48 protein-coding genes and 4 riboswitches (1 of these 52 running past the window's edge) are annotated in these 57,671 nt (G+C 65.5%); of the genes, 14 read left to right on the forward strand and 34 right to left on the reverse strand.

The window, feature by feature from the left end; genetic code table 11:
• Nucleotides 1-11: 11 nt before the first annotated feature.
• Together HH308_RS24890 and HH308_RS24895 are read right to left on the reverse strand one after the other, a co-directional pair.
• Entirely contained in the window at nt 12-980 is a 969-nt protein-coding gene (locus tag HH308_RS24890; protein WP_170196966.1) for an alpha/beta hydrolase, read from the reverse strand.
• An 867-nt stretch (nt 981-1,847) separates the two neighbouring features.
• The gene (locus HH308_RS24895) at nt 1,848-2,468 is read right to left on the reverse strand and encodes a TetR/AcrR family transcriptional regulator (RefSeq protein ID WP_170196967.1); all 621 of its coding nucleotides are present in this window, start codon (nt 2,466-2,468) and stop codon (nt 1,848-1,850) included.
• Nucleotides 2,469-2,573: 105 nt separating this feature from the next.
• Between HH308_RS24895 and HH308_RS24900 the strand changes: the two genes are divergently transcribed.
• Nucleotides 2,574-3,791, forward strand: a complete 1,218-nt coding sequence (locus HH308_RS24900) for an acetyl-CoA C-acetyltransferase (RefSeq protein ID WP_170196968.1) — start codon at nt 2,574-2,576, stop codon at nt 3,789-3,791.
• A gap of 76 nt (nt 3,792-3,867) precedes the next feature.
• On the opposite strand, the gene HH308_RS24905 is transcribed toward HH308_RS24900, so the two are convergent.
• From HH308_RS24905 to HH308_RS24960, 12 genes are all read right to left on the reverse strand, one after another.
• Nucleotides 3,868-4,314: a hypothetical protein gene (locus tag HH308_RS24905; protein WP_170196969.1), complete on the reverse strand. Its 447-nt coding sequence runs from the start codon at nt 4,312-4,314 to the stop codon at nt 3,868-3,870.
• 529 nt (nt 4,315-4,843) lie between these two features.
• Nucleotides 4,844-5,866 carry a HoxN/HupN/NixA family nickel/cobalt transporter gene (locus HH308_RS24910; protein WP_170196970.1) on the reverse strand — a complete coding sequence of 341 codons (1,023 nt, stop codon included), beginning with the start codon at nt 5,864-5,866 and terminating at the stop codon, nt 4,844-4,846.
• Nucleotides 5,867-5,877: 11 nt separating this feature from the next.
• A complete protein-coding gene (locus tag HH308_RS24915; RefSeq protein ID WP_170196971.1) occupies nt 5,878-7,428 on the reverse strand; it encodes a GMC family oxidoreductase in 1,551 nt (516 codons plus the stop codon).
• Between the two features lie 16 nt (nt 7,429-7,444).
• A complete protein-coding gene (locus tag HH308_RS24920) occupies nt 7,445-9,013 on the reverse strand; it encodes an aldehyde dehydrogenase family protein (RefSeq protein ID WP_170196972.1) in 1,569 nt (522 codons plus the stop codon).
• A 51-nt stretch (nt 9,014-9,064) separates the two neighbouring features.
• A complete protein-coding gene (locus HH308_RS24925; RefSeq protein WP_170196973.1) occupies nt 9,065-9,709 on the reverse strand; it encodes an MBL fold metallo-hydrolase in 645 nt (214 codons plus the stop codon).
• Nucleotides 9,706-10,404 carry a class II aldolase/adducin family protein gene (locus tag HH308_RS24930; RefSeq protein WP_170196974.1) on the reverse strand — a complete coding sequence of 233 codons (699 nt, stop codon included), beginning with the start codon at nt 10,402-10,404 and terminating at the stop codon, nt 9,706-9,708. Before HH308_RS24930 ends, HH308_RS24925 begins: the two co-directional genes overlap by 4 nt.
• A 9-nt stretch (nt 10,405-10,413) precedes the next feature.
• The gene (locus tag HH308_RS24935) at nt 10,414-11,418 is read right to left on the reverse strand and encodes a PDR/VanB family oxidoreductase (protein ID WP_170196975.1); all 1,005 of its coding nucleotides are present in this window, start codon (nt 11,416-11,418) and stop codon (nt 10,414-10,416) included.
• 7 nt (nt 11,419-11,425) lie between these two features.
• Complete coding sequence (locus HH308_RS24940; RefSeq protein WP_170196976.1) at nt 11,426-12,586, reverse strand: Rieske 2Fe-2S domain-containing protein; 1,161 nt, start codon at nt 12,584-12,586, stop codon at nt 11,426-11,428.
• Nucleotides 12,583-13,854: a DUF3500 domain-containing protein gene (locus HH308_RS24945; protein WP_170196977.1), complete on the reverse strand. Its 1,272-nt coding sequence runs from the start codon at nt 13,852-13,854 to the stop codon at nt 12,583-12,585. The genes HH308_RS24940 and HH308_RS24945 overlap by 4 nt, the downstream gene beginning before the upstream one ends.
• Entirely contained in the window at nt 13,851-14,690 is an 840-nt protein-coding gene (locus HH308_RS24950) for a cupin domain-containing protein (RefSeq protein ID WP_170196978.1), read from the reverse strand. The genes HH308_RS24945 and HH308_RS24950 overlap by 4 nt, the downstream gene beginning before the upstream one ends.
• Nucleotides 14,691-15,476 (reverse strand): 2-keto-4-pentenoate hydratase, encoded by a 786-nt coding sequence (locus tag HH308_RS24955; RefSeq protein ID WP_170196979.1) that lies wholly within the window; start codon nt 15,474-15,476, stop codon nt 14,691-14,693.
• Nucleotides 15,473-15,682: a tautomerase family protein gene (locus HH308_RS24960; protein ID WP_170196980.1), complete on the reverse strand. Its 210-nt coding sequence runs from the start codon at nt 15,680-15,682 to the stop codon at nt 15,473-15,475. Before HH308_RS24960 ends, HH308_RS24955 begins: the two co-directional genes overlap by 4 nt.
• A gap of 119 nt (nt 15,683-15,801) precedes the next feature.
• Between HH308_RS24960 and HH308_RS24965 the strand changes: the two genes are divergently transcribed.
• Entirely contained in the window at nt 15,802-16,590 is a 789-nt protein-coding gene (locus HH308_RS24965) for an IclR family transcriptional regulator (protein WP_170196981.1), read from the forward strand.
• A 69-nt stretch (nt 16,591-16,659) separates the two neighbouring features.
• On the opposite strand, the gene HH308_RS24970 is transcribed toward HH308_RS24965, so the two are convergent.
• Nucleotides 16,660-17,886 carry a threonine/serine exporter family protein gene (locus HH308_RS24970; RefSeq protein WP_170196982.1) on the reverse strand — a complete coding sequence of 409 codons (1,227 nt, stop codon included), beginning with the start codon at nt 17,884-17,886 and terminating at the stop codon, nt 16,660-16,662.
• Nucleotides 17,887-18,072: 186 nt separating this feature from the next.
• Between HH308_RS24970 and HH308_RS24975 the strand changes: the two genes are divergently transcribed.
• Nucleotides 18,073-18,900, forward strand: a complete 828-nt coding sequence (locus HH308_RS24975) for a crotonase/enoyl-CoA hydratase family protein (protein WP_170196983.1) — start codon at nt 18,073-18,075, stop codon at nt 18,898-18,900.
• 42 nt (nt 18,901-18,942) lie between these two features.
• Nucleotides 18,943-19,401, forward strand: coding sequence for a winged helix-turn-helix transcriptional regulator (locus HH308_RS24980; protein WP_170196984.1), 459 nt, complete (start codon nt 18,943-18,945; stop codon nt 19,399-19,401).
• A 6-nt stretch (nt 19,402-19,407) separates the two neighbouring features.
• Here the strand turns inward: HH308_RS24980 and HH308_RS24985 are convergent, their stop codons facing one another.
• Nucleotides 19,408-21,090, reverse strand: coding sequence for an aldehyde dehydrogenase family protein (locus HH308_RS24985; protein ID WP_170196985.1), 1,683 nt, complete (start codon nt 21,088-21,090; stop codon nt 19,408-19,410).
• A gap of 23 nt (nt 21,091-21,113) precedes the next feature.
• Complete coding sequence (locus tag HH308_RS24990) at nt 21,114-22,211, reverse strand: oxygenase MpaB family protein (RefSeq protein ID WP_312870845.1); 1,098 nt, start codon at nt 22,209-22,211, stop codon at nt 21,114-21,116.
• 89 nt (nt 22,212-22,300) lie between these two features.
• Between HH308_RS24990 and HH308_RS24995 the strand changes: the two genes are divergently transcribed.
• Entirely contained in the window at nt 22,301-22,972 is a 672-nt protein-coding gene (locus HH308_RS24995) for a TetR/AcrR family transcriptional regulator (RefSeq protein ID WP_170196986.1), read from the forward strand.
• Nucleotides 22,973-22,993: 21 nt separating this feature from the next.
• A riboswitch (Fluoride riboswitch) is annotated at nt 22,994-23,065 on the forward strand.
• A gap of 79 nt (nt 23,066-23,144) precedes the next feature.
• Nucleotides 23,145-23,714: a histidine phosphatase family protein gene (locus HH308_RS25000; RefSeq protein ID WP_170196987.1), complete on the forward strand. Its 570-nt coding sequence runs from the start codon at nt 23,145-23,147 to the stop codon at nt 23,712-23,714.
• 2,016 nt (nt 23,715-25,730) lie between these two features.
• Here the strand turns inward: HH308_RS25000 and HH308_RS30565 are convergent.
• The 3 genes from HH308_RS30565 to HH308_RS25015 all read right to left on the reverse strand — a co-directional run bounded on the left by HH308_RS30565 (nt 25,731) and on the right by HH308_RS25015 (nt 29,325).
• Entirely contained in the window at nt 25,731-27,212 is a 1,482-nt protein-coding gene (locus tag HH308_RS30565; protein WP_170196988.1) for a MutS-related protein, read from the reverse strand.
• Nucleotides 27,209-28,696, reverse strand: a complete 1,488-nt coding sequence (locus HH308_RS25010) for a MutS-related protein (protein WP_170196989.1) — start codon at nt 28,694-28,696, stop codon at nt 27,209-27,211. Before HH308_RS25010 ends, HH308_RS30565 begins: the two co-directional genes overlap by 4 nt.
• Nucleotides 28,697-28,866: 170 nt before the next feature.
• Nucleotides 28,867-29,325, reverse strand: a complete 459-nt coding sequence (locus HH308_RS25015) for a universal stress protein (protein ID WP_170196990.1) — start codon at nt 29,323-29,325, stop codon at nt 28,867-28,869.
• 176 nt (nt 29,326-29,501) lie between these two features.
• Nucleotides 29,502-29,577, forward strand: a riboswitch (Fluoride riboswitch).
• A 51-nt stretch (nt 29,578-29,628) separates the two neighbouring features.
• Here HH308_RS25015 and HH308_RS25020 point away from each other — a divergent pair.
• The 6 genes from HH308_RS25020 to HH308_RS25045 are packed head-to-tail and all read left to right on the forward strand — an operon-like array spanning nt 29,629 to nt 37,116.
• A complete protein-coding gene (locus HH308_RS25020) occupies nt 29,629-30,591 on the forward strand; it encodes a respiratory chain complex I subunit 1 family protein (protein WP_312870846.1) in 963 nt (320 codons plus the stop codon).
• Nucleotides 30,591-31,277, forward strand: a complete 687-nt coding sequence (locus HH308_RS25025; protein WP_170196991.1) for a hydrogenase — start codon at nt 30,591-30,593, stop codon at nt 31,275-31,277. The genes HH308_RS25020 and HH308_RS25025 overlap by 1 nt, the downstream gene beginning before the upstream one ends.
• 1 nt (nt 31,278) lies before the next feature.
• A complete protein-coding gene (locus tag HH308_RS25030) occupies nt 31,279-32,781 on the forward strand; it encodes a proton-conducting transporter transmembrane domain-containing protein (protein ID WP_170196992.1) in 1,503 nt (500 codons plus the stop codon).
• Entirely contained in the window at nt 32,778-34,304 is a 1,527-nt protein-coding gene (locus tag HH308_RS25035) for a hydrogenase large subunit (protein WP_170196993.1), read from the forward strand. The genes HH308_RS25030 and HH308_RS25035 overlap by 4 nt, the downstream gene beginning before the upstream one ends.
• A complete protein-coding gene (locus tag HH308_RS25040; protein ID WP_312870847.1) occupies nt 34,301-35,104 on the forward strand; it encodes an NADH-quinone oxidoreductase subunit B family protein in 804 nt (267 codons plus the stop codon). The genes HH308_RS25035 and HH308_RS25040 overlap by 4 nt, the downstream gene beginning before the upstream one ends.
• Entirely contained in the window at nt 35,101-37,116 is a 2,016-nt protein-coding gene (locus tag HH308_RS25045) for a proton-conducting transporter transmembrane domain-containing protein (protein ID WP_170196994.1), read from the forward strand. Before HH308_RS25040 ends, HH308_RS25045 begins: the two co-directional genes overlap by 4 nt.
• A gap of 21 nt (nt 37,117-37,137) precedes the next feature.
• Here the strand turns inward: HH308_RS25045 and HH308_RS25050 are convergent, their stop codons facing one another.
• Genes HH308_RS25050 through HH308_RS25065 form a run of 4 tightly spaced genes read right to left on the reverse strand, consistent with a single transcriptional unit; the run spans nt 37,138 to nt 40,729 of the window.
• The gene (locus tag HH308_RS25050) at nt 37,138-38,064 is read right to left on the reverse strand and encodes an NAD(P)-dependent oxidoreductase (protein ID WP_170196995.1); all 927 of its coding nucleotides are present in this window, start codon (nt 38,062-38,064) and stop codon (nt 37,138-37,140) included.
• Nucleotides 38,065-38,103: 39 nt separating this feature from the next.
• The gene (locus tag HH308_RS25055) at nt 38,104-38,817 is read right to left on the reverse strand and encodes a hypothetical protein (protein WP_170196996.1); all 714 of its coding nucleotides are present in this window, start codon (nt 38,815-38,817) and stop codon (nt 38,104-38,106) included.
• A 35-nt stretch (nt 38,818-38,852) separates the two neighbouring features.
• A complete protein-coding gene (locus tag HH308_RS25060) occupies nt 38,853-39,740 on the reverse strand; it encodes a fumarylacetoacetate hydrolase family protein (protein WP_312870848.1) in 888 nt (295 codons plus the stop codon).
• 44 nt (nt 39,741-39,784) lie between these two features.
• The gene (locus tag HH308_RS25065; RefSeq protein WP_170196998.1) at nt 39,785-40,729 is read right to left on the reverse strand and encodes an MBL fold metallo-hydrolase; all 945 of its coding nucleotides are present in this window, start codon (nt 40,727-40,729) and stop codon (nt 39,785-39,787) included.
• A gap of 113 nt (nt 40,730-40,842) precedes the next feature.
• Between HH308_RS25065 and HH308_RS25070 the strand changes: the two genes are divergently transcribed.
• Entirely contained in the window at nt 40,843-41,442 is a 600-nt protein-coding gene (locus HH308_RS25070) for a TetR/AcrR family transcriptional regulator (protein WP_170196999.1), read from the forward strand.
• An 856-nt stretch (nt 41,443-42,298) separates the two neighbouring features.
• Here the strand turns inward: HH308_RS25070 and HH308_RS25075 are convergent.
• The 7 genes from HH308_RS25075 to HH308_RS25105 all read right to left on the reverse strand — a co-directional run bounded on the left by HH308_RS25075 (nt 42,299) and on the right by HH308_RS25105 (nt 53,427).
• Nucleotides 42,299-43,792, reverse strand: coding sequence for a MutS-related protein (locus HH308_RS25075; RefSeq protein ID WP_170197000.1), 1,494 nt, complete (start codon nt 43,790-43,792; stop codon nt 42,299-42,301).
• On the reverse strand, nt 43,789-45,351 hold the full coding sequence (locus HH308_RS30570; protein WP_170197001.1) for a MutS-related protein: 1,563 nt from the start codon (nt 45,349-45,351) through the stop codon (nt 43,789-43,791). The genes HH308_RS25075 and HH308_RS30570 overlap by 4 nt, the downstream gene beginning before the upstream one ends.
• Before the next feature lie 9 nt (nt 45,352-45,360).
• The gene (locus HH308_RS25085; RefSeq protein WP_170197002.1) at nt 45,361-46,185 is read right to left on the reverse strand and encodes a metallophosphoesterase family protein; all 825 of its coding nucleotides are present in this window, start codon (nt 46,183-46,185) and stop codon (nt 45,361-45,363) included.
• A gap of 20 nt (nt 46,186-46,205) precedes the next feature.
• Nucleotides 46,206-46,270, reverse strand: a riboswitch (Fluoride riboswitch).
• Between the two features lie 792 nt (nt 46,271-47,062).
• Nucleotides 47,063-47,500 carry a hypothetical protein gene (locus HH308_RS25090; RefSeq protein ID WP_170197003.1) on the reverse strand — a complete coding sequence of 146 codons (438 nt, stop codon included), beginning with the start codon at nt 47,498-47,500 and terminating at the stop codon, nt 47,063-47,065.
• A 9-nt stretch (nt 47,501-47,509) separates the two neighbouring features.
• A riboswitch (Fluoride riboswitch) is annotated at nt 47,510-47,585 on the reverse strand.
• A gap of 1,354 nt (nt 47,586-48,939) precedes the next feature.
• Nucleotides 48,940-49,494 carry a hypothetical protein gene (locus tag HH308_RS25095; protein WP_170197004.1) on the reverse strand — a complete coding sequence of 185 codons (555 nt, stop codon included), beginning with the start codon at nt 49,492-49,494 and terminating at the stop codon, nt 48,940-48,942.
• A 716-nt stretch (nt 49,495-50,210) separates the two neighbouring features.
• Entirely contained in the window at nt 50,211-51,380 is a 1,170-nt protein-coding gene (locus HH308_RS25100) for a GGDEF domain-containing protein (RefSeq protein ID WP_170197005.1), read from the reverse strand.
• A gap of 433 nt (nt 51,381-51,813) precedes the next feature.
• Nucleotides 51,814-53,427 (reverse strand): CocE/NonD family hydrolase, encoded by a 1,614-nt coding sequence (locus tag HH308_RS25105; protein WP_170197006.1) that lies wholly within the window; start codon nt 53,425-53,427, stop codon nt 51,814-51,816.
• Between the two features lie 145 nt (nt 53,428-53,572).
• On the opposite strand from HH308_RS25105, the gene HH308_RS25110 reads away from it, so the two are divergent.
• Entirely contained in the window at nt 53,573-54,217 is a 645-nt protein-coding gene (locus tag HH308_RS25110) for a TetR/AcrR family transcriptional regulator (protein ID WP_170197007.1), read from the forward strand.
• An 11-nt stretch (nt 54,218-54,228) separates the two neighbouring features.
• On the opposite strand, the gene HH308_RS25115 is transcribed toward HH308_RS25110, so the two are convergent.
• The 3 genes in view from HH308_RS25115 to HH308_RS25125 are tightly spaced (each overlapping or abutting the next) and all read right to left on the reverse strand, a layout consistent with a single transcriptional unit that may run on beyond the window.
• A complete protein-coding gene (locus HH308_RS25115; protein ID WP_170197008.1) occupies nt 54,229-56,094 on the reverse strand; it encodes an acyl-CoA synthetase in 1,866 nt (621 codons plus the stop codon).
• Nucleotides 56,091-57,029, reverse strand: a complete 939-nt coding sequence (locus tag HH308_RS25120) for a fumarylacetoacetate hydrolase family protein (RefSeq protein WP_170197009.1) — start codon at nt 57,027-57,029, stop codon at nt 56,091-56,093. Before HH308_RS25120 ends, HH308_RS25115 begins: the two co-directional genes overlap by 4 nt.
• On the reverse strand, nt 57,026-57,671 hold the 3' portion of the coding sequence (locus HH308_RS25125) for a VOC family protein (RefSeq protein WP_170197010.1). Its footprint extends 491 nt past the window's final position; only the last 646 of its 1,137 coding nucleotides appear in the window; its start codon lies off the right edge, out of view; the stop codon is at nt 57,026-57,028. The genes HH308_RS25120 and HH308_RS25125 overlap by 4 nt, the downstream gene beginning before the upstream one ends.

The raw sequence follows: 57,671 nt of genomic DNA on the forward strand, positions 1-57,671 counted from the left end.
CTAGCGCCGGTTCAGGAATTGAGAAGCCGGGCAACCCATTCGTCACGGGTCCGCGTCGCCGCCTGCGCCAACGCCGTGTGCGGCGCGAGCGAGTCGAAGCCGTGGAAACCACCCGTCCAGACATGCAACTCGGCCTGCACGCCCGACTGCCACAACAATGCCGCGTAGGCGATGTCCTCGTCGCGGAACACTTCGGCCGAACCGCAGTCGATATAGGTCGGCGGCAGTCCGGAGAGGTCCGTCGCACGAGCGGGTGCGGCGTAGATCGACACGTCGTCGGTCCCATAACGATCACCGAGCAGCGCACCCCACCCGTATTGATTGCTCGGCCGTGTCCAGATCCCGACGTCGGGGTATTGGTGGGTCGACAGCGTCTGATCACGGTCGTCGAGCATCGGACACATCAGTACCTGGCCGATCAGCGCCGGGCCCCGACGGTCACGAGCGAGCAGCGCGGTTCCGGCGGACAGTCCGCCACCGGCACTCGCACCGGCGATGATCAGCCGGGTCGCGTCGACTCCGAGGTCGGCTGCGTTCTCGGCCATCCAGACGAGTCCGGCGTAACAATCCTCGACAGGGTACGGGTCGGGGAATTCTGGAGCGAGCCGGTACTCCGCGGTGACCAGCACGGCGTCTTGCTCGACGATCCACGGGATGAGCCCGACCGGCCCCATCTTGCGGTGTCCGATGACCATCCCGCCACCATGGATGTGGTAGATGCCCGGTCCCGTCCCGACATGGTCGGCGCGTTTGACCACCGTGACCGCCATGTCGGCGCCCTGATAGCCGGCAATCGTGGCCTCGATCGCGACCAACCCGTGCTCTGCGAGCAGGTCGTCGGTCAGGTCGGCGGGGCCGCCGATCTCACGCAACACGGGAAGCGTCTCGGTGGTCAACGTCGGAATCTGTTCGGCCAGCACGGATAGCACGGCGCCGAGCTCCGGATCGAAGGGTGGTCGGGAAAGTTGCGTGGCGGTCATCGCAACTCCTCTCTGATCGGTGAGTGTGACATCCATTACGTTGCCGGGACGGCGCCGCCGAGGACACCGCCGTTCGTGGCCGATTTCTGACGCACTGACCGACATCTGTCGAACCGCGCGTACGGCGGGAATCTCCCTCCGATTCTGCCGCGTCCGGCGGTGTCTCGGACGTAGTCGAGCTGGCGAGAATCGTCTGGTCACTGGGGACAGCCAAAGGAGAAGATGCACATGTGGCCATCAGGAGAAGCGAGCTTCCCCCGCCGGTTGAGCCGAGCTCGACGAGCGCTAGCGAGCCGCGCTCGTGTCGAAACCCGGCGAGCCGAATTCCCCACTGTCCCAACGTGTTCGGTTGTGGTGGTGGGGTTGTGCTCGCGTGGTTTCGACACGGGCCTACGCTAACGCTCCGGCCCGGCTCAACCAGCGGATAGACGGGCACCACCCAACGCTCCGGCCCGGCTCAACCTGGTTCCACCGATGGCACCCGCCCCGCTGGCTGAGCCGGACGAGCGCTGTGCTGAGCGAGTCTTACAGCTAGCCGAGTCGAAGTAGCGCTAGCCGAGTCCGTGTCGAAACCTCTCAGCCACAACGACTTTCGACGGTACGCGCCAATATCGCGATGTCACCCGGCAAGTGACGCGTGTGCACCCTGCGGGTGCACACGCCTCGATGTTCGATTCCATCACAGCTCGACACGTGCGCTACCATCAAATGCATTGTGGTACAGAGGTTTCGACACGCTCGTCGCTAGCGCTCCTCGCGGCTCAACCAGCAGATGCAGTGCCCCGATCGGTGAACCCAGGCTCAACCAGCGGAAGAACGGGCACCACCCAACGCTCCGGCTCGGCTCAACCAGCGGATGAACGACGCTCAGTCGTCCACGGGCGAAGCCCGGACCATCCCTCGGACCAGCTCCACGTAGATCGCGGCAAGCGCGTCGGCGTCGGAGTAGGCATGGGACGGGAACCATCGGCTGACGTCGACGCCGAGGGAGGTGATCGCCAGGACCGCGGCTCCGACGTCGACCGGATGGAACTCGCCCGCCGCCGTCCCGGCGTCGATGATGCGGTGGAAGACTCTCGACGTCGCGCGCCGGACGTCGGCGATGATCTCGTAGTGCTCGGGCGAGAGTGAGCGCAGCTCGTACTGCGCGACGCGCGCCGCGGCGCTGTGATCGGCGTGCCAGGTCACGAAGGCGGTGACCGTCGCGGCGAGGCGCTGCGACGCCGGAGCACTCTCGTCGTCGGCGTCGAACAGTGCCGTGAGGACCGCGTGGTGACCTTCGAGACTGGTCGCGTACAGCAGCGATTCCTTGGTCTTGTAGTGCGGATACACCGCACCCGGACTGAGGTCGAGGCTGGCGGCGATCTGTCGGGTCGTCGTCGACGAGTAGCCCTGTGTGGCGAACATCTCAACGGCCGCAGCGCGGATGCGGGCCGCCGCTTTGGACGTTCCCAGCTCGCTGACCAGTGCTGATAGGGGTGAATCCATCGCCGCACCGCCTCTCGATTGTGGGGGTTGACACGTCTCGGCAACCGTCGTCACTATATACGAGCGCATAGAAACTATGCGCCCGCATACTTCTAGGAGGCTCGCATGCCCGAGGCCGTCATTGTTTCCATCGCCCGCTCGCCAATCGGCCGCGCCATGAAGGGATCGCTCGTCGGCATGCGCCCGGACGACCTCACCGCGCAGATGGTCCGCGCCGCACTCGACAAGGTGCCCGCACTCGACCCGACCGACATCAACGACCTGATCCTCGGTTGCGGTCTGCCCGGCGGCGAGCAGGGCTTCAACCTGGGGCGCAACGTCGCCGTACAGCTCGGCTACGACTTCATCCCGGGCACCACCATCACCCGATACTGTTCGTCGTCGCTGCAGACCACCCGCATGGCGCTGCACGCGATCAAGGCCGGCGAGGGCGACGTCTTCGTCTCCGCCGGCGTCGAAACGGTGTCGCGATTCGTCAAGGGCAACTCGGATTCGCTGCCCGACACGCACAACCCGCTCTACGCCGACGCCGAGGCACACACCGCCGAGCTCGCGCTGGGCGGACAGCGGTGGATCGACCCGCGCGAGAACGGCCAGATCCCTGACACCTACATCGCGATGGGCCAGACCGCGGAGAACGTCGCGCAGGTCACCGGAATCACCCGCGAGGAGCAGGATCGGTGGGCGGTGCGCTCGCAGAACCGTGCCGAAGAGGCCATCAAGGCCGGCTTCTTCGCTCGCGAGATCACTCCGGTCACGCTGCCCGACGGCAGTGTCGTGTCCACCGACGACGGCCCGCGCGCCGGTACCACCTACGAGGCCGTCAGCTCACTCAAGCCCGTGTTCCGGCCCGACGGCACCGTGACCGCGGGCAACGCCTGCCCGCTGAACGACGGCGCCGCCGCGCTGGTGATCATGTCCGACGTCAAGGCGAAGGAACTCGGCCTCACTCCCCTGGCCCGGATCGTGTCGACCGGCGTGTCCGGCCTCTCCCCGGAGATCATGGGACTCGGCCCGATCGAGGCGTCCAAGCGTGCACTCGCCATCGCCGGACTCGGCATCTCCGACATCGACCTCGTCGAGATCAACGAGGCGTTCGCGGTTCAGGTCATCGGCTCGGCCCGCGAACTGAAGATCGACGAAGACAAACTGAACGTCTCCGGCGGCGCCATCGCCCTGGGCCACCCGTTCGGCATGACCGGCGCTCGAATCACCGCCACCCTGCTCAACAACCTCACCACCCACGACAAGCAGTTCGGTCTGGAAACCATGTGCGTCGGCGGCGGCCAGGGCATGGCCATGGTGGTCGAGCGGCTCAGCTAAGACGCGCAAACCTCCGTTCGCGACGCCCTTGTCGGGTGGCAGGGCGTCGCGGAGTCGGACCGCCACCGGTGCGGGTTCAGTGAATTACCGGCGGCGGACCAGCGGGTTCTTGGGTGATCGTCCAGTACCACGGCCTGCGGCCATCGGTCCCGAACGGCACGTACGCGACGATCCCCTTGTTGTTGCGGGCGACCGAAACGAGATACGAGTGACCGGCGATGAGATTCGGGCCGTCGAACCGGTAGCGGTAGCCGAAGTAGTAGATCCGGTCATTGTGGGTGCTTTGGAACGTGGCCGTCGCCACGAGAGGCCCGACGAAGGTATTGGGCCGACGCTTGTTCTGGTCGTAGATCGAGACGACCGGGACGGCCCCCTTCTGCCGGGTGTACACCGTGATCACCGCGTAGTGAAATGGGTTTCGGATTGCGCACGGTAAGTTGCCGCACGGTGCCGCTGCGGCCGGCGTGCTCGGCAGCAGGGCCAAGCCGCCGGCCAGCAGGATCACTATCATCAGATGTCGCATCACAGTTCCTCCACAGTTGCGTAGGTTTGACGGGCTGATCTTTTTCTGCGTGCGCTCAATCAGACGCACAATTGCCCACCTACGCATCATCCATTCGGTTGATCTGACGAATAGTGAGGTTCGAGCGTCCCGGATTCAGCGGTGACGCTGGATGATTGATTCTGGATTCACCGACGGGGGCCCGTCAACTGATTGAGCCGGTCCGAGCGCCGCGCTGAGCGAGGCGCTAGCCGAGTCGAAGTAGCGCTAGCCGAGTCCGTGTCGAAACCTCTCAGCCACAACGACTTTCGACGGTCCGCGCCAATATCGGCGATGACACCCGGCAAGTGACGCGTGTGCACTCTACGGGTGCACACGCCTCGAAGTTCGATACCATCACAGTTCGACAAGTGCGCTACCATCAAATGCATTGTGGTACAGAGGTTTCGACACGCTCGTCGCTAGCGCTCCTCGCGGCTCAACCAGCAGATGCAGTGCCCCGACCGGTGAAACCAGGCTCAACCAGCGGAGGGGCCGGAAGTCAATCGCCCTAGATCACCCGACCCCGCCGCGCGACCAATTCCGTCACGATCCACATGCTGCCGAATACGCCGATCATCGCGAATCCGACGTATTCCAGATTCAGCGAAGAAATGAATCCGGTAATCGGATCCTGTAGCGCGAATTCATCCCGGAACACCGATGTCAAGATCGTGCCTCCGATGCCGAGCGCGGACACCACCGACATCGTCGTGATCAGCACGTTGAAGTTACGACGGCGCCGCGACCCGGAACTCGCCGACGAATACAACCGCATCATCGCGATTCCATTCACGGTGTCTCCCAGCGTCATTCCGGCCGCGAAACAGATGGGCAGCGACAGCAGACTCATCGTCGCGACGCCGGCGGCAGCGCTGGACCCGGCGAAGATCAGTAGCCCGATGAGACTCGCGGTATCGAATCCGATTCCGAACAGCGCCCCGACGACATACATATGCCGCGGGTGCGAGATACGGCTCAGCGGACGCGCCATCAGTCGGCCCAGAAACGTCTGTGCGCCGACTGCCCGTCCGCGCACGACGCTCCAGAGTACGACCGCATTCACCACACCGATCAGCACGAGAAATGTCCCGGCGATCGTCGACCCGGCCAGTCCCAGAACGTCGGCGACGGAATTGCCGCCCGCGACCGCTCGATCCACACCGCGCACACCGAGCACCACGAGCAACGCAGCGACCGCGACAATCGTCGAGTGCCCCAGGCTGAACGCCAGGCCCACGCTCACCGGACGACGACCGTCCGCGACGAACTTGCGGGTGGCATTGTCGATCGCGCTGATGTGGTCGGCGTCGGCTTGATGCTTGAGGCCGGCCAGGTACGCGGTTGCGACCATCGCAGACGTCAGACCGCCGGACACACCGCTGCACCCGGCGCCGAACGCGAGACCGAACCCGACGATGTGCAGGACGCCGACCACGCCGACGGTGACGCCCAGCCGAAGGCGCAGCGCGGCCGCATCCCGATGCTCGACGCGCGCGAAGGGGATCGTCGATGTGCCACCGTAGTTGTTCACCACACCGCCCGTCAGTCCGGAGCGGTCTCGAACCGCGCCGTCAGCTTCTGCGCGGCGCGTTCGGCGACGACGATCACCGACGGGTTGGTCGGTACCCGCGGGATGTGCGGGAAGATCGACGCATCCACGATCGACAGCCCTTCCAAACCATGGACGGAACACTCGGAATCGACGACCGCGGCGGGATCGGTGGCCGGCCCCATCCGGGCGGTGCCGGATGCGTGGTGGAACACGCCGGAGATTCGCCGCACCTCATCGGCGAGGTCGTCGTCGGCGATTCGCGCGCCGGGCAGGAGTTCTTCGACGAGCATCTCCCGCAGTGGGCTGGTCTGCGCCACCTGCCGTCCGATTCGCACCGCCGCGGCGACCAGTTCGGCGTCGCGGGCATCGGAATAGAATCCGAGCTCGATCACCGGTGGGTCGGCCGGATCGGTGGAGGCGAGAGTCACCGATCCCCGCGAGACCGGCTGTACGCACGCGGCGAGCACCATCACGTCCCAGCCGGTGGGGTGGTCGGCGGGCGGCGGACCCCACACGGTGGGCAGTGCATCGGCCGGTATCGGCGCCGACGGATAGATCTGCAGGTCGTAGTCGGGCTCGTCGGGATCGCCCGAATGCGCGTTCAGGCACACTTCGATCGCCGCGCCCATGCCGGTGGTCGGTGGATGAGCGGCCCAGCGTCCGTAGACCGCCGGGTGTTCGCGTAGACCCGCGCCGACGCCGGGCGCATCCAGAACGCGGGTGATGCCGAGCGAGTCCAAGTGCTCGGCCGGCCCCACACCGGAACGCATCAGGATGGCGGGCGTCGCGTAGGCGCCCGCCGTCAGGATCACCTCGGAGGCCGAGATGATCTCGCCGGTGGCTAGGCGGACCCCGACCGCCCTGGTGCCCGCGAATTCAACCCGGTCGACCAGAGTGTCGCCGCGTACCTCCAGGTTGGCGCGATCGCGCACCGGGTCGAGATAGGTCAGTGCGGTGCTCTGCCGGACGTTGTCGACCGCGCTGAACGGCGACGCGGACACGCCGCGGACATCGGTGGGGGCATTGGCGTCGTCGACGTATTTGTGGCCGAGCGCGGTCGCCGCGTCGACGAATGCGGTCGCGATGCCACTCACGTCGACGTCGTCGGCGCGCGACATCCGGTACGGGCCGCTGCGGCCGTGCCACTCGTCGGCTCCATGCGGATACGACTCCATCGCGCGGTAGAACGGCAGGACGTCGGCGAAGCCCCAGCCTTCGTTGCCCGCGTCGACCCACGCGTCGTGGTCGGCGGGCCGCCCGCGCAGCGCGAAACAGTAGTTGATCGACGAGGATCCGCCGATCACCTTCCCCCGCGGCACGAAGGCGCTGGTCCCGAACTCGTCGGGCGCCGCGGCGAGATTCCAGTTGTGCGACGTCGGCCCGAAGGCCGCGTAGGCGAGATCTCCCGGAGTCTCCTGCAGGGATCGATAGTCGGGTCCGGCCTCCACCAGCAGGACCGAGCGCTTGGGGTCTTCACTGAGACGATTCGCCAGCACGCATCCGGCCGAGCCGCCGCCGACGATCACGATGTCGTAAGTCATGATGTTGTTCCTGCGCTCACTGCTCGAAGGCACGGCCGACGGCGATGGTCTTGACTTCGAGGAACTCCGCGAAGCCCTCGGCACCGGATTCGCGGCCCAGGCCGCTCTCCTTGTAGCCGCCCCAGGGGAGATCGGGTCCGTAGAAGAACGAGCCGTTCACCGCGATCATGCCCGAGCGGATGCGCCGGGCGACGCCGAGCGCCGCCTCCTCGTCCGGGCTCCACACGTATCCGGCCAGGCCATAGGTGGAATTGTTGGCGATCCGCACGGCGTCGTCGACGTCCTTGTACGGCAGCAGTGACAGCACCGGCCCGAAGATCTCGCGCTGCGCCACCGTCGAGTTCTCGTCGACGTGGGTGAGGAGGGTGGGTTCGACGAAGAAGCCGTGGTCGAATTCGGCCGGCTTGCCTCCGCCGGTGACGACCCGCGCGCCCTGCGCGACACCGGCGTCGATCAGGCCTAGAATCCGGGAGCGCTGAGTCTCGGTGATCTGCGGCCCCTGGACGACGTCGGGGTCACGAGGATCGCCGAACGGCATGGCTTCGTAGGCGAATTTGATCAGTTCGGTGGCCTCGTCGTAGCGACTCTCGTGGACCAGCATGCGCGACGGCAGGACACAGCCCTGACCGGCGTTGACCGATAGCATTCCGGCGGCCAGCGGCACAACATGCTCGATCGGGACGTCGGGCAGGATGATGTTGGCGGACTTGCCGCCCAGTTCCAGTGCGACACGCGCGATCCGGTCCGACGCGATCGACATCAGCTTCTTACCGACGGCGGTGGAGCCGGTGAAATGCACGATGTCCACGCGAGGATCGCGGGCGAGCAGTTCGGCCACATCGTTGTCGGAGGGCGTGACGATGTTGATCACGCCAGCCGGGAAGTCGGTCTCCTCGGCGATCAGTTTCGCCATTAGAGTTGCGTGCCAAGGAGTTTGGGGTGCGGGCTTCAGTACGACGGTGGCTCCGGCCGCGAGCGCGGGAGCGACCTTCGTCATCGCGGTCGCCAGCGGGAAGTTCCACGGGGTGATGGCCGCGACGACGCCGACCGCCTCATACCGGATGCGATGCCGGTCGCCGTAGGCCCACGGCCGGTCGGGCAGTTGCCGCTCGTACTCGTAGCTCGTCGCCATCTGCGCCCAATACGGGATCGAACTGATAGCGGCATAGGAGTGAATGGAATTCGTGGTACGGACCGCGATGCCCGCCTCGTAAACCGTTGTGGCGCGGAGCAATTCAGCGTTGCGCATCATCGCGTCGTAGAACTGCATCAGGCAGTGGGCGCGGAACTCGTGGTTGGTGGACCAGTCGGTCGTGTCGAAGGCGCGGCGGGCCGCCGTGACGGCGCGGTCGATGTCGTCGGCGGTGGCGTCGGCGACCATCCCGAGCACCTGCTCGGTGGTCGGATCGACGTTGGCGAACATGGCGCCCGACGACGACCCGACGAGTTCGCCGTCGATCAGCATTCGCTCCTCGCCGACGACGCCCTGCTCGATGATGGCCATGGTGGCCTCGCTGGGATCGGCGGATCCGAGTAGGCCGCGCAGGCTGGATTTCAGTTCGTCGGTTTCGAGTTGTACGGACATTGGGTGACTCCTTGGGCTGTCGGTCGGGTGGTTGTCAGATGAGGATGGTTGTCACAGGGTGATGGATTGGCCGGGGTCCAGCGGCGTGAACGTGCTGTCCGTCGGGCCGAAGTCGGTGAAGAGTGCTCGATGCAGTCCTCGATGCGCCGGTGCGAGTCCGGCGTCGTGGACCGGCACCACGACGTCGGGCGCGACGGCGCGGATGAAGTCGATGCCCTCCGAGAGCTTCATCCACGGTCCGGCCAGCGGCGCCAGCAGCACCTCGATCGGTTGCGACGGCACGGTCAGTGCGTCCCCGGGAGCGAATATCCGGCCGCCGATCTCGTAGCCGACGTTCGCCGGCAACGGGAAGCCCGGGTACAGGGTCTCGTGGACGCTAACGGTCGCGACGATCGGCACGCCGGCGACCTCGAACGATCCCGTTCGGACCCCGACGAACGCCACGTCGAGATCCTCGACCTGCCCGGCGATGTCGGGTGGGCCGTAGAGCGGCAGCTTGCCGGCCCCCGTTACTCGTCTGACCTGCTCGGCGTCGAGGTGATCGGGATGGCCGTGCGTGACCAACACGGCATCGACCGCGCCGATGCCGTCCAGTGGCGGGGTGAGGTTGCCCGGATCGAGCAACAGTCGAGCACCGCCGACGTCGATGAGCACACAGGAGTGCCCGAGAAATGTGAGGTGGATGTTCTGGGTCATTGGACGACTCCTTGCGCCTGGCGCAGCAGATACTGGTAGCCGGCTTCGTATTGGGTTGTGGCCCACACCAATTCACGCTTCGCGACGAGCTCCGCGTCGTCGGACCAGCGCACCGGCCCACCGGCGGCGAGCGCGTCCAGATGATTGCGGCACGCGCGCTCCAACAGGACTGCGCGCATCACCGCGACGGCCAGCGACTCTCCGACGACGACGAAGCCGTGCGCGGGCATCAACGCTCCGGCCCCGTCGCCGACCGTCTGTGCCAGCCGGTTTCCGGTGTCCTGGTCGCGGACCAGGTTGCCGGTGTAGGTGTATCGCGGGATGTCCGGGGTCAGGAAGGGCACCGCGTCGTGCGAGAGCGCCCGCAGCGGGATGTCGAGCGACGCGAACGTCGACGCCGCGGGTGCGTGCGAGTGAACGACTGCCCGCACGTCGGGCCGGGCGGCCATGAGCTCGGTGTGGATCGGATATTCGATATGCCGATTGCCCTGTCCCGCAAGCACTTCGCCTGACGGCGACACCAGCACCACGCGTTCGGGGGTCACCTCGTCGAATCCCCAGCCGGCCGCCTTCATCCAGATGCCGCGGCCGTGCGGATCGCGCAGCGACACGTGTCCCCACACCATGTCGGTCTGGCCCACGGCCGCCAACGCGTGATACGCCCGAGTCAATTCGGCCGTCGCCTGTTCATTCATCACATCTCCTCAGATGTCGAGCACGAGTTGCTCGGACAGGGCACGACTGACGCAAGGGAACATCGTCGTTCCCCGTTCCCGCTCCTGCGGAGTCAAGATCTCGTCGCGGTGATCCGGTGTGCCCTCCAGCACCGCGACCTCGCAGCTCCCGCAGTAGCCCTCGGTGCACGAGTAGGGCATTCCGGGGACGACGTCGCGGATGGCGTCGAGGATCGATCGATCGGGTGCGACGTTGAGCGTCAATCCGCTGCGGCGCAACAGAACTTCGACAGGTTTATCGTCACCGGCGGCGGCCGGTGTGCCCGATCCGGGCGACGACGCCGCGAAGCGTTCGATGTGCAGGGACGCATCCGGAGCCAGGCGGGCATGCGCGTCGGTGACCGCTGCCAACAGCGGCGCGGGTCCGCAGCAGTAGACGGCCGTGGACTCGTCGGCGTCGGCGAGGATCGCGTCGACGTCGAGCAGGCCCCGTTCGTCCTGCGGAACGAGCGAGACACGCGGACCGCCGATGGCCGACAATTCGGTGACGAACGCCATGCTCGACGCGGTGCGCCCGCCGTAGTGCAGGCTCCACGAGGCGTCGTCGGCCAGTGACCGGACCATCGCCAGGATCGGCGTGACACCGATGCCGCCGGCGATGAAGACATGTCGTCGGCTGGGCACCAGTTCGAAATGGTTGCGGGGACCGTTCACCCGTAGTCGTTTGCCGACCAGACCGGTGTCGTGAAGTTCGCGTGACCCGCCCCGGCCGCCGGCCTCCCGCAGGACCGCGACGGTGTAGGAGAACGTGTCCCGCGAGTCGCCGCACAGTGAGTACTGACGCAGCAGCCCGCTGGGCAGCACCAACTCCAGGTGGGCGCCCGGCCGCCAATCGGGCAGTTTCCGCCCGGCCGCGTCGGCGAGGGTCACCGAGATGACGTCGTCGGCTTCCAAACTGACTCTTGTCACCACGAGTTCCAGCGAGCCGCCGTGGATGGCGACGTCGGCGTGGTGGCTGTCCAGCACGGTGGTCATCGCCCGCTCACCAGCCGGTGTCCGCGGTCGGGGCGCCCGCCATGAAGTCCGCGAGGCGGCTCATGAACATGCGGCGCAATTGCAGCACCGCCTTGTCGGACTGGGCGAGGTTCTCCTTGCCGGGGTCGTTGATGAACTGCATGCCCATCTGCACGACGTGGTCTTCGATGTTGACCAGGTCGGGGTGGTCGGCGAAGTCGTAGAGCGTCTTCTCGCCGCGCAGGATCTCCTCGGCGCAGTCCTCGGTGGGCGGGTATTTCGCGAGAAGTGCCTGGTGGCGGGCCTGATACGCGCGGAACCGCTCCGCCCCCTCGGCATCGGTGTGCAGCGCGGTGATCTGGATGCTGAAGTGCCGCTCGTCGTCGATCGGTACACGCCAACCCACTTGTTCCAGGAACCCGTCGCGCTGCGCCACGACCAGGTGCATCGCATTGGGCAGCATCACGATGGTGCTCGTGGGCTCGGCGTCATGTTCGATCTCGACACAGCGGACACCGAACTCCAGTCGCTCGACCGTGATATCGCGGATTCGGACCACTCCGGGGTCGAAGCCGACCTCGGTGATACTCGGATCCGACGACAGCTTGTGGGTGAAGGCCACGTGCGCGAGATCGAGGGCGTTCTCGACGTTGATGTAGTAGTTGCAGTGGCGTCGATAGGTGGCGGTCCCGCGGATCGGCGCCGACATCATGTCCTTGCCGTGCTCCTTGGAGAAGCCGTCGATGTCGAAGAAGGCGGGCGGCTCGCCGTCCCCGAAGTAGGCGAAGACCACCCCGTACTCCTCGCGAGTCGGGTAGGTGCGGATCTTCATGCGCTCCACCAGACGCGGGCCCTGGCCGGGAGCATCTTGGCACCGGCCGTCGGCGCCGAATTTCCAGCCGTGGAAGGAACAGCGGATCGAGTCCCCTTCCACATTGCCGATGGCGAGCATGGTCTGCCGATGGGGGCAACCGGCTTGCGTGAGCACAACCGTGCCGCTCACCCCGCGGTAGATGGTGAAGTCCTCACTCATCACGCGCAGTGGCTGCACCCTGCCCACGGGCAGTTCCTCGGAGAGTTTCACCGGCTGCCAAAAACTGCGCAGGTATTTGCCGGCCGGGGTGTCGGGTCCGGTCTCGAATGGGCTGAGCACCTCGGCGGTCGGGGCGGGCGGAACCACTGCGGTCATCGTGGTGTTCCTTTCGATGAGTGGTGATGATGGTGGGGCTGGTGATGGCGCGCATAGTGTTGCGCCAGAAGGCTTTTGCCGTAGTCGTTGCCGTTCGGCTCCCGAACGATGGTGTGGATGTGGAATCGTTCCGGCTCCTCGTTGTCGAGGAAGATGCCGGGGTGGTTGTCGTATTCGACCCACAGGACCGGCGAGTGGATGCGGTAGTAGAAGGCGGCGACGTCGTCGTGACCACCGCGCCAGCAGAAGCGGGTCTCCTCGAGATGGTCGTAGACGTGGCGTCGTTTCGCCTTGGCGTGCACCATCGGCATCCGGTCGAGATAGACGTCGACGAGATCGAAGAGAAGCTGCTGCTGAGGCGCGCTCAATTCGGCTGCTCTGATCCCTTCGTAGGGCTGCACCTGGTTGTCGCGGCCGGCACCGCCGACGTGGCGGCCGTTGAACGGGCCGGCGAGTTCGGCGGGAAGATCGTGCGAATGGATCGTCCGGCTGAGCAGGAATGCCTCTTCCTGCTCAGCCGACAGCGCGCGCCGAAATTCGAGGGCCTTGTCGGTTTCCAGATCGAGTGCCCGGGTTCCGGCGAAAGGTCCGTCCAGGGCGAAATTCGGTTCGGCGCCCAAGAACACCGGCGCGAGAACGAGTTGCGAGCCGACGAACACGCAGTTGATGTCGACGTGGTGACCGGCCAGCTGCCATCCCCACGGGTCCGACCCGTTCGGTTCGCCGAAGATGAGGAAGTTGTAGGCGAACTCGGTCAGCGTGTCCTCGTACAGGCCGATCAGGTCACCGAGCGCACCGTTAAGTCGCATGCAGTCGCGCGCGGACTCGTAGCCCTCCGCGCTGAGGCTCTCGCGCATGAGGTCGAGAACCAGGGCTCGTTTCGCGTCGGAGATCCGTTCGAGGCGAATGCCTTTGGCGTTCCACATCATGAAGGCGTTCGTCCACAGCCGCCAGTCGTCCGACTCGATCGGGAGCTGCGTGCACATCCGCTCGTTGGCGCTCAAGGCCGCGAGCAGCGACCGCGCGGCGCTCACCGCTCCGGCATGGTGCTCCGAACCCGAGTCGGCGAGCTCGTAGAGTCCGTTTATCGGGGTGCCGTCCGTGGTGACACCCACATAGGGCTGCTTCACGTTGCGCAATGCCGCGGACAGTTCGTACGCGGGCACCGCGGGCAGGAGAGGCTCACCGTAGAGCACCCCGTCGAGTACCGGCAGTTCAGCGGGCCGGGCGCCGACGCCGCGCAGTGCGCCGAAGGTCTTGCTGGTCATTCGTAGTCCTTCTGGTTGAGTACCCACCCCTGCTCGATGAAGTCCGCCCGCGCAGGTGCGAACACGTCGATCAGCTGGTGCCCGCCGCGTCCGACCCAGCGCGAGGTGTGCACGTTGCCCGGCGGAATGATCGTGACCGACGGGCTGGTGATCTGGACGTGCTCGTCGGGTCGCCAATCGCGCATCCGCGCCGTCCACGGGCGCCGGATGTGATGGACGAAGTCGCCCTCCACGGTGATGACGGCCTGTTCGAAGTCGTCGTGAGCATGCGGGGTCAGCGTGTCGGTGTCGCGCGGCCCGTCGATCGGCGCGGGCCAATTCACCATCAGCGAGTCGGTTCGAAAGATCCGGCCATGTCTGCCGGGAACCTCGGGCACGTCGGCGAGCGGAACGACCCGCAGCGTCGTGCCGAACTCTCCCGACGCCGGGGGAAGCGGGGTGACCTGCGGATTCGTCGTCGCGTAGGTGTGCGCGTTGGCGGCCTTCGACGCGACCGGGCTTCGTGAGGTGAAGATCCGAATCAGATCGCCCGACCGTCGCATCCGCACCTGCGCGGGTCCCGCGGGAACCACGACGAGTGCCGGACCGCTGGCCGATGCCTGCTGGTCGCGCGCGGTCACGTCGACCTCGGCGCCGTCGAGCACCAGAACCAGATGTTCGTCCGATGCCGGCTCCTCCCGCAGGATCTCGCCCGCGGCGGCGCGAGTCACGACGGTCACGAAGTTCTGGCACCGGACGTACCAGGACCGATGCCCCGCGACCCGGTCGGCGGGTGCGTGTTCGCCGGACCCGAGTTCGAAGAAGGCCGGTGGCCAGAGCGTGGTCTCGGTCGTCATCTAATGCTCCGAGGTCCGGATCGTGACGGCGCCGAGTCCCGCGACGTCGACCCGGACGGTTGCGTCGGGCGGCAGCGCGACCGCGGCCGTTGCGGATCCGGCGAGAATCACGAAGCCCGGTTCCACGGGATGGCCGTGCCGACTCGCGAGGCGTTTGGCGGCGACCAGCGATTCGACGGGGTCGCCGAGAATCGCGCCGGTTGAACCCGAGGCGGCCACCGCGTCGTCGATCCGCAGTTCGACGGCCAGATCCGACACGTCGAGGGTCGTCGACGCGCCGGCGAATTCGTGCCATTCGCCGACCGCGAAGTGGCTTCCGGACGTGTTGTCCGCCACGACGTCTTCCAGGCTGAATGAGAAGTTCCGGTATCGACTGTCGATCACCTCGAGCGCGGCGGCCACGTGTGTGACATATGGCAGAAGACGCTGATCGGCGGCGCCCAGCACCGCTGCGGGAACGTCGGGGCTCAGGCGAAACGCGACCTCCGGTTCGACGCGGGGGTGGATGAGCGAGTCGTGGTCGAGCAGGCCGCCGTCGGCGATCCGCATCTGATCGGTGAGCACTCCGAGGATGACGTCGGAGACGCCCATCTGTGCGGCCTTCTCGGCGCTCGTGAAGCCCAGCTTCAAGCCGACGACACGCTCGCCACGACCGCGCCGACGATCGATTCCGCCGAGTAGCGCCGCGTAGGCGTCGTCGAGGGACATCTGCACCCGTCCGGCGAATTGATCGATCGGCCGAACCTCGGAGCGCGCCGCGTCGAGTTCGTCGACGACCGCGTTCACGCCTGGCCCCCGGCGCGCTGCGCCTTCTCCGCCAGTGTCACGTCGCCATTGGCCCAGTGCGTCGTGGGGATCTCCGTGACGATCACGCGAACGGTCTCCGCGGGGACGCTCAGGCTCTCGACGACGGCTGTCGTGACCGCGCTGATGAGCGTCCGGACGCTCTGGGGGTCGCGTCCGTGGCGAAGTTGGACTGCGATCTGCGGCATCGCGCATCTCCAATCTGTCTCGTATTACGAGATGTGTGTTCGTAATACGATTACCGTAGTATGGATCACACTTTCCCGCAAGGGTGTCGACCGACTCAGCGAGGGGCAGAGGCGAGAAAATGGTGCAGGATTCGGCGGACTCCAACGACCGTTCGGCGGGGTCGCGTATCGCGGTCATTCAGAAGGCGGTGAACGCCATGGACGCGCTGCTCGCAGCGGGTGACGGCCTGACTCCGACGGAGGTCGCCGACGCCATCGACACCAACCGCAGCACCGCGTTTCGGCTGCTCACCTCACTCGAATACGCCGGGATGCTGTCCCGCGACGAATCGACCGGCAAGTATCACCTCGGCATGAAGCTGCTGCAGTACGGCTCCGCCGTGCGCGCGAGCATGGCGATCGTGAAGATCGCCGAACCGACCCTGATGACACTGCGTGACAAGACCCGGCAGACGGCGTTGCTGGCCGTTCGCGAGAATTGGGGGGCCCGCTGCCTGCTCCGACTGCCCGGCCCCGAGGTCGACGTCGTGTCCTGGACGACCGGACAGTGGCTGCCGATGCACGTCGGAGCGGCGCCGCAGGCTCTCATGAGCGCGATGAGCGACACCGAGGTCGAGCGATACCTAGCCGACAACAAGGATTGGAGCACCCGCCAGGGGGAGCGGAGTCCCGACGACGTCCGGGACAGCTTGCAGGAAATCCGCCGCCGCGGCTGGGCGCTGAACATGGAGTCGATCACCAAGGGCGTCGCATCGCTGGGCACGATCGTTCGCGACCGGCACGACGCGCCACTGTGCGCCATTTCGGTGTCCGGACTCCAGTACCACTACACCGGGACGGATCTCGAACAGACCGCGGCCAGCGTCATGGCCGCGGCCAGCGACATCAGCAGGCGGATGCAGGACTGATCGCGCGCGGCCTGGCTCGAGCACAGTCGCGGGGCACCGGGTCGAGTCCGGTCCGAGCGACAGGTGTGGTCATCGGTGATCTCCCGGGGTGGACAACAACTCGGCCACTTTGATGCCGACACACAGGCTGACGAATGTTCCGACTGCGACGCCGATGGCGTCGGGGTCCGAGGAGGCCAGCGCGACGAGGCCGACCGTGCCCGGGACGAGCAGCAGAAACGCGGGAAAGAAGAAGGCGACCGACGGGATCGCGGCGTTGGTGCGCTCGACGGCGTACGACGCCAGGTAAACGACTCCGGCGATGATTCCGCTGGCCGCGATGTCACCGACGTGCGGTCCCAGCACGGTGTGCATGGCGTAGACCCCCACCATCACGACCAGCGTGACGGCACTGAGCCGTACGCCGGCACCGAATGCGAGCCCGATGCCGACGGCGAGCAGCACCACCCCCAGCCATGACACCCAGACCGGCGGCAGCGATTGCCAGCCGCTCGCGGCGTCGGACAGGCGCGGGACGTGGGCCGGGTTCGACGCCGACGTCCCGCCGAGGCGGACACCGGTCAGCTCGGCCCCGGCCTTGATGCCGACAGTCATGAATCCCAGCACCGTGATCCCGTACATCAGGCGTGATGCACCGGTGACGACGTCGGCGGCGGTGAGTTCGAGCAGCGCATTGGTGATCAGCGCACCGGGCACGAGGATGGCGACGGGCGCGCAGACGGCGAACAACGGTATCGGCCCGAAGCCGAACAGCCGGTCGACCCCGCCGACCAGCGCCGTCGAGACGACCGCGGTCACGAACGGAAGGACCGCCACCGACGCCGGCGTCCTACGCACCGACGCGATGCACAACCCGACGACGCCACCGAAGAGCAGAGAGGTGGCGATCGCCCACCACGGGCAGCGGAACACCAGCGCCAATCCGGCCGACACCAGGGCCGCACCGGCGACCCAGGTCGGTCCGCGATAGCGGCGCACGGTCGCGCGCACGGCGTCGACCTGCGCGGCGATGTCGTCGAACGCGACGGTTCCATTGACGATCCGTCCGGCCAGTCGCACGGCGAGCGCCGTCTGGCGCATCGACAGTTCGACGCCGGGCGCCTTCACCATCGACACGTCACCGGTGTCGTCGTCGGCGAGCAGCACGTCCTCCGGCAGCACGGAGACACTGAGCCGGTCGAGCCCGGCGACGTCGGCGGCCGCCGACACGCGCGCCCGGACCTCGGTGACCGACAGCCCGGCGTCGAGCAACAGGGCGCCGAGTCTGCCGAGGCGCATTCGGTCTGCGGAACTCATGGCAGGACCGTAGCGGACCTGAAGAGTAGGCGCGCCGACTGTCATGTCGGGACCGGATACTGCGCGACACTGAGTCGCAATTCGCAACTCGCCATGGAAGCTTGACCTTACATTAGTTTCAATTTACTACTAATATTCTCCCAGAGGGTGGCCGCCGGAGCCGCCCGTGACGACAGGGATGCCACCATGACCGAATCGACCACCGCCACCGCGACGCCCGACGTCGACGCGACCGAACCGACGGTCACCGTCGAGCGTCGGGGTCACGTCCTACTGATCGGACTCAACCGCCCGACGAAGTTCAACGCCTTCACCATCGCGATGCTCGAGGAACTCGGCCGGGCCTATCACCTACTCGAAACCGACCCCGACCTGCGCTGCGGAGTGCTGTTCGGCCACGGCAAGCACTTCACCAGCGGCCTCGACCTCGCACAGGTCGCGCCGAAGATCGACGAGGGCGTCCTCAATTACTCGCAACCGGGCCTGCGCGACCCGTGGCGCAAGGACGGCAGCTGGACCACGCCGCTGATCACGGCTACCCACGGGCTGGTGATGACCCTGGGCATCGAGTTGATGCTGGCCGCCGATATCCGCGTGACCTCGTCTGATGCGCGGTTCGCGCAGATGGAGATCAACCGCGGGATCTACGCTTTCGGTGGCGCCACCGTCCGACTTCCGCAGCAGGCCGGTTGGGGCAACGCCATGCGATGGCTGCTGACCGGTGAGCCGTACGACGCCGCCGAGGCGCACCGCATCGGGCTTGTCCAGGAGGTCGTCGAGCCCGGCCGCCACCTCGATCGCGCCATCGAACTCGCCGAGTACATCAGCGCGAAGTCCGGCCCGCTGGGCGTGCGGACGACCCTCGAGTCCGCGCACCGCGCACGGATCGAGGGTGAACACGCGGCGTTCGCCCGGTTGGAGCCGGACATGACCGCCCTGCTGCACACCGAAGACGGCCGCGAAGGAATGCTGTCGTTCATCGAGCGTCGCGAGGCACGATTCACCGGTCGGTGACGACCGTAGCGAATTGCAACTTTCAACTCTAGGATGGCGCCCATGAAGCACGAAGAGTTGGCCGAGGAGAACTGCGCGATCGCCCGGGCGTCGGCGATCCTCGGCGAACGGTGGGTGTGGCCGATCCTGCGGCAGGCGTTCAACGGCGCACACCGATTCGAGGAGTTCCAGCGGGGCATCGGGCTGTCGCGCAACATCCTCACCGATCGCCTGCACGCATTGATCGCGGGCGGCATCCTCGAACGCCGCCCCGACCCCGACGGCGGTACCCGCACGCAATACGGATTGACCCGCAAAGGCCACGCGCTGTTCCCCGTTTACGTCGCGATGATGGAGTGGGGCAACGAATGGACCGGATTGGCCGACCCGCCGGTCGAGTTATTGCACAAGCCGTGCGGACATCGCATGCACGCACGGGTGGTGTGCTCGGAGTGCGGCCAGGACATCTCCGACCGCGACACCGAACCCGTGGTCGGGAAGGGGACGTTCGTCCGACGGTGAGGGTCGCTACGCCCGGAACGCCTCGCTGAAGATACCGGGAAGTCTGCGCCAACTCGGCCGCGCCGCGAACCGCGTCAGCCGCTCGGCGGCGCCCGTGGCGGAACGGGCGGTGACGAACCAGGCCGGCTTGGGCGATAGCGCGAATTCACCGCGGGCGATGGACCGCGGGAACGGCCGGAACGGTCCGGTCACCACGCTGCGCTCGACGTCGTCGAGCAGATGTGAGTTGTGCACGATACCGATACCCGACCCGACGTCGTGCAACGTGTTGCCCGCGAATGCTCCCCACAACAACGCCGGCACGAGAAAGCCGATAGCACTCCAGACGTTGATGCCGATGGTTCCGTAGCGCAGGTCGGCGACGGCGTCGTCGAATCTCGATCCCATGGCCGCTCGATCCCCGGGCGCCACGATCATGCTCGCACCGAGCGAGCCGTCGAGTCTATCGTTGGCGAAATCGACTGCGGCGCAGAGGAAATCGATGCCGACACCCGGGAGTTCGGTGTGCGCCAGCACCGGACCGAAGTATTCGGTCGTCAGTGCGTCCTGCGACGTCGAATCGTTCACTTCGAGCAGAACGCGTCCGTTGAGCTGCTCGACGTCGGGATACGCGTCGAGCGCGGCCGCGACCTTGGCGTCGGTCCCCGGGTACCACGCCGCGCGGGCGGGCAGGCGATCGACGACGCGCCGGATCTCGGTGAGAAAGCGCTCCTTCTGCGGCCAGTCCGCGGAGAGGATCAGCACCTGGCCGCCGATGCAGTTGTGCCCGCAATTGTGAAAGCGTTGCGTCGCAACGTGTTCGGCTTGAAAGCGCAGGTCCTCGACGGTCCAGTCGCCCGGCACCACGATGATCGGCGACACCCCGCCGAGTTCGCTGGTGATCGGTTTGCGCAGCTTCGGCTCGCCGGCTTTGTCGGTGAGCGATCCCCACACGATCATGTCGTGGGTAGCCGCACTGCCGGTGATGTGGACGTGGTCGATGCCGGGATGCGCGGTGAGATATTGCCCGACGTCGGCTCCGCCGTTGACGATCCGCAGCAGGCCGGCGCCGATCAGCGGGGCGAACGCGGCGCTGTAGGCCGGGGTCAGCGACGCGAAGGTCGGGTTGAGTTTGAGGACGCTGACGCGGTTGTGGGCGACCAACTCGTACAGGACGTCGAGCGGTCCGATAGACGAAATGTTGCCTGCGCCGAGCACCAACCCCACTCCCCCGTTTTCACCGCGGCGGGTCGCGCCGAGGCCGGCTCGACGTCGAGCAGCGTCGGCGGAAACACCTGGCGTAAGCCATACTTCACCGGAGAAGCCGTGAAAGAGGTTGTACTCGAACAGGTTTCCCGGAAGCATCCGGAATGCGGTTCGATTGCCCGGTGCCGTGTGCGTCGGGAGCCCCGACGCCGGCGACTTTCCGGCGTCGATCTTGGTGAGGCTGTCGATGATCGCGCCGAATCCGGCGAGCGTCGCATACGGACCCGACATCCATTCCTCGCCCTCGAGCGGTCCGGTCGGGATGCCCTTGGCATCGATCGCGGCGGCGACCCAGTCGTCGGCTGCGGCGGCGATGCTGCGTTTGGTCCGTTCGAGCAGGGTGATGCGCTCGGTCAGACCCATCACGACCCATCGCGCCGCGCCGGCGGTGAGTGCGTCGACGGCCTCGTCGATGTCAGTTTCGGTGGCAAAAGTGCTGGTCATGGATACTCCTCGCGGATCGGTGACTACTGGTCCGTTGGGCGGCCATCGACCGGGGTCCCCCGGTACTCGGCTTTGACGCCGCGCAGTCCGCGCTCGATGGCGTCGTCGAGGATCCGCTGGCCGTTGCGGTCGAAGTAGTCGCGCACGACTCTCAGCCGCGTGAGCTGGTTGGGAATCTTCAGCAAAAACGCGCCGAGCCGCACGAAGACCTCGGCGAGCGGCTCCGGCGCGATGTCGAGGCAGTCGCGGAAGTCGGCGTTCGGCACGGTCGGCGTCATCCGGGGCGCGAGGAGTTGACGCAGGACCGCCTGGTTGACCGCCCTCGATCCACGGAACATGCGCATCTTCGTCACGCCGACGATCACGCTCTCCGCGAGTTCGGCTCCCTTGTCACTCGGCGCGTAAATGTACTGATGCTCGCGCGACTGCAGCGCGAACTCTTCGGCGTGAGTCCGGCCCAGCAACTGATTGTTCGCACCCTCGATACGCGCGATCCAGCGCCACATCAGCGCGAATCCGTCGCGCTCCTCCTGACTGACGACACCACCGGCGAACTTGATCACGTCCACCCGATGGCTACCGAAGATGTAGCTGCACGCCGCGGTCGCGAGCTGACTGACGGGCACGCCGTCGGCATAACGCGACCACCGCCCGCTGCGGTGAATGCCGAGCCGAATCATAGTGTGCAGCAAACGGTTTCGTACCCAGATGATCCACCGATCACCACCGGGCAGCATCCCGTCGACGTCGAGCGCCCCGACGAAGCCGGTCGCGGTCTCCAGCATTCGACGCCGATAGTCGCCGCCGCCTGCCAAACGTCCGGTCGCGCTCATCACCTCGGCGGTGGCCGGGTCGATGTAGGTGAACGCCATCGCGGAGTGACCGAGGTTCATGCCGAACAGATTGCGCCTGCCCATGCTGGCCCCGACGCGCAGCGAGTCGATGTCGAACCAGGACGGGAGCGTCTCGACGTCGTCGAAGAACGCCACCGCTTCGGCAACCCCCTCGGCCTGCAATATGCGGGAGGTCTGGGTCGGTGTCGGTTGGTCGCGGCTGGGTGTCGTGAACCGATGTGGGCATGGGCGCTTCTCCTCTGTGATCTGGCGGGCCGCCAGTGCCACGAGAGTAATCTAGAGTCTCACTCTAGTCTAGAGTTGAACTCTATTTAAGGCGATCAACGCGGCTTTCCGCCGGGTTACGATGAGCGGCGATGACGGTTGAGAAGACGGCGAACGAAGCGTCCGAACGCGGCGCACGGCGTCGAACGAGAACTCGCGCGGCGGTGCTCGCCGCCGCCGAGGAACTGCTCGCGCACACGACGCCCGACGAGGTTCGGATCGAGGACGTCGCGGCACGGGCAGGCGTGTCAGCGGCCTCGGTGTACGTGCACTTCGGCACCAAGGACGGGCTGGTCGCCGCGACCATCGAGCACCTGCTGGAGGTCGCCGCGGAGGACCTGACCAGCGCATACCGTGCCCCCGGGCCGGCCGTCGACCGAATCAGCGGCATCGGTCGCGCCTATCTGCGGGTGCTCGTCGACCATCCCGCGCTGACGCGATATCTGGCGGCACGGTCGCTGCGGACGCACGCGGCGTCGTCGGCTGCCGAGATCCATATCGACGAGCGGGTCGAGACCCTGCGCGCGTCCTTCCAACGCCTGCTGCAGGAGGCGATCGACGACGGCGAAGTGCAGGCGGTCGATGCGCGACTGATGTCACACTTCTTGTCCGGTGCGTGGATCGGGGTGGCGGCGCTGTCGTTGAGCGGAAATACGAAGCCGCTGAGCGCCGACGACGTCACCGACGCGGGAATGCAGGCGTTGCGGATTCTCACCTTGGGAGCGGAGCAGTCAGCGGTCGAGGGCGGCGGAAAGCCTCGATAGCGCGGGCCGGTCTTGCTATCGTGGGGCTTCGGTGATGGATCCCACCTGAGCGAACGCTCGAACCGCCGCCCGGCTGATGGCTCCTGCCAATCGTGGACGATTGGTGGGTGCGCACATGGACGTCACTCCCTCGTCGGCTTCCGCGAACACTCCTCAGAGACGGGTGAGTTCTATGTCGAGCACGATCTATCTGGTACGCCATGCCGAAACCGTTTTGAATGCCGACGGGAAGCTGCGGGGTCTGGCCGATCCGGATCTGAACGAGAACGGCCGACGACAGGCCGAAGCGTTGGCGGCGGCGCTGGCCGATTCGTCGGCGGGGGTTGTGGTGTCCAGTCCGTTGCGTCGCGCTCGGGAGACGGCGCAGGCGATTGCGACGGCGATCGGGGTGCCCGCCGAGGTCGACGAAGACCTCAACGACCGCGACTACGGACAGTGGACCGGACACCCCAAGGATGAGGTTGTGGCGCAATGGGGTTCGGTGGACGACGCCCCGGGCGTTGAGCCCGTCGCCGAGGTGATGTCCAGAGCACGGCCGGCTCTGTTTCGGCTGGCGGCGCGAGCCGAGACCACCGGCCGACCGGTAGTGCTGGTGACCCATGATGCGGTCATCCGTCCACTGCTGGCGCTGATAGGTGTCGGTGACGCGACCGTGCCGACCGCTTCCTATCAGGTGCTCTCCTACGTCGACGGCGAGATGACGGTTCAGGCGCGCGATCAGGTCCCGGACGCAGGCGATTAGCCCGGAGTGCCGAGTGGCCGATTGCACTCTGCCCCGTCGCGGATGCCGGGGGAACATTCACCTCGCCGTCGCTGAGCAGGCAGTTTCCGATTGGGGCCGATTGCACTCTGCGCGGTCACGGCTGCCGAGGGAACATTCACCTCGCCGTCGCTGAGCAGGCAGTTTCCAGTCAGGCCGATTGCACTCTGCGCGGTCACGGCTGCCGAGGGAACATTCACTTCGCCGTCGCTGAGCGGGCAGTTACCAGTCAGGCCGATTGCACTCGGTACCGTCACGGCTGCCGAGGGAACATTCACCCCGCCACCGCTGAACAGGCAGATTCCAATCAGGCCGATTGCACTCTGCGCGGTCACAGCTGCCGAGGGAACATTCACCCCGCCACCGCTGAACAGGCAGTTTCCAATCAGGCCGATTGCACTCTGCCCCGGTCACGGCTGCCGAGGGAACATTCACCCCGCCACCGCTGAGCAGGCAGTTTCCAATCAGGCCGATTGCACTCTGGCCCGGTCACCGCTGCCGAGGGAACATTCACCCCGCCACCGCTGAGCAGGCAGTTTCCAATCAGGCCGATTGCACTCGGTACCGTCGGATCACACTCACCACAAGCTCTACACCAGGCGCGCGTCCGCGCCCGAGGTAGATGCAGCATCGATTCGTTGTTACCGGTGGGGCAGGTGATGAACCCGGGGGAGTCGGCCGTCCAACCTCTGCGCCGCACTGAGTAGAAACGCCCGCGAACGGTTCACCTCGTCTACTCGCAGACACCTCGTCGTTGACGGCGGGTGTCTGTGAGGAAACGAGGTGGACATGGCCGTCATGGAGCACCACAACACCCAACCTCGGCAGCTTTACCCAATGGTTTAGATGCGACTTCCATCAGGGCGTCCCTACCAAGTTCGCTTTGCGGCCCTCGGGGCCCGCTGGCCGCCTGGCTGCGTCGTCACCGGTCACGATAGCTGCCGCTACCGCTGCGTCCTCGCCTTGCCAGGTCGGCCAGCGACGAAACGCCCGTCGGTACGCTCGCCCCGGAGATACCTCGGGAGTTTCGACGAGGCCCGCATCGTCGTCGACGCCGCTCGCACTGCAGAACTTGCAGTTTCACTGAAGTAGGCGGATCCCCGCGACCGTAACCCCTCCCACCACCGCCAGTCCCACTGCGGTAGCCACCTCCCACTGCAGTAGCCGGATTCCCGCGACGGCAATCAGCGCACGCTGCGGTCACTCCCGCTTCGGTAACCGCCTGCCACTGCAGTAGCCGATCTCCCACGGCAGCAATCCTCTCCCACGGCAGCGGCTACCGCCGTATTTGCGAGTTACCGCCGTAACTGTTCGACGACCGCAGCGCGAAGGAACCACCGCAGTGAGAAGCCAGGAAGCGCGCAACTAATCCCAAGCCGAACTCGGCTTCGACTCACTCACCCAGCGGAGGTTGCTTCGCCTGTCGAGCCCCGTCGCTGGTTGAGCAAAACCCTGGTGATCACTCGGCTAGTACAGCCTGGATCCACCGATGGCGGGCCCATTTCGCTGGTTGAGCCGGTCCGAGCGCCGTGCTGACGCTCCTCACGGCTCAACCTGGATCCACCGAAGACACCCCTCCGCTGGTTGAGCCGGTCCGAGCGCCGTGCTGAGCGAGGCGCTAGCCGAGTCGAAGTAGCGCTAGCCGAGCGCTAGCCGAGGTCCGTGTCGAAACCACGGTGACACAACAGATTACGCGCGACGGTTCATCTCGCGTTCCGATCGTGGTGATCATCTCCAGTCGTGCACCCAACAGGTGCATTCGACGGTTGGGCTGTCCTGGTTTGCATCGACTCACCGAAATTCGTTGTCTCACCGTGGTTTCGACACGCTCGTCGCTAACGCTCCTCACGGCTCAACCAGCGAAATGAGTCCACCATCGGTGAAACCAGGCTCAACCGCGGAGAGCGCCTGCCATCGGTGATCCTGGTACCGCACTTCCGGTCATCACGAACCAACCGAAACCCATTGTGCCACTGCAGTTTCAACACGTCTCACCCCTTAGCCCGGAGTGCCGAAGATCTCCCGGTACAGGTCGGCACCGTAGCTGGTTGGGCGCGGTGAGCCGGTCAGAATCCGGAAGGTTCGCTCGCCCGCGTCGGTGCGTTCGGCCCGGAGGAAGAGTCCGGTGCCGGCGGCGTAGAAGCCGGCCGCCAGCTCGTACATGTGTGTGACGAACAAGACCCGATGCCCGGCATCGGTCAGCGCCGCAACGATGCCTGCCGCGATCGTCGCGCCTTCCCGTTCGTTCGTCGACGCGAACGACTCGTTGAACAACAGCAGGCTCGCCGGCGTCAGTCCGTCGACGATCCGGCTCAGTCGCGCCAACTCTTCGTCGAGCTTTCCACTGACCGACGTGACGTCTTCTTCTCGAGTGAAGTGCGTGGCCAGGCTTGTGCGGACATCCGCCGCCATCGACGTCGCGGTGACGGGTAGTCCGGCCTGCATCATGAGTTGCGCTGCGCCGACACTGCGCAGAAAGGTGGATTTGCCGCCCTGATTGGCACCGGTGATCATGATGAGGGCGGCACCGTCGGCGACGACGTCGTTGCCGACCACCCGATCCCGTCGGCTCAAGACCAGACCGGCGTCGCACAGATTGCGACAGGTGAACACCTGCGACCCAACGGGTTTGGGCTGCGGGTAGCAAACCGGCGCGGATGTCTGGCGCAGCGCCCGATGCAAGTTGATCGCACCGAGGTAGAAGGCCGTTTCATAGCGCAACGCCTGAAAGAAGCGCTGCAACTCGGCAGCCGAATCAGCCAGCGCCCCGGCGACCCGGTGGAGGGCCCGCGTGCGCAGCCGGTCGAGAATCTGCCCGGCGTGTACATCGTCGGGATCGAGCCGGAAGTGAGCACTACGACGTCGGGCTCGCTGGACGACACTGTGGTGCACCGCCGTACGCACCGCATAGTCGGTACTCTGCCCACCGTCGGCGAGGCGCGCACTGAGCAGAATTCCGTGTTCGAAGTCGAGCTCGCGCAGATGCGCCCGAAGCTCGGCCAGGTACTGCTCGTCGAACGTCGCGGCCAGACGCGAACAGAACCCTCCGAAGGCAGGCGATGTAAAGCTTCCGTAGGTCGAACGTGCCTGCGCTACAAGTGATCTCAGGTGTTCAGACAATACCGACACAATCGCGAGCGAACGTCGTACATGATGCTCGGCGCCGACCCGGCCCTGCGCCGCCAACGCGTGATGTCTGAGTTCATCGAGGGCGGCCGTCGCCCGTTGGTACATGTCCCGCACCGAATCGACGTTCATCAGTGCGTCATCGATCCCGGCGTGGCGATAGGTGATCACCGCGAGGTCGGTCTGCATGGCTAACAGCTGCGCCGCGACGACGCCGTGGAGGTAGGCATCCTCGTCGGCCATGGTGTGAATGATCGGTTGCAACCCGAGGTCACGTATCACCTCTCCGGCTCCGTCGGGTGCTCGCCCGTCGAGATCGACGTCGTGATCTGCGAAGAGGAGCCTGGTGTTCACGAGCTGAGCCGATGCGTCAGTGCATCGAACGTCACGCGATACTTTCGCGCGATCGCCTCGGCATACGCGACGCCGTCCGCGGGACGACGCTCGATGCGGAAAGTCCGGCTGGACGGATCGAGTGGCGCAACGGCGCTCACCATACTCACGGTGGCATCGGAGAGCCGCGACAACTCGTCGACGAAAGTGACGTAGACAACGAGACAACCGGCGGCGATGAGATCGCGCAGCACGGCCTCACCGAGAACTCGCGCGTCCTGCAGTGACGTCGACGTGAAACTCTCGTTCATGATGACGACGTCGTGGGGACCGACGCGATCGATGATCTGCTTGACGCGTCGCAATTCGTCGGCGAGTCTGCCGCGTCCGGCGGCCGTGTTCTCTCGCCGCTCGAAATGACTGAAGATCGCGTGGGGCAACCGGATTCGAGCCGCGCTGCCCGGAACGGGGACACCGACGGCAGCGAGGTGGTGAAGTTGCCCGATCATCCTGGCGAAGGTGGTCTTGCCACCTTGATTCGGCCCGGTGACGACTAGCACCTGCTCCGGCGGTGTGAGGCGGAAACTATTGACTACCAACGGGTCTCGCTTACCCGCGTCGATTGCCAGCGCAAGGTCGAAGCAGTCGCGCACCCAGGTCGATTGCGTAGGATCTTCGACAATGGCCGGGAAGCAGAAGTGCAGGTCGTCGGTGGCTACGGTAGCCATGAAATCGCGGTAGTGTCGGTAGAAGCGCAGTTCCAGATCCGCGCGAAAAATCCGCTGATCGATGAACGACTCTGTGCCGCGGCAGAATTCGGCAAGCGCTTCGAACTCATTCGGAAACAGGGCCGCCACACGCTGGAGTATCTGCGATTCGACGTTGCTGAGTTCACGCAGCGGCGGCTCCGCCATCGCCTCCGCCAGATCATCGGACGTGACCGTCATGCGGCTGAGAATCCGCAGTGTCCGGTCACTGAAATCGGGTTCGTCCCGATAGCGGCTCACGGCGACGTGATCCGCATCGATCTCGACGCAGTAGCGCACCGCGCCGAGGGCGCGTGCGATTCTCGCCGTCTCCGACGCGAGTCGCGTGTATGCGGCGTCGCCGCAGTATTCGTCGAGGTAGGACGCGAGTTCTTGTAGAGCAGGCGCCTCCGGTTGCGCAGCGCGCAGCCCACGGTGAAACCGATCCACGGTTCGCAGATACGACTGACACGCATACAGATGCCAGCGCATGGCTTGCACGCGCTCGCCCACGGAGGCGGCCAGGTCGGTGACGTCGAGCGTGTACCGCATGTCCGCACCGAACTGGGTGATCGCCGATTCCAGACTCTGGCTCGCCTCCAGGTCTCGAAAGATGCTGTGGCGCATCGCGACCGAAGCGGCGTCGGCGATCGAGAAGTAGAGCGGGGCCAGGGTTCGGTAGTCGCCTGCCACGATCTCCCCGACGATTCTGTCCAACCCGAGATCACCGAAATAGGCCGGTTCAGTGTTCTCCGGCATCGTTCGGCCGTCGGCGAAGATCAGACTCGGGTTGCTCGGGGGTCGGGTTGGTTTCTTCGTCTCGCCAGACCCCTCGTTACACCGAAGCTCGTTCCTCGCTTCGGCACTCGGGGAGCGGAGGTAACGCTCGCCCCCCGCTTCAGCACTCGGGGAGCGGAGGTAACGCTCGTTCACGACCGAGTACCGGGCACGGCGAGTGGCGGTTGTCCTTCCGGAACGACCACGATGGGAAAGGTGCTGCGATTCATCAGTTTCCGGGACACGGCTCCGCTGAGGGCGTGTTCGAGCATCGCGCCGACTCCGTGATGCGGTCGGCCCACGACGATCATTGCGGCGTCACAGCTTTCGGCTTCACGCGCCAGAATGTGTGCGGTATTGCCGTGCCCAGTGGCATACGACCAGTCGTCGGCGTCGCGGCCGAGCAGTTCCGCGACGATGCGGCGATGCTCTTCGAGGTGCTCGCCGATCTCGATTTCGTACTCGGGTTCGTCGGGGTCGAGGGGGAGATCGCCGATGTCCACGACGTGGACCACCCGGATCTGCGAATGCAGCATACGCGCCAGGCTGGCGCCGAAAACCAAAGCAGCCCGACTGTTTTCGTGGGCGTCGTAACCGATGACGATATTCAACACGGTTCCTTTCACCACGAGGTGAAGGAACCGTCAGCCGGTCGGCGGTTCAGGCGGTCGCACCCGGGCGCCACCTCGGCAGGATCCATTGCCGGTCGTTCCAATTTACCTTACCGACGACGCCGGGGCGAGATGTAGCTGAAATCCCATGGGCGATCGTCGCGGTATGTGTTTAACTGGTCACTGGTGATGGAGCCCACCTGAAATCTTGCGATTTCGAACTGCCAGCGCGCTGATGGCCCCTGCGGATTCGAGGAATCGCAGGTGGAATCGGTGTCTCTATCGCTCGATGAACGATAGCCGGTGAGTACGGTGTTGCCCGCGTGGTCGGTGCAGATCCTCCAAGTGCTCACGGTGCTTGTCTGTGCGCCTGGCATCAGCGGGTTCGTGGCCTGGTTGGAAGCACGATTGCAGGGTCGACGCGGCCCGCGTATCGTCCAGCCGTATCTGACGCTGGCCAAGCAGTTCAGCAAGGAGACGCTCGCGCCGCATTCGGTAGGGCCATTCTTCTTCGTCGCGCCCGCTGCGGCGTTCGCGTGTTATCTCGTTGTGCCGATGCTGATTCCGGTACTGACGAGCTACCCACTGCCGTTGGGATACATGGGCGACATCCTCGGCGGTGGTTTCATTCTCGCACTGGGGAGCTTCCTGGTGGCGGTCGCCGCCGGCTCCACCGGCAGCAGCTACGCACAACTGGGAGCGAGCAGATCGAAGACGTTCGCGGCGATCACCGAGCCGGTGGTGCTGCTGGTCGTGTTCACGGTCGCGATCATCACGACCACCGACCTTCCGTATGTGCTCGGCGCGACCATCCGCAGCGGTCCGGAACAGATCGTGCGTCCGTCACACCTGTTGGCCGCGGCCGCTCTGTTCATGGTGATCCTGTCCGAGACTGCGCGCATTCCCGTGGAAACCCACACCGGCACAATCGAATTGGGGATGTTCGAAGAGGCTCGGTCATTCGAGCACTCCGGGCCGCTGCTGGCGATGCTGACCTGGGGATCGGCGACCAAGCAGTTCGTCTTCTACGTGCTGCTGTGCAATGTGTTCGTCGCGCCGTGGGGACTCGCCTCGACCGGGGCCGTCAAGGCCGTCGCCCTCGCCGTGGCAGCCATCGTCGCGAAGGCCTGCGTCGTCGGGATCGTGGTGGCGGTGATCGACAATTCCTTCGCCAAGCTCCGGCTGTACAAGATCACTGAATTCGTCTCTGCGGCTTTCCTTCTCGCTGTTCTCGCCGTGGTCACACTGTTCTTGGGAGGTGGCTGATGGTCGACGCCGTGGCCGGGCCGGCCGGTGCGCCGCCGGTATTCGAGGGGGTCGCCAACACCGTCGCGGTGTTGGTGCTGATCATCGAGTTCGGCATGCTGCGCGCCGGCATGTATCGGGCGCAAGTTCGGTTGTACGCGGCACAGTCGCTGACCGTGACCGCGCTCGCGGTCGTCGTCGGCGTCGGTCGTGACATCCCCGAACTGTATGTGCTGGCCGCACTTTCGCTGGCGGTGAAGGTCATCATCGTGCCGGTGGTGGACCTGCGCCTGCTGCGCGGCGCGTCGATGAGCATCGCGGGAAGCGGCGCGATGGGAGTCGCCACCGAAGTCCTGGTCGCCCTCACGTTGGCGGGGTTCGGCTTCTTCGCGGTGGGCGCGTTGAACATTCATTCCGCGGTGCTCTCGTCCGCGGCGCTGGGTCTGTCGATGAGCGTCGTCCTCGTCGCATTCGTACTGATGATCGTGCGGCGAGATGTGGTCAGTCAGGCAATGGGCTTCTTCTCACTGGAGAACGGTGTGTCGCTGGCGAGTCTGGTGGTCGCAGCCGGCATGCCGTTGATCCTGGAAGTCGCGTTCCTGTTCGACCTCCTCGTCGCCGTGGTCGTATTCGGGCTGTTGATGCGGGTGCATCATCGTCGGGTGCGTTCGCTGTCCACGGCGTCCATCGATCGGCTGCGGGGTTGACATGGCCGCTGTGATGACGATGCTGGTGATCGTTCCGCTGGTGGCGGTCGTGTTCAGCGCTGTGCCCGGGTTCCGGATCCGCGCGTGGGCGACCATCATCAGCGCGCTGCTCTGCCTGGCCATGTCGATCGCGCTGGTGGTGCCGGTGACCCGGCACACCGAGACCATCGGTTTTCTGCGCGCCGATGCGCTCTCCGTCGTCTTTCTCCTCGGCGCCACATTTCTGTACGCCGCGACGAGTGTGTACGCGCTCGGCTACCTCCCGGCCGAATACGGCGGGCCCGACCACGACGATCCGTCGTTCGATTCGGTCAGCAGGCGGTTCTATCTGGGCTTCAACGCCTTTGCCTGGTCGCTGATCTGCGCGCCGCTCGTCAACGGGCTGGCGTTGCTCTGGGTGGCGGTGGAAGTCACCACGGTCGTGTCGGCCCTGCTCGTCGCTTTGGAAGCGAGCGAACAGGCCAGCGAAGCCGCCTGGAAATACGTCCTCATCGCTTCGTCGGGCCTCGGAATAGGTTTGCTCGCAACGATATTCATGTACTTCGCGGGCGCGCAGGTACTCGGCCAGTCCTACGATCTCGCCTTCGATCCGCTGATCAAGGTGGCCGCCGTACTGCCGCCGACCCCGGTGCGACTGGCGTTCGTTCTCGCCGTCGTCGGATACGGCACCAAAGTCGGCCTGTTTCCGGTGCACACGTGGCTGCCCGACGCCCATGCCGAAGCGCCGACCCCCGTTTCGGCACTACTGTCCGGATCGCTGCTGGCGACGAGCTTCTACGCGATTCTGCGCTATCACCAGATCGCCGTCGTGACAATCGGCCCCCGGTTCCCGCAGTTGGTACTGCTGGTGTTCGGTGTCCTGTCGCTGTTGGTGGCCGCGAGCTACCTGCTCGACCAACGCAACCTCAAGCGGATGCTCGCCTATTCGAGCATCGAGCACATGGGGATCCTCGCGATCGCGGTGAGCTTCGGAGCGCCGCTGGCGTTGGCGGGTGCACTGCTGCATGTGCTGGCACACGCCGCGGCCAAGGGAAATGCCTTCATGGCGGCCGGAGTCATCGTGCAGCGCTACCGCACCAAGGAACTCGTCAGGATCAGAGACGTCCTGCGTCGCCTGCCCTGGACCGGCCCGTTGTTCGCCATGGCGGTGCTCGCATTGTCGGCGATGCCGCCGTTCGGTCTGTTCCGCAGCGAATTCCAGATCGTCGCGGGCGGCCTCGCGGCGTCGAAGATGACCGGAGCCGCGCTACTCGTGGTGCTGGTCACCGTCGCCTTCGCCGGCCTGATGATCTCCACAACCCGAATGCTGTTCTTACCCAGCACATTCCCGTCGAACGCCAGCGCCGCGGAACACCGTCGGGGCCGCGAAGCGGAAACAAGCGGCGCGATGGTCATTCCGCTCGTGTTCGGCGTACTGGTCCTGGTGATGCTCGGTGTACATCCGATTCCCGCATTGACCGACCTGATCACCGCGGGCGCCCACGAATTGGGAGGAAATCGATGACATCTGCCGCATCCGCCGCACTCGACGCCACGGCTCGGGCCGCGCGATGGCGCCGTCGCGTGCTCGACGCCCTGGGGCGCCCGGGCACACGGCTCGCCGGCCTGTACTGCAGTCACAACGGAGACGACGACCGTGTCGTAATCCACGCGCTGATCGCCGAGGCCGCCTCGATCGCCCGCATCAGTGAACACCTCGACGCCGACGCGACCGGCCGGATCGCGTATCCGGCACTGTCCCCCGGAGTGCCCGCGGCCTTCTGGTACGAGCGAGCATTGCACGACCTGTCCGGGGTGATCCCCGTCGGCCACCCGAGACTGGAACGACTTCTGTTGCCGCCCAACGTGATCGACGATCCGCCGCGTCCCGGCCGTGCGGTGCCGCAGCAGCAGTCGAGATTGCACGGCGTCGATGAACTGGGCCCCGTCGACCTGCAGAGCCCGGGAATCTTCAGCCTGCCGTACGGGCCCGTTCGGTCGGGGGTATCCGAATCGATCGAATTCTTGATCGAGACTCCCGGGGAAGACATCCCCTACCTGACGATTCGGCCGCACTACAAACACCGCGGACTCGCCAAGCGGTTCGAGGGGCTGACACCGTCGGACGCCGTTCTCGTCGCCGAACGGGTGGAAGGCGTCGCCACTGTCGCCCATGCGCTGGCGTTCTCACACGCCGTCGAGAACGCGGCGCACATCGACGTTCCCGACCTCGGCAAGGCGGTGCGCGTCATCCACGCCGAGCTCGAGCGCATCGCCACCCACCTCGACGTCGTCGCGGGCCTGTGCGAGGCCGCCGGGCTCGCGGTCGCCGTCGCCCGCTTCACCTGGCACAAAGAGAACATCATGCGATTGGTTTCGGCACTGTGCGGCAACCGATTCGGCAGATCCGTCGTCGTCCCCGGCGGAGTGGCCGACTCCCCGCAGCTCACCGGCGGCCAGATCGCCGACGCCCTGACCACCATCACCGACCGCGTCAGATCCGACCGCGACGAGTTGATGGACACCTCGACATTTCTGGATCGACTTCGCGGCACCGGCCGGTTGGATCCCGGGTCGGCGGCTCGGCACGGCGCACTGGGACCGATCGGCCGGGCTTGCGCGGTATCCAACGACTGCCGGATCGACCGGGCCTACGACGACTACCGCGAGTTCGGGATGAGAGTGTCGGCCCATGACACCGGTGGTGATGTCTTGGCGCGCCTGAATATGCGCTGGCAGGAGATGGACACCTCGACCGAGTTGATCATCCGGGCGGCGCGCCGATTGTCCGACCGGTCCGGTGAGCGGTTCGCCACCGTGCCGGACTCGATTCCCGACGGCGTCGGCCTAGGCTGGGCCGAGGCGGCGGCGGGCGAGGTGCTCTATTCGGTGCACTTCCGAGGCGGCCTGATCGAACGCTGTTTCGCCAGATCGCCTGCGCTGCACAATCTTCTGCTGTTCCGACATGCCTTCGGCTCGGATATCTTCACCGACTTCGCGTTCATCGAGGCGAGTTTCGGACTGTCCTACGCGGGGGTGGCGATGTGATTCCCTGGGTCTTCCGCGGACTCCGCGACGGGTTGCTGACCACCGGGTGGCCCCGGCGGCCCGATCCGTATTTCGACCGTTTTCCGGCGGCCGTCGACGTGGCCCCCGGACCGGTCGACGCCGATCTGGCTACTGCCACGGCTGCCGACTGTCCCACTCGAGCCATCACCATCGACGCCGAGGGCTCCGTGACTCTCGATCAGGGGCGATGCATCCTCTGCGGACGTTGCGTCACGGCCGCTCCGCAGATCTTCGCGTGGCGACGCGGTGCGGCGACGTCGACGCTCTCGCGCGAGCGTCTGCTCAGCGGGTCGTCGGCTCCGGACGACTTCGACGACCTCGCCGAGGTTCGCGCCGCGCTGCATCGGCGGGTGCGACGGCTGAGGCGGTCTGTGCACATTCGCCACGTCGACGCCGGATCGGACGGCAGCGACGAATGGGAGGTGCGGGCGCTGCTGAACCCCGTGTACGACATCCATCGCCTCGGCATCTTCTTCACCGCCTCGCCTCGTCACGCCGACATCCTGTTGATCACCGGCATCGGCAGCGCGGGAATGACGCATCCGCTTGCCCGGACCGTCGCCGCGACGCCGGAGCCGCGAATCGTCATCGCCGCCGGCACCGACGCCGTCAGCGGCGGACTCATCGGCGGCGGCTACGCCTCGGCCTCGGACGGATTGACCGACCTCGTCGACGTCGACGTCTGGATCCCGGGTTCGCCGCCATCGCCGTTCTCACTGTTGCACGGCATACTGTCGGCACTCGACCGGTTGCCCGCCGACGAGCGGGGTCGCTCATGACGATTCTCAGCGCGCTGGTCGTGTTCGCCCTCGCCGGCTCGGGATCGCTCGTCTGCGGGTCCACCGGCGAACTGTCCGCGGTTCGCACGCGTCTGGTGCAGGCATGCTGGTTGGCCAACGTCGGCGGCGCGGCACTCGGGGTGATCGCGGGAATCCGCGCGATCCGCGGTTCACCGGTCACCGTCGATCTCGGCGGCACCCTCGGGCTGGGGTCGTCGGTGCTCGCCTGCGACCGGCTCAGCGGGTTGTTCATGGTCATCTCGTTCGGCGTCGCTGCCCCGGCGCTGGTCGCCGCGGCGCGGTCGGGGCATGGTTCGCGAAGTCGGCTGCCCGCTGCTGCCTCCGCGGTCCTGGCTTCGATGGTCCTGATCCTCACCGCCACGTCGGCCTACCCGTTCCTCTTCGGGTGGGAAGCCCTGACCGTCTCGTTCTATCTGGCGGTCGGCTTCGACCGCGCACGCCGTGGACGCGCGCGTTCCTCCGTCGTCACCGTCGTGTTCGGGCGATGCAGCGGTGCTCTGCTGCTGGTGGGGATGCTGCTGATCGCCTCGACGCCGGGCAGCGGGTTGGACTTCGACGAATGGCATCTTGCCGAGTCGACGGCCCGGGCATCGATCGCATACGCGTTGCTGTTGGCCGGGTTCGCCGTGAAAGTCGGGCTGCTCCCGGCACACCTGTGGCTGCCCGACGCCTACTCCTCGGCGCCGGCGCCGGTGCGTGGGCTGCTGGCCGGTGCGGCGGTGAACGTCGGCTTCTACGGCATGTGGCGGACTTTCGAACTGCTCGGTGCACCCGCCTCCTGGCTGGCCTGTGCGGTGCTCATCGTCGGCGGGCTCAGTGCACTGTACGGAATCGCGCAGGCCGCCGTGAACCCGCTGCTACCGACCCTGATCGCGTGGTCGAGTGTCGAGAACTCCGGGGTCATCACCGCGGGCTTCGGCGCAGCACTGGCCGGGGCCGTCGCCCACAACGACGGCTTGGTGGTGACCGGTCTCGTCGCCGCAACCGCACAACTAGTCACCCACGCGATCGCGAAGACACTGCTGTTCACGGCGACGGCGTCGGCCGAGGAAGCCACCGGCGAGACCCGCTTGGACGCCCTCGGGGGCATCGCGCACCGGTTGCCGTGGACCGCGGCGGGCCTGACCGTCGGCTCGCTGACCCTGGCGGGCCTGCCGCTCACCGCGGGATTCACCTCCGAATGGCTGACGCTGGAGGCGTTGATGCAGCAGTTCCGGCTCTCCCGGCTGTCGCTGCAGCTGTGCACGACCGCCGCCGCGGTACTCGTCGCGCTCACCATCGGAGTTGCCGCGCTGACCTTCGTGCGGGTCGTCGCGTTGACGGCCTTCGGCCCCGATCGCCTCGACATCGCCCACCGCATCCGGCTCGACGACTACGAGCGCAGCGCGTCATTTCGGACGGCGGTTGCGACGTTGATCGTCGCCGCATTGGCGCTCTCGGCGTTCGCACCGGCGATGGTGAGCGTCATCACGCGCGCGGTCGCGTCCCGGGCGACGGGCTCGCCGACGATGCGGCAGTCCCCGTGGGTGATCCAGCCCGCATTCGACGGGTTCTCGGCCCTGTCCCCAACCTGGTTGTGGATCGTGCTTCCGATGATGACGCTCGCCGTCGGCGTCGTCGGATACTGCGCGTCACGCGGTGGACTGCTGCGGGTTCGGCGAGTCGACCCGTGGTCGTCGGGGTCGCCCGGCGTCGACCGCGGGCTCGGATACACGTCGTTCGGGTTCGCCAATCCGATGCGTCACGTGATGGGCAACGTCTTGCGGACCCGACGGTCGAGCGCCACCGCGGATCCGGCCGGGCGGGATCTGTCGTACACCGTCGACGTCAGCGACATCATCGCGGAATGGGGCTACCGGCCGCTGGGACGGTTGATCATGGTCGGCGTGCGCCAGGCGAAACGATTGCAGTCCGGCCGTCTGGACGCGTACATGACGTACATGCTGATCGCCGTCGTCGCGGTTCTCGCCGTCGTGGTGGCGACGAGATGAGCGATCCGGTTGGCGCAGGGGTCACCGTCGGTTGCGATCGGCGGTGCGCGCTTCGAACACCTCGATGACCGACAGCACGTCGACGTCGGCGTTCCCGCGAGCGACGTTCTCCAGATACAGTTCGCGGCTGAGGTCCAGAAGTGGTGCCGCCACATTTGCGTCGCGGGCGACCTCCCCGATGAGGCGGGTGTTCTCGCAGACGTCGGTGGTCGTCGCGTGCACGCTGAAGTCGCGCTGTACGAGTTTGGGCAGTTTGAATCGAGTGAATTCGCTTGCCAGCGGACCGGCCTCGAATGCGTGCTGAAATGCGTTGAGGTCCAGCCCGATTCGGTCGGCATAGTGAACGATCTCGGCCAGCGCCGCCGCCGCGACGACCACATAGTGGTTGAGCGCCAGCTTCATGAGAAGGCCGTGACCTGCCGTACCGCAGACGATGGTGTCCCGGAACATTGCGTCGAGAAGCGGGCGGATCTCATCGATGTCCTGGGGGTCGCCGCCACACATCGCAACCAGCTCGCCGGTTTCGGCCTGTTTGGTGGAACCGCCGACAGGCGTCTCGACGAAACGTCCGCCGGCCACGACGATGTCGGCGGCGAGGCCGCGCGAGTAGTCGGGTGTCACCGACCCCGCTGATACCAGAAGCCGTCCACTGACCCGCTCGGCGAATTCAGGGGTGCCGCGGCCCAGCACGTGGTCGGTCACGCCCTCATTCGCCAGCATCAGGAAAACGGTCTCGCAGCGGCGAAATACCTCGTCGACCGTCGAAGCGACGTGCGCGCCCATTTGCCGCAGGGGCTCGGCGCGCTCGGATGATCTGTTCCACGCGACCAGCCGAACCCCTCTGTCGGCGAGGTTCACCGCCATCGGCAGGCCTATCAGGCCAAGCCCGATGAATCCGATCTCACCGTGGCCGCGATCGACGCGCGTGCCTGTTCCGTCGGCGTGCATGCACAACTCCTTCACTTGATCGCCTGGTTGCAGGCAAGGTCAGACTCGCGCGGCGTCGGCCAGCACGCGGGGCACGGTGTGAGTGGTGCGTCCGAGATGTTCGGCGGCGGCGGCGAACCAATTGGTGAACTCGACCGCCAGATGCTGGCGGTGACTCTCGATGAGGAACTCGGGCACCGCGGCGGGGAAGTACACGCCCAGCGACGCCTCGAATCCCGTTGGGGTGTCACGGAATTGATGCAGCATGTGGGCTGCGGTGATGCCACTGGCCAGTGCGATCGAGCCCACCATACGGATCGGATAGTCGGGGTTCAGGTCGTCGATGGCTTGATCTTCGTCGGTATTGGTCGAGTGGCAGTCGGTGATGTGCGGGCCCCAGTTCTCGATGAAATCGAGGTGGCTGCCACCGTCGTAGACGGCGAAATGTTCCGGGTGCGCGACGATCAGTTCCGCGTTGTCCTCCAGGATCGACTTGATGAAACCGAGTGCTTCGGTCGACGACATGCCTGTACCCGCGAGGACGGTCACGGCGGGCTTCCATCGGCCGTTGGAGGCGGCTACCCATGCCGTCATCGCCTCGTCGGCCTCGTTGGTGTCGGGCCGGAGCAGCTCACGCATTCCCTCCCGGCCGATTCGGGACTTGAGCCTCGCCAACGCGCGTCGGGCGAAGAACAGTTCCCATTCGGTGACGGTTCCCGGTTCGGTCGGGCCGGATACGACGGTGATATCTACCAGATTGTCGGTGGTTGTCATGTGTTTCTCCTGAGGTGGTGAGTGGTTGATGTGGTTTAGAAGCCGGTGCTCAACGGTTCGACGGGCTCGGCGGCGGTCACCTGCTGTCGGGTGGATCCGAGCCGTTCGACCGCGAGCTCGACTCGATCACCCGGTTGCAGCCACCCGCGAAAGCCGTCCGGATCGGCCGCGAACGCCTCGACCAGACATCCGGTCGGTACCGTTCCGGTGCCCAGGACGTCGCCCGCACGCAGATCCGCACCGCGTGAGGCGTAGGCGATCATGTCGGCGAAGTCCCAGTCGATGCTGTCCCACCGACCCGAGCTGACCTGTTCGCCGTTGACGCTTGCCGTCATCTGCAGCGCGAATCCCTTTCCCGCGCGGTAGCTTTCGATCTCGTCCGGGGTCACCAGAAACGGACCGAGGGTTTGCGCACCGTCTTTGGATTTGGCCGGACCGGTGCCGATCGGCAACTCGACAGCCTGCAGGTCGCGGGCGGACCAGTCGCAGAAGATCGTGTACCCGGCGATATGGTTCAGTGCGTCGTGGCGGCTGATGTTGCGACCCGGAGTACCGATGACGGCCGCCACTTCGAGTTCGAAATCGAAGCGCTGCGAGCCGGGGAAGATGGCGACATCATCCGTCGGTCCGAGAATCGTGGCGGGACTGCTGAAATAGAAGGCGGGTATCTGCTCGATCCGGGGGTCGACGACGATGCCCTCCACTTGCGCTCCGGCCCGAAAATGGTCCAGGAATCCCAGGTAGTCACGGATCGACGGCGGCTGCAGGAGCCCGCAGATGTGCACCTCGTCGAGCGCTGCCACGTGCTGCGGGTCGTCGAGGACCTCGCGGACGTGTCCGGCCAGCCCGGTGTCGGACCGCAGCACGTCCAGAAGTGACCGTCCCGGCTCGAGGCCGTGCACCAGATCATCTTGGGTCACCACGCCGACACGCTCACAACCGTTGTGCCGGTATGTTATCCACCGCATCAGCGCACGCCCCCGCCCGCATCGATCTCGGCGATCCGGGTGAACACTTCGATCGGCGTCAGCGGCAGAGCCGTCGGATCCAGTGCGCGGTACACGGCCACCACGTTCTGCGCGATCCGGCCAGATCCGGGCATCGCGGAATACTCGCCCAGGTCGATCGAATCGATCGCCTCCGACACGGTGAGTCCGTCGTCGAAGCGCTTGGTCGCCTCGGTGAGCACAAAGGCCAGGTAGTCACGGACCCCTGCTACCCCGGTCTTGTCCGTGACCGGACCGTGGCCGGGCACGATCGTGGTGACCGGCATGTCCAGAATGAGATCGCATGCCTGCACCCAGCGCCGCGGTGGCCCCGCCCAGATTATCGGGGTGCAGTCGATGAACAGGATGTCGCCGGCGTAGAGCACGTCCGCGTCCGGAACGTGGATGAGGACATCGCCGGCGGTATGCGCCGGGCCTACCTCGATCAACTCCACCGCCCGGCCACCCACGTGCAGCGACAACCGATCCGAGAATGTTCGCGTCGGCGGAGTCACGGTGATGTCGTCGATCCGGAAAGGCGCGAACATCGCTTCGGTGTACTCGCCGACGCGCCCGCCTAACCCGGACATCGCCGTCAACTCATCGACCGCATGCTGCGTCATCAATTCGGCGGCCGCCTGCGAGGCGATGATCTCCACGCCGTCGGCGGCGACGAGTTCGTTGCCGAAGCAGTGGTCGCAATCCGAATGCGTGTTCACCACTGCGGTCAGCGGGGCTGCCGTCGTCACGTGGGCGATGCCGTCGAGCATCTCGCGAGTGAGCGCCAGATCCATGAGGGTGTCGACCATCAGCGACGCCCCATCCCCGACGACCAGCCCGCAGTTACTCCATCCCCAACCTCCGTCGGGCTGTAACCAGACGAAACACCCGTTGCCGAGGTCCTGCAATCCCTTATCGAAGCTCACCGTCGACCGCCTTTCGGATTCAACTGAGGTGACTCAACGCAGTGATAACTGCGTTGAAAGAATGTAACGCGGGCCACTCCTCAACGCAACCCCGTCTGCGTTAAGCTGATGAGATGAGCGCCCTAGAAACCGGGGCAGGCAGATTCACGCATGGACGAGCCGCCCGGGTCCGCGAAGCAGTTCTCGACGCCACCATGACCGTGCTCAGCGACAAGGGGTGGGCCGGACTCACCATCCCGGAGGTCGCGGCGCAGGCCGGAGTACATGACACGACCGTCTACCGACGCTGGGGCACGCGCGAACGCCTAGTGGTCGACGCACTGCTCGACGCGGCCGACGTCCAACTCCCCATTCCCGACACCGGGTCACTCCACGACGACCTCGTCGGTTTCGTGACCGAACTCATCACCCTCACCACGACGCCATTGGGCATAGCACTGGCGCACGCGCTGTCCGCCCCCGCCGACGATCCCGCCATCGTCGATGCATGCTCGCGCTACTTTCGAACCCGCTTCGAAACGGCGAGCGCCATCATCGACCGCGCCATCGCCCGCGGCGATGTACCCCCTACCGCCGACGGAACACTGGCAATCGAAATGCTCACCGCACCAATACATTTCCGAACACTGATCAGTCATCACCCGCTAGACGACACCTTCCCCCAACGCCTCACAAACATGATCATCGCCGGCTTACACAGCGTGGAGGGGTAACCACGACGACGGCCCACCTCCGCTGGCTGAGGCTGGTTTCACCGGTCGGGGGTACTCCATCTGCTGGTTGAGCCGCGAGGAGCGCTAGCGACGAGCGTGTCGAAACCCCTGTACCACAATGCATTTGATGGCAGCGCACTTGTCGAACTGTGACGGTATCGAACATCGAGGCGTGTGACATCGCGATATTGGCGCGAACCGTCGAAAGTCGTCGTGGCTGAGAGGTTTCGACACGGACTCGGCTAGCTGTAGCGCCTCGTCCGGCTCAACCAGCGGAAGGGGTGCCATCGGTGGATCCTGGTTGAGCCAGGTTGAGCCGGGCCGGAGCGTTAGCGCAGGTCCGTGTCGAAACAACGGTGACACAACAGGTTTCGTGCGACCGTTCAAATCGCGGTCCGATTGCGGTAATCATCTTCAGCCGTGCACCCATCAGGTGCATTCGACGGATGCGCGGATGTCGCAGTGCTGGCCAACCACGACTCACCGAAATCCGTTGTCTCACCATGGTTTCGACACGCTCGTCGCTAGCGCTCCTCAGGCTCAACCAGCGGAGGGGCCTACCGTTGATGGATCCCGACTCAACCTGGACCCATCGACTCGCCGAAATCCGTTGTCTCACCAAGGTTTCGACACGATCGTCGCTAGCGCTCCTCACGGCTCAACCAGCGGAGGGGGCCAACCGTCGATGGGTCCCGACTCAACCTGGACTTACCGACTCACCGAAATCTGTTGCCTCACCGTGGTTTCGACACGCTCGTCGCTAGCGCTCCTCACGGCTCAACCAGCAGATGGAGTGTCCGAACCGGTGAAACCAGGCTCAACCAGCGGGAGGGGCCTACTGTCGATGGATCCAGGCTCAGCGTTCGGAGTAATGCGTGCCGAAGACTTGGTCGTAGTAGTCCATGCCGTAGCTGGTCGGCGACGGCGGGCCCGGGCGCAGTTGGAAGTCGTCGTCGGTGCCGCGCCGCGGCGCTCGTAGAAACACGACGTCCAGGTCGGGAGCTGACGACGCACGGTATGCGAAGTCGAAGAGATGCGTAACGATGTACAGTCGAATTTCGTTGCCTACCAATGGTTGAGTGATCTCGAAGAGGATCTCCGACCCTTCGATCTCGTTGGTAGACGCGAATGTCTCGTTGCACAGCAGCAGGTCACGCGGCGCGATGATCGAGATGATCTGCTCCATGCGTTCGAGCTCGTCGTCGAACTTTCCGTGCACCAGTTCGACATCCTCGTCGCGCGTCCAGTGGGTGAGCACACGCCGCGCCACGGGCGCCCGGAACCGTTGCGCCGCAACGAACATGCCCGACTGCGCCATCAATTGCGCGACGCCGAGTGCACGCAGCATCGTGGATTTGCCGCCCCGGTTGGCGCCGGTGATGATCAGCAGGCTGCCGCGCGCCAATTCGACGCTGTTGCCCACGGGTGCCCGACCGACGGTGACGGCAAGGCACGGGTCGTACAGCCCGTCGGCGGCGACCTCGTCGGCGTCGAGCATGGGAAAAGTTACCGGAGAACCGATTTCGCGCAGTCGGGCGGCGAGATTGGTGCAAGCGAGGTAGAAGGCCAGCTCGGTACGCAGGGCAGTGAAGAAGGACAGCACGTGCTCGACCGATTGCGTTGCAGCGTTGGCGATGTCATTGAGTCCGCGCTGGCGCAGTCGCATCAACGCGTCCGCCCCGGCATCGTCGCGCTCAGGAAGGGTGAATGAGAAGCTGGGGCGAGTCAACGCGATTCTGGTGTGCAGCCGCTTCCTGACGCGGCGCGGTTGCTTGGCCCACTGATCGACGACGGCGCCGCCGAGTCCGATGCCGGCGCTCATCAACATCCCATCGGGAAAGTCCAACTCGGACAACGTCTTGCGCAGCATCCGTAGATAGTCGTCGTCGAGTTCGCGGGTCACGGTGTCCCAGAGTCCGCGGAACGCGGCCGACTCGAAACGACCGGCGACCTCGGCGGCCAAGTCCGTCATCCGCGCGAAGATATCGGCGAATCCGGACATCATCCGTACCGCGAAACTCAGCTCCATCTGCGGGTTCCCGCTCACCGGCAGCAGAAATATCTTGCGGCGCAATACCAAAGCGTCCACCGTCAGCGCGTAGAGGCGCAGTACCGCATCGGGATTGCGCAGCGCGTCGTGACACGCCCGTTGGCGGTAGTCGATCACGTCGGGATCGTCCAGCGGCTGCAAGGTGGCGCAGCGGGCCACGTGACGCACGAAGGAGTCGCCACCGCTCAGCGCGTCCCACAGGTGCTCCAATTGCAAGTCCCGGGCGAGGTCGCCGGCGAACGGGATCTCGACATCCTCCGGATCGAAATCGGCATCTCGGTACATCAGGCGCACCTTCATCGGATCGCCTTCATCGTGGAGATCGCCTGGGCCGCAATAGATTGCCGGATCTGCTCCGCGTTGAGCCGGTGTTCGGCTGCCAAGGCGTGCGCATACACTCTGCCATCGGCCGCCCGTCGCTCGATTCGGAACGTGCGCCGCACCGGGTCGCGCGGGTCGACTGCGCTGACATAGCTCACCGTCGCCTGGTTAAGTCGGGACATCTCGTCGATGAAGGTCACGCACACGGCCACCGCACCGAGTTCGGTGATGCGGGTCAGCACATCGGCGGTGAGGATACGTGCGTCGTGCAGCGACGTCGACGCGAACGCCTCGTTGATCACGATCGCGGAGTTCGGTGTCGCAGTCGCGAAAACGGTTGCCAGTCGTTGTATTTCGGCCGCGAGCCGACCCTCGAGGCTGTCCAGCCGTTCCTCCCGCTCGAATACGGTGAGCACCCGGTCGACCAACGGCAGCCACGCCGCTCGTGCCGGTACGGGACAGCCGATGGCCGCGAGATAGTGCAGTTGCCCGAACAGTCGCGCCATCGTCGTCTTTCCGCCCTGATTGGGCCCCGAGATCACGGCGATTCGCTCGGGGCGGATCAGATCGAAGTCGTTGAGCACCAACGCCTCTCGTGCCCCGGTGAGCCGCCGCCCGAGTGCCAGATCCCAGCCGCCGCGGACGGTGACATCCGTGGCACCCGCCGACGCCGTCGGAAAGCACATCGGCAGGCCGGCCCGGCACATCGGTTCCACGTAGTCGAGGTAGGCGAGGTAGAACCGGACTTCGTCACCGAGCCTGGTCAGTCGGGCGTCGTCGAAGGAGGCCGTCGACTCGGCGAACTCGCGGAGCCGCGCGAACACCTCGGGATGCACCTGCGCGACACGCTCGAGAATCCAGACCTGAACGTGATCGAGGCGGGGAGTACGAAACGTCGAACGGTGATCGACGGCTTCCGCCGAGCGGAAGCGATCGAACGTCGCCGCCACGATCTCGCCGAGGTCGGACTCTGCGTCCATGGCCGCGACGGTGACTTTGGGGCCGTCGATCAGCAGGTTGAACCGCAAGCGGTCCAGTTCGTCGCCGATCGCCCGGGTCGTCGACGCCAGAGCCGTGAATGCCGGTGATCGCAGATAGCCGTCGAGGTAGTCGGTCAGCAGGCACCATCCCCGACCGATCGTATGCGTCGAGCTCTCGAGACCGCGACGCAGTGCGATCACGGCGTCGACGTAGCTCGCCGCCGAGTGCAGGTGCCACAACTGCGCTTCGAGCGGGTGCAGCGCCCGCGACGAGGTCTGCGCACGCGCCGCGTACTCGTCCAGTCCGGCCAGGTAGCGTTCGACGCCTGCTCGCAACTCACGATTCTGCAGCCCGCGAAACACGTCTTGGCGGTATGCGACGCCGGCGGCGGTGAGGAGATTGCGCGACGCATTCCGGGCGCGGGGAGCACTCTCGTCGATCTGGGCGAACACACGTTGCAGCGCCAAGTCACGCAGGACGTCGTCCGTCTGCGGGATTAACGAACTCCCCTGCGGGGCAAGGATACTCACGAACTCGTCGACCGCCTCTGCGCGCACCTGAACTCCCTAGGAAGCGCGGACCGACGGCGACGACGCCGCACGAGCGCTCGTGCCCGCCAAGGCACTCAGCTGACTCACGACCAGATTGTTGTCGATCGGGTCTTTGTCCCGGCCGAGCCCGTTGACGAGTACCCGGTGCCCGCCGTCGGTGATCACATACGACTCGTAGCGGTAGTGATAGTGCCCGTGCCAGAGCCGATCGGGCGACGCCGCGGCCATTATCGCGGCCAGTCGTATGCGGTTGGCGCGGGCGGCGGCCGATTCGTCGGCGGGTAGGCCGCGGTGGTCGGCGTGCGGTCCGGGTATGTCCACGCCGTCGGGGCTGTCGTGACAGAACATCACATCGGCATGCCCACCGCTGCTGATGTCGGCGACCTCGGCGTCGGTGATCGTTTCTTGCGGCCACCAGGTGCGGTGCGGTCGGCGCAGCAGCCTGTCGATCGAGTAGGCGCCGCCGACTGCGAGACAACTCACCGTGCCCCATCGCCACCGCAGACCGCGCGGCAGATGGACGATTCGTGGACGAAGATAGCGCAGCCCATCCGTGGCGATCGGCAGGTCGAGCAGTCGGTCGAAGTTCTCGTGATTGCCGTCGACGAATCCCAACACGAGTTCGTGCGCGGACAGGCACCGGTCGAGGGTGTCGAGGTAATCGTCGGTGAAGTCGAAGCCGAAGTCTCCCAACTGAACGATCACGTCGGCTTCGCGACGACGGGCATGCTCGATCGCCGATTGCGCGTACTGCACATTCGCGTGCCAATCGCCCGCGACCGCGACTCGACTGGGCGTGTCGAAGAACGACGGTGGCGTGTGAAGATTCTGAGTTGCCATGGCTCTACCTCCGGTTCGAGAGTGGAGTAGAAGCCATCAACGCCATGCGGCGCGGTCAACGGCGAGCTTCATCGCCGATATTCGACCAATTCTAGGACTCCCCGGCGTCGTATCGCTAGGGTGTTGCCCAATTCTTCTCCCGAGGCATCGCAGGGCGAGCGCAGCGGCGGGGCGTTTCGTCGATGTCCGATCTGGCAAGGCAGAGGATGACGCGATAGCGGCGGCTGTCGTGACCGACGACAAAGCAGCCAGGCGGCTCAGATGGACTCGCGTCTCTTGCGCACCATAGGTGTCAACGAATCGTTCTACGTTGGCTACCTGGGTGTCGACTCTCCTCTGGACCGCGTCGAGGCCGGGACTGCGGTAATGCGTTCACGCGGCGGTAGTCGAACTGCCACTGCGGTAACCCGTTCCCGCGGACGTGACCACCGCGGCGGAAAGAGGTTACCGTGGCGCGAATCCGATTACCGCAGTGGAGCATTGGCCACGGCAGTGCGATCGACTCGCGCACGATAATTGCTGCGCTGCCCAGCCACACAACCCTCACCCACCCCAGCAGTGACAACGAATCGATTCACCCTGCGGCCGCCCAACACCGCTGTCGGAAAATTGGACGCGACGCTCCGATAGTAGGGCGTCGCACTTAAAGAGTTGTATGACGTTGCGTTCCTCTGCCGGTTGAGCGAGCGGAGCGAGTTCTTCTGCCGGTTGAGCGAGCGGAGCGAGTCGAAACCCCACCGGCCGGGCAATGACGCACCCGCAGCGTCACAGTGGTTTCGACTCGGCTTCGCCTCGCTCAACCAGCAGGATCCGGCGACGCAAGGTTGCGCGCAAGATATCAATACCATTAGGTGCGACGCTCAGCGAGTGCGAATTGTCAGGCCTCGATGTGATCGGCACAGTCGACGATGACTAGACGGCACTGCAAGCGGCGACACAGCCGCATCCACGACCGTTCCCTGCGGATGTGTCTGCCCGCGAGGCTCGTGACAATCACGCAGCCACGCCCGTACCGGCGAATCGCGTGCGTGAAGGCGTCGAGATCCGGCGCATGACTCGCCTGAAAGTCCCACGTGACGTCCGACTTGTCGAACACGTCGAGCGCGACTTGCTTATGGGATTCGACCGTGTGATGAATGCTGCGGTCGTAATCGAACGCGGTGGCCTGGGCACCACAACCCGCCGCGTCGACGAAGCCGATGACGTGCACGCATACACCCGGGAAGAGACCCAGTCTTCTGGCTTCTTCGAGTTCGCCGCGCCCGTGTGCCGCCGAACCACAGCCGACGATGATATGCCTCATGATGTCCTCCACTGACTTTTGATCGTGGGAGGAACCATCAGCGAGAGCGGTTCAGACCCGACTCAGGGCCTCGGCAAGTTCCATTACCGTGATCTGCACACTACACTCAGTTCCCCGAGATCGGTCTGTTGGCGTTGGCACGTGCCCCGGCCCGTGGCAGATGGATGCCGAGATGATTGGGCGAAGGTTTCAAACCCCGATGCACGTCAACGCCTTTCGACAAACGATTCGTTGCAACTGTTGGGGCGATTGAGGTTTGAAGCCTGCTCGTGCGACCGACGCGTCGGACGGGCGGTCGAGCGCGTGGCGGGCGCTTGACGCTAGTTGAACGGAGCGACCCGTGGCTGGGTGTCCCCTGACGCTGGTCGAGGGGAGCGTTCCGTGGCTGGTCGAGTGCGGCCGAGCAGAGCGACCCATGGCTGGTCGAGTGCCCGAGCGTCGCCTGACGCTGGCCGCGTCGTGGAACAGCGGTGTTGGCGGTGAAGCCGTCCGTGCTGTCCCGGACTCGTCGGATAGGCGTCGTCGGTGACCTGCACGCCGGTATGGCCGAATCGCGTCCAGCCGAGACGAACGGACACCAGCTCCATAGTTCCAGCTGCGGTGGTTGTGCTGGCGGACAACAGCTTTCACGCGCCCACCGCCCGCTCGGGCCACCGACAGATCCGACTCGACGGGCCCCATCCGACACCCTCCGGAACTGCCGGATGTGATCGTTTGAGTCGGATCTACGGCCCCAGCCTCGTCACCGTCGAGACCGCGGGCCAAGCAAACCGACTCGACCTATCGCCTGCTTCCCCGGTCCGAGCCATTTCGGAACCAACGTCGTCGAGCAGCTGAGCCCGACGCGAAACGGTCCACGTCTCCGGAAACCCTTACCTCAGAAGTCCTTTCGGTCACCAACCCCTCGTTACACCGAAGCTCGTTCCTCACTTCGGCACTCGGGGAGCAGAAGGTAAGCGTGCGGAAGGCATGCCTCCCGAAACCCGTTCCCCAGAACACTTTTCGACTCACCAACCCCTCGCTACACCGAAGCTCGTTCCTCACTTCGGCGCTCGGGGAGCGGGGAGGGCTGCGTGCGGAAGGCATGCGTCCCGAAAACCCGTTCCCCAGACAACTTTTCGGCTCACCAACCCCTCGTTACACCGAAGCTCGTTCCTCACTTCGGCACTCGGGGAGCGGGGAGGGCTGCGTGCGGAAGGCATGCGTCCCGAAAACCCGTTCCCCAGACAACTCTTCGGCTCACCAACCCCTCGTTACACCGAAGCTCGTTCCTCACTTCGGCACTCGGGGAGCGGGGAGGGCTGCGTGCGGAAGGCATGCGTCCCGAAAACCCGTTCCCCAGACGACTTTTCGACTCACTAACCCCTCGCTACACCGAAGCTCGTTCCTCACTTCGGCACTCGGGGAGCGGAAGGTATGCGTGCGGAATTCTATAGCAGCGACCATGTCCCCTACTCGACGTGGAATTGAGCCCGCCACAGTGATGCATCGAGTTCCAGCGCGGCCGTTTCCATCAGCCGGATACGGACGAGCTTGAGCGCTCCGGAGGTCAGCAGCACCGCGATCGGTATCTCCGCGAGGACTGCGAAGCCGATCGAGTATGCCAGATCGGCACCAGTGGCCGTGGTGATGTCGAACCAGGCGTCGCAGAGCAGCAGAACTCCCGCGGTGAACGCCGCGATCACCACCACATATCGGCGCAACAGACCGAGGATCGCGGTACCGGCGAACATGATCGTGAGAATGATGTCGAAGCCGACCCAGGTAAGCGGCCAATTGTGCACCACATAGTGCTGCGGCAGACTCAACGCAAGATAGACGGTCCACGGCACCAGAGCGGCGGCGCCCGCGGTCATCACGATCAGCCGGCGTCGACGCATCCGCCGCAACCTTGGTGTCTGCGTACCGTACGCAGCCGGACCGGCGTAGGAGAGCCGCACGATCAGGTCGTGACGTTCCTCCCGCGTCATCGCGGCGATCTGCTCGTCCGTCAGCGTCGTCTCCATCCGACTGATTCTGCCCTCTGGCAGCAACGGCCGACTGGGCGCCAGTCGTCTATGTCACCAACGCTGCCAACGAGCCGAAAGCGAGGAACGAGCAACGCCACCCGACCCCCGAGTGCCGAAAGCGAGGAACGAGCCACGCCACCCCGACCCCCAAGTGCCGAACCGAGGAACGAGCCACGCCACCCCGACCCCCAAGTGCCAAACCGAGGAACGAGCCACGCCACCCGACCCCCGAGTGCCGAACCGAGAAACGAGCCACGCCACCCCGACCCCCGAGTGCCGAAGCGAGGAACGAGCTTCGGTGTAACGAGGGGCTGGTGAGACGACGTACCCAGACCGGGGCGATAGACGTTGGGAACGTTCACTATTAGCGGTTGTCGCCTCCCAAGTTCGGCCCGCCGAAGCTCGTTACACCGACGACTCGCTGCGCTCGCGTCGGCACTCGATGAGCGGCGGGGGGCACGCTGTACGAACTAGGCCGCTCGACCGACAGCAATAACGAGTCAGTTGACGGGAACACGGCGGCGTAAGAAGGCCTGGTCGACGATACTTCGTTCGCACCACTCGCCAACGTAGGCCGAATCGGACGCCGAATGTCTTTTGGCTCCCGTCCCGGAATGTGTGTTCCGGCTCCCGACCTCGCACATTGAGCCGACACGAGAGTGCGGCGGCTACGTCGGTGTTCCATTGACAAGCGATTCAGTGCTCGCCACGCCCTATTCGAATCGGGAGCCGGCGAACACCTGCACGACATTGCGGCCGGCGGACTTGGCGGCGTAGAGAGCGAGGTCTGCGGCGCCAATGGCAGCATGGAGCGATTCATCGGTGTGAGCGAGTGGACTGACCCCGATGCTGACCGTGCAGTTGATGACCGTCGAGCCGTAGACGATCGGATGTGCCGCGAAGCGCTGCCGGATCCGCTCTGCGACCGCTGCCGCCTGAATGTCGGTCGAGCCGCAGACGATGGCGCAGAATTCTTCTCCGCCGTATCGAGCGAGCACGTCATTCGCACTCAGTTCCCGTGCGGCCACTTGTGCGAACTCGACGATGACCATGTCTCCGGCGGCGTGCCCGAACCGATCGTTGATCGACTTGAACTCGTCGAGATCCATCAACAGCACCGCATTCGACGCGGATGTCGCGTGCGCCTTGTGGAGTATCTCGGCGGTCACTTCGAACAGTCCGGCGCGGTTGTACGTCGCCGTCTGAAAGTCGCGGTGGGCCGACTCAGCCAACCAATTGTCGATACGCTCACGCGACATCAGGGTGACGATCACACCGGTCGTCACGACCAAGGCCATCAAACCGAGAGCGGTGACGGTCTGAGCGACTGAGTTGACACTCGGATCGGTGCTCTGGTGTGCGAAAACAGACGCGATGATCCGTGCGGCCGTGGTGAGGATCCACATCACCATGACGGCGATCAGGCCTCGACGCCACAACAATTTCTCCTGCTGTTGAGCTCGGGCAGCGTCGATCACCGCCCACGCGATCATGCCGGCGAAGCACACGCCGCCGACAGCCGTTCGCGCCGCGATGTGGTCATGGACGACGCTCGCGAACTCGAACACCGTCATCTGAGCTATCGGCACCGCCCATACGATCGCCCACCGGAGGGGCTGAGCGTTGAAAGATCGCAGGCCGGCGGCGATCACCGCCCAAGAGAGCGTGATCAAGCCGTTCGCGAGGGTGATCGAGACCAGCGCGGGGAGTTGACTTCGCAGGCCGATGAAAGCCGATCCCAACGCGCCGATGAGCATGCCCACGCCCCACAGGAGGGCGGAGCGTTCCCGTCGCTGCAGCAACGACTGGCTCACCAACAACGATCCGATGATCATCGCGGCGACCGCAATCGCGATCCACAACGTGCGGGAATCCAATGCCACGACACAAAGATATCGGCCTTTGTGGACATGATGGCGTGATCTCCGCTCAACCGCGGACGCGCGCGACACGGACAACCGTCGACCCATCACGCAGCGGGAGCCACGACAGCTTTGGATCCACGCCGACGCGGGCGGCGGCCGCATGCACCGGCGAGCCGATGCCGAGACGATTGATTCGGCGGTGGTCTGGTGCCGGTCGGTGATCCACACTTGGGCGTCGACGAGAATCTGCAGATAATTGTCCCGGTGAGGGCAGGCATTGCGGGGCTATCTTAAATGGCCGGGACGCCAAGATCGGCTTCACTTGCGCGATTCGCCGAAGGTGATTGGACCTTGAAAACGGGCGATCCGACCCCACGCCCCCAGCCGCCGACGTCACCACACCGGTCCGGCCGCCGGACGACGATTCCCCGACGCCCCCGGAACCACTCAGCTAGGACAGCTCTGAGCGCTGTTGACTAACGAGCGGCACCAGGAGGTGGGTGTTCCATGGCCCGCCTGTATGCAGAATGTGTGGGCCTTTGTTGATGGTGCGGTCGCAGCCCATGCGCGGATTGCCGCCGATGTCGTGGCCGGCGATCTGCAGCACGAGTTGCTCGCCGGCGCGGAAATACGTGCTGTGCGGCAGGATCTCAATCTCCACGGCTGTCGGGTGACGTTTTTCCATCGGCAATCGGTGGGCCAAGTCGAGGTCCGGTGCGAGCGACGTCGACGTACCCGGCTTAAGCAGCCGGCGCGAGGCCCGCTGCCAGCCGTGGGCCACGGGGGCTTGCTCGAAGCCGTCCGTGCCTTCGAAATACACTTCCTCTCCGCTGGCGTCGAGTTTGCGCAAAACGACGAAGAGATCCATGTCAGCGGCGTCGTCGGTTTGCACCCATAGTCGTAGGGCGGTGGGCCCGGTGATTTCGGTACTGTGCTGGAAGGTCGTGGTGAAGGTGAGTCCCGGCGAGGCGTCCGGCTCGTATCGTGCGGCGGCAACGGACTGCGGCCGCGTGGTGCCCATAGTGCCGTCGTCGGCGTCGAGATAGAGCTTGGTCGGCGTGATATCCGGTGGTGGCCAACTGGATTCGGCACGAACCGCGTATTGGCGCAGGGAATGTCGGATCTCTAGGCGGACCGGCGGGACCTCGTCCATCCCGTTGTCGTGGCCTTTGAGGAAGTGTTCGAGGAAACGTTCTTGGAACGCCAGCGCTTCGGGTTCGTAGAACACTTGCCACTCTTTGCGGCCGTGGGTGTAGAGCCACTTCTGACGCGAGCCGATTCGCTCGAAACCGCGGAATGCGCCGCGGCTGTGCAGGCCTTGGCGCGACCAGGCGGCGCAGATCAGGGCGGGTACTTCGATCTGTTCGAGCTCGGCCGGTTGCACGATGTGTCTGGCGAGCTGCGGCAGGTGTTTGCCGATATGGGGGGTTAACGGATTCAGTGTGAGGCTGTTGCTGGTGGTGCCGTTGCGGGCGACTTGCAGCCACCATTGGTTGAATCTCGTCTCAGGGATTCCTCCGTGGACGTTGATGTCCGCGAAGGGGTCGCTTGCGCCTTCCCAAGGCACGATGGCCGTGAGATGAGCGGGCCGCTGGGCAGCCAGGTACCACTGCAAGATGGCAAGTTGGGACACTCCCATGGTGGCGACGCGGCCGTTGCTCCAGGATCGGGTGCCGGCCCACTCAACGACAGCGGCGTAGTCGCGGATATCACGCGGAGAGAAGAGTCCGGGTCGGCCGTCGCTGCGGAAGTAGCCGCGGGTGTCGTAGACCGCGACGACATAACCGCGCGGTACCCAGTAGGCCGGGTCCGGAGCCTCGAACGACGTGTGGTCGCTGACCTGGAAAGAGCCGACGTAGCATCCCATCTCTGCGAGGGCAGGAAAGTCGACGCAGTAGTCGGCGGTGAATTCGTCCTTGCCGTATGCGGTGCCCGAGAGGATGACCGGGTATTCGCCGTCGCCGTCGGGTCGGTACACGTTCGCGCGAAGCGTCACTCCGTCATCCATCTGGATCTCGACGTCGCGCTCGACGACGATGTCGGCCGGCAGGGCGAAGAACGACACATCGAAACTGTTCTGCGGTGACGGGTCTGTCACGAGCGCAGCACCGTCGGTCGACGAACGCTCGGGCCGGGACGACGTTGCAGACATTGGGCCTCCAGGTGGTGAACAAGCGAATGGTCGCTCGCCGGTCGGCAGGAAACAACGCTTGTTGTATCTGTATAGAACAACGGTTGTTGTTTTGGCAATACCCGAGTTAGATTTGGGTGTGCCAGGCCAGCCCAGCGATCGACGGACCTCGATCGTCGACGCCGCGATCCATCTGCTCGCCCAGCCGCCGAGTCGAGGGCTGACCCATCGCGCAGTCGATCGCTTTCTCGAGCTGCCGGCCGGCTCGACGGCAAACTACTTCTCGACGCGGGCGTCGCTGCTACACGCATGCGGCGAACGGATCGTCGCGCTTGACCTCCGGGAAGTCGCCGCACTGCCCGACTTCCGCCCGCAAATGACGACTGAACAAGCCGGCCGGCTCGCAGCGGCCTGGCTCACTGCCTGGGCAACCGGCGCAGCCCGCGATCGTCAGCGCGCCCGCTATGCCCTGTTGCTGGAAGCGACGCACCCGTCTCCCCTGATCGATCTGCTCACGCGGTTTCGTGAAGGATTCACCGATATGGTGGCCGACAAGCTGCGCGCCATCGAATGCTCCGAACCCGAACGTCGCGCCGCGGCGTTCATCGCTTCCTTCGACGGACTTCTGATCGATCAGATCCTCTACCCGCATAGCGGACTCGACAGCGAACAGATTGCCGAGCACCTGACAGACCTACTCAGGCACACCACCGGAAACCACTGAGCGAGACGCGACTACGGCAGAATGTCCGCCCACTCCCACCGGATCGGAAACCCGTCGAGCACACTCGCAGTGGTGTCCGGGTCAACGTGCGGGGTGACGACCGCGACTACGGCTCCGTCGTCGATACGAGTGGACACCTCGGTCTGGCAGCCCGCGTCGTCGAGGGCCGCCCGCAGCGCGGCCGTCGTCGCGGTGGCGCGGAGCGCGAGCTTGTGCGGCTTACCGACATCGGTCATCGGCAGCGCATCGACGACGGTGACGGCCTTCGGCGCCGCAGCGGCCTCAGAGACGCGCCGCGATGCCCACGTCGCGAGTTGCTCCCCGGTCACCGAGGCATCCGCGCGTAGGGTCACATATCCGACGGGGACCTCACCACTGTGTACATCGGGACGGCCGACGACGCCGGCACCGGTCACGTCGGGGTGATCGAGGAGAACGTCTTCGACCACCCCCGGATCGATGTTATGGCCACCACGGATGATCAGGTCCTTCGCGCGGCCAGTCAGAGTGAGGAAGCCCTCGGCGGTCACCGAACCCAGATCACCGGTATCCAACCAGCCGTCGTGCACGCTGCCTGCTGTATCGAGTTGGAAACCGGTCGCGCTGCGTGCTCGGACGTATCCGGCGAACACTGTCGGCCCGGACACCACGATCCGACCCACTACACCGTCGGGCACGTCACCCCAGGACTCGTCGACCGCACGAATGTATTGGTAAGGCATCCGCTGGCCCACCGATCCCGCGGGCTGCCCGTCGAGGAAGCTCCGAACGCTCGCGCACGTGGCCTCGGTGAGGCCGTACCCTTCCAGCAATCGTGTTCCGGTGTGGGATTCGAACGCCGTTCGGACTGCCGGCGGCAGCATTGATGCCCCGACGATGCATGCGCGCAGGCTCGAGATGTCGGCGTCGACCGGGCATTGCGCCAGGACGGAGTACACCGTCGGCACCGCGCTCATCGTGGCGATCCGGTGTCGCTCGACGAGCCGCCAGAAGACGCCGTACAGGGCCGGGTCCCGATAACCGAGCGGACCCGCCCACACAACCGTCTGCCCACGCAGGATCGGCGAGAGCACGGTCACCATCAACGCATTCACGTGGAAGAGGGGAAGCGCCGCAAACAGCACCGAGTCCTCGTCGAGGACACTGTTGGCCGCGATCATCCAGCTGTTGGCGAGTTCGTTGCGATGCGTGTGTGCTGCCAACTTGGGTGTGCCGGTGGTACCACCGGTGTGGAACAACGACGCGATGTCGTCGGTGATAACAGTGTCATCGACATCTGGTCCGGCAGGGGCGTCAGCGAGGTAGGCCACGATGCGGGCGCCCGGGATCGACGGGACGTCGGCGGACGTGCCGCCGGTCGGGCGGAGCAGGAACACGATCTCAACGCTCGTCCCGGCGATGACATCAGCCAGCTTCGCGACGACGCCCGAGTCCAGCTCGGGTCCAGCGGCGACGAGGACCCGGGCACCCGACCGACGCAGCAGGTCTGCGACATGGCCGCCGTCCATCGCGGGGTTGATTGGAGCGACGATGCCTGCGCGCTGCGCCGCGAGGATGGTCTCGACGAGTTCGAGACAGTTCGGCGAGAGCACAGCGACCGCGTCGTCGCGGTCCACTCCGGCTGCGCGCAGGACCGCTGCATGATGCGCGACGGCTTCGAGCAACTGGGCGTACGTGCGCTCGACTGGCTGCTCCCACCGTGTCGCATCGGGAAGGACACGCAGCGCGGTGCGCGCCGGCCACAGGGACGCGGCGCGGGCAAGCGCATCGTATGTCGTCGCGGGCAGGCCGCGATCGTCGAGCGGCACGGTCTCGATCTCCGCGAGGTCGACGGGCCTGTCGTACCGCGGCCACAGCGCGGCGTGCGGAGATGTCATGCGTAGCGCACCACGTTGCGCTGCATGCCGAGGTCGAGGGTCCCGTTACCCGAGCGGATGGTGGTCTCCACCACATCCCCGTCGTGGAGGTACTTCGGATTGCGGGCCTGGCGAGTGAAGAACGCCTTCCACTTCAGGTGCGACGGCAACAATGACCCGATGATCTCGATCGGCTTGGGGGGTGCGGTCAGCGCCGTTCCCCCGGGCGTCCCGGTAAGGAGCAGGTCACCGGGATCGACCCGCTGGAACCGGGTCAGCGTGCGCAGTGCCTCCAGCGGGCTGTAGATCATGTCCGCCACGGTGCTGTTCTGCCGGGTCACCCCGTTCACCCGCAGCTCCAAGGTGAGCGTCGAGAACTTCTCCCACTCCCCCGGTTCGAAGAGGACCAGGACGGGGCCGACGGGGGTGAACGTCGGATACGACTTCGCCTCGTAGAACTGCGTTTTCGGCAGTTGCACGTCACGCGCCGATACGTCGTTGGTGACGACGATCCCGGCCACTGCCTCGGCGACGAGATCGTCGTCGACAGCTGAGCCGACGGGGATGGTCTGCCCGAACACGAGCCCGATCTCGACCTCGTAGTCGAGGAGGGATACGTGCGCGGGCTTGACGATGTCGTCGAAGGGTCCGGCGATCGATCCCGACGACTTGCGGAAGAACGTGAGCGGAACCTTCTCGGGATCCATGCCCGAATCCTTCACGTGGGAGACGTAATTCGTCATCTGCGCGATCACCCGACACGGTGCGGTAACCGGTGACATGAGCGTCAACGTAGACGGGTCCACCACATCGGCCGAGTCGGCCACAGCGGCCGCGACCGACGCGACGTCGGCGATCAGCTCGGCGGTGGTCGTCGCCGACGTGGCGACGCGGCGGGCACCGTCGGCGACCGAGACCCACCACCCGTCGGCGGTACGAAGTACGGAGAAGCTCATGAGCGGGCAACTTTCAACAGGCCGAGGAGGCGGTGGACATCGAACTCGTTGTCGGACTCCCGCAACGAGGTGAGGATCGAGGTGAACTCGTGCAGTGCGGCGCGTCCGGGTTTGACACCGAGGAAGTCCGCGGTCGCGGGCGGTCCCCACTGATTGAGACCAGACGCGGTCATCGGTGCCCAACCGGGGGTGACCGAATCGTCGAAACGGTCGCCGTCGGTGAAATGCTCGACGAGGAAGCCGTCGGGATCGCGCCAGTAGTCGAAGATCTGACTGCCCTGGATGTGGCGACCGACTCCCCAGGAGCGGTCGTAGCCTCTGTCGATGAGGTACTCGCCGCCGGCCGCGAGCGCGTCGAGGTCACACACCTGATACGCCGAGTGGACATAGCGGTTCGCCGGGCCGAGCGTCATCGCCAGGGTGTGATGGTCCGACGGCGCACTGCCGCGGTCGCAGCGGATGAAGCTCATGACCGGACCCCGAGAGCGCTGTCCTGGGTAGTAGAGGAAGTCGCTGACGATGAGCCCGAGGTGTCGCAGATACCAGTTCAGCGACTCCAGATACCGGTTGGACTGCAGGACGACGTGGCCGAGACGCTCGACGACGGCCGGCGCACGCGGCGGTCGCTGCATCTCGTTCGAC

This window comes from Gordonia asplenii (assembly GCF_012933505.1).
In the GTDB taxonomy this organism is placed as follows: Bacteria; Actinomycetota; Actinomycetes; order Mycobacteriales; family Mycobacteriaceae; genus Gordonia; species Gordonia asplenii.

Coding starts and splice junctions, on each gene's coding strand:
- HH308_RS24890 (WP_170196966.1), bottom strand. CDS start 980: ATGACCGCCACGCAACTTTCCCGACCACCCTTCGATCCGGAGCTCGGC.
- HH308_RS24895 (WP_170196967.1), bottom strand. CDS start 2,468: ATGGATTCACCCCTATCAGCACTGGTCAGCGAGCTGGGAACGTCCAAA.
- HH308_RS24900 (WP_170196968.1), top strand. CDS start 2,574: ATGCCCGAGGCCGTCATTGTTTCCATCGCCCGCTCGCCAATCGGCCGC.
- HH308_RS24905 (WP_170196969.1), bottom strand. CDS start 4,314: ATGCGACATCTGATGATAGTGATCCTGCTGGCCGGCGGCTTGGCCCTG.
- HH308_RS24915 (WP_170196971.1), bottom strand. CDS start 7,428: ATGACTTACGACATCGTGATCGTCGGCGGCGGCTCGGCCGGATGCGTG.
- HH308_RS24920 (WP_170196972.1), bottom strand. CDS start 9,013: ATGTCCGTACAACTCGAAACCGACGAACTGAAATCCAGCCTGCGCGGC.
- HH308_RS24925 (WP_170196973.1), bottom strand. CDS start 9,709: ATGACCCAGAACATCCACCTCACATTTCTCGGGCACTCCTGTGTGCTC.
- HH308_RS24930 (WP_170196974.1), bottom strand. CDS start 10,404: ATGAATGAACAGGCGACGGCCGAATTGACTCGGGCGTATCACGCGTTG.
- HH308_RS24935 (WP_170196975.1), bottom strand. CDS start 11,418: ATGACCACCGTGCTGGACAGCCACCACGCCGACGTCGCCATCCACGGC.
- HH308_RS24940 (WP_170196976.1), bottom strand. CDS start 12,586: ATGACCGCAGTGGTTCCGCCCGCCCCGACCGCCGAGGTGCTCAGCCCA.
- HH308_RS24945 (WP_170196977.1), bottom strand. CDS start 13,854: ATGACCAGCAAGACCTTCGGCGCACTGCGCGGCGTCGGCGCCCGGCCC.
- HH308_RS24950 (WP_170196978.1), bottom strand. CDS start 14,690: ATGACGACCGAGACCACGCTCTGGCCACCGGCCTTCTTCGAACTCGGG.
- HH308_RS24960 (WP_170196980.1), bottom strand. CDS start 15,682: ATGCCGCAGATCGCAGTCCAACTTCGCCACGGACGCGACCCCCAGAGC.
- HH308_RS24965 (WP_170196981.1), top strand. CDS start 15,802: ATGGTGCAGGATTCGGCGGACTCCAACGACCGTTCGGCGGGGTCGCGT.
- HH308_RS24970 (WP_170196982.1), bottom strand. CDS start 17,886: ATGAGTTCCGCAGACCGAATGCGCCTCGGCAGACTCGGCGCCCTGTTG.
- HH308_RS24975 (WP_170196983.1), top strand. CDS start 18,073: ATGACCGAATCGACCACCGCCACCGCGACGCCCGACGTCGACGCGACC.
- HH308_RS24980 (WP_170196984.1), top strand. CDS start 18,943: ATGAAGCACGAAGAGTTGGCCGAGGAGAACTGCGCGATCGCCCGGGCG.
- HH308_RS24985 (WP_170196985.1), bottom strand. CDS start 21,090: ATGACCAGCACTTTTGCCACCGAAACTGACATCGACGAGGCCGTCGAC.
- HH308_RS24995 (WP_170196986.1), top strand. CDS start 22,301: ATGACGGTTGAGAAGACGGCGAACGAAGCGTCCGAACGCGGCGCACGG.
- HH308_RS25000 (WP_170196987.1), top strand. CDS start 23,145: ATGTCGAGCACGATCTATCTGGTACGCCATGCCGAAACCGTTTTGAAT.
- HH308_RS25010 (WP_170196989.1), bottom strand. CDS start 28,696: ATGCCGGAGAACACTGAACCGGCCTATTTCGGTGATCTCGGGTTGGAC.
- HH308_RS25025 (WP_170196991.1), top strand. CDS start 30,591: ATGGTCGACGCCGTGGCCGGGCCGGCCGGTGCGCCGCCGGTATTCGAG.
- HH308_RS25030 (WP_170196992.1), top strand. CDS start 31,279: ATGGCCGCTGTGATGACGATGCTGGTGATCGTTCCGCTGGTGGCGGTC.
- HH308_RS25035 (WP_170196993.1), top strand. CDS start 32,778: ATGACATCTGCCGCATCCGCCGCACTCGACGCCACGGCTCGGGCCGCG.
- HH308_RS25045 (WP_170196994.1), top strand. CDS start 35,101: ATGACGATTCTCAGCGCGCTGGTCGTGTTCGCCCTCGCCGGCTCGGGA.
- HH308_RS25050 (WP_170196995.1), bottom strand. CDS start 38,064: ATGCACGCCGACGGAACAGGCACGCGCGTCGATCGCGGCCACGGTGAG.
- HH308_RS25055 (WP_170196996.1), bottom strand. CDS start 38,817: ATGACAACCACCGACAATCTGGTAGATATCACCGTCGTATCCGGCCCG.
- HH308_RS25070 (WP_170196999.1), top strand. CDS start 40,843: ATGAGCGCCCTAGAAACCGGGGCAGGCAGATTCACGCATGGACGAGCC.
- HH308_RS25075 (WP_170197000.1), bottom strand. CDS start 43,792: ATGAAGGTGCGCCTGATGTACCGAGATGCCGATTTCGATCCGGAGGAT.
- HH308_RS25085 (WP_170197002.1), bottom strand. CDS start 46,185: ATGGCAACTCAGAATCTTCACACGCCACCGTCGTTCTTCGACACGCCC.
- HH308_RS25095 (WP_170197004.1), bottom strand. CDS start 49,494: ATGGAGACGACGCTGACGGACGAGCAGATCGCCGCGATGACGCGGGAG.
- HH308_RS25115 (WP_170197008.1), bottom strand. CDS start 56,094: ATGACATCTCCGCACGCCGCGCTGTGGCCGCGGTACGACAGGCCCGTC.
- HH308_RS25120 (WP_170197009.1), bottom strand. CDS start 57,029: ATGAGCTTCTCCGTACTTCGTACCGCCGACGGGTGGTGGGTCTCGGTC.